A 56978-nucleotide genomic window follows, 5' to 3' on the forward strand; every position below is an offset into this window, starting at 1 on the left:
GGGGGAACCGGTCGAACTCCCCTCCATGTTGGCCGAGTTGGGTGCGACGGCCGCCGTGCTGCACGGCGACGTGGACGCCTTGATGCTGGTGCAGTCGCTGTGCGACAGCGGTGTGCGGGTCCCCGAGGACTGCTCCGTGATCGCGTACGACGACGTGGTCGCGGCGCTCGGCAGTACGCCGCTGACCGCGGTGTCCCCGCCGAAGGCCGACGTCGGCCGCGCGGCGGCGGAACTGCTGCTGCGCCGGCTCGACCCGCGGGACTGCGAGGCCGCGACCGCACCCGTGCGGCGGCTGGAGTTGCTGCCGTCGCTGAAGGTCCGCGGCTCGACGCAGGCGCCGCGCACGTCAGCGGCCACGGAGCCAACTGGCGTAGCAGAGTGAGCGTTTGACCGTTTCATTTTCTTCTGATTGATCTATTGACCAGGTTCATTCAGCCGCTCAGTATTCCCGTGACCCGAACACGCAGGATCCGCACGAGCCGCGGGAGGCGCCCATGCCTGGTCGACAGAGCCGTCGATCCGTGCTCGCCGCGATCACCGCGCTGCCGCTGACGGGCGCACTGAGCGCGTGCAGTGGGAACGACAGCGCGGCCGTCCGATCCGGGAGCCGCAGCAGGTCCGGCAGGAAAGGCACGACCACCATCACCTTCTGGTCCGCCCTGCGCGGCAGTCAGCAGGTGGTGGACGCGTTCAACAAGACGCACGACGACATCCAGGTCGACTTCGAGCAGATCCCCTCCGGCACGCAGGGCGGGTATCTGAAGCTGAGCAACGCGGCACGCGCGGGCAACGCGCCCGACGTCGCCACCATCGAGTACCCCCAGCTGCCGGGCTTCGCGATCGACGGCGTCGCCCGCGACATCACCTCGCTGGTCGGTGCCGGCCTGCGGGCGAAACTGCTGCCGCAGTCGCTGGGCCAGACGACCTTCGGGAAGCGCACGTACAGCGTGCCGCTCGACGTCGAGCCCATGGTGCTGCACTACCGCAAGGACCTGTTCGACCGGTTCGGCCTCGATGTCCCCACGACCTGGGACGAGTTCGCCGACCTGGCCCGCACGGTGCGCCGCACGGGCGGCGGCCGCAGGATCGCCGTCTTCCCCACCGACGGCATGTCGCAGATGGCCGGCTGGTGCTGGCAGGCCGGGGCGCAGTGGTTCGACATCTCCCAGGGCGCCTGGAACGTGTCCATGGCGGACGCGCCGACCCGGAAGGTGGCCGGGTACTGGCAGCGGCTCATCGACGAGGACCTCGTCCACTGCAACTCCACCACCTCCCGCCTCTACGACGCACAGATCGGCAACGGCCTGGTCCTGACCCGGCTCAGCGGCGCCTGGGACGCGGGCGCGCAGATGAAGGGGCATCCGGAGCAGACGGGCCGGTGGCGCGTCGCGCCGCTGCCGCAGTGGACACCGGACCAGCCGGCGCTCGGCACGCACGGCGGCTCGACGTTCGCCGTCACCAAGGACAGCCGGCACCCCGAGGCAGCCATGGCGTTCATCGAGTGGCAGGTCGCGCACCCCGACGCCCTCAAGGCCCGGTTGTCCAGCGGCGCGAGCAGCCAGTACCCGGCCGCGACCGGGCTCGTGTCCGTGGGGCGTGCCGCGTTCGACCGCGCCTACTACGGCGGTCAGGACATCTACCGGCTGTTCGAGGAGGAGGCTCACAAGATCCGCGACGGATGGGTGTGGGGCCCGCGCATGACGGCCACCGGCTACGTCATGCAGGACGCGTTCGCCCGGGCGGGAGCCGGATCCGGCACGATCCTGTCCGCCATGCGCGCCGCACAGGACGGCACGATGCCCGATCTCAAGGCGCTGGGCCTCGCCACCACCCAGCACTCGACGTGACCGCTCGCACCCCGAGAGGCAGGTGACCCCATGACCGAGACCGGCCGCGTCACGACGGCGCGGACCGCACCCGCACAGACGGCGTATGTCTCCCGGCGCACGGCACAGCGTGCGGCGAAGCGCCGCCCGGGCGGCGCCGCGGGCGTCCTGATGACGCCGTTCCTCATCCTTCTCACCCTCGTCTTCCTGCTCCCGGTCGGCACGGCGGTGTGGCTGAGCTTCTTCAGCGACGACCATCCGGGCCTCGGCTTCGGCCCGGCGCGCACCGTGTTCGTGGGCCTGCGCTCGTACTCCGCCGTGCTCACCGACCCGACGTTCCTGTCCGGGCTCGGCACGGTCGGCGTCTACTGCCTGGTCTACATCCCGCTGATGGTGATCGGCTCCCTGGCGCTCGCCCTGCTGCTCGACTCCGGCGTCGTCCGGCTGCGCGCCTGGGCCCAGTTGGGCCTGTTCCTGCCGCACGCGGTGCCTGGCATCATCGCCGCCCTGATCTGGCTGTACCTGTACACGCCCGGCATCAGCCCCGTCATCGAGGTGCTCGGCAAGGCCGACATCACGGTGGACTTCCTCGGCCTGCACACCACGCTGCCGTCGATCGTGAACATCGCGCTGTGGAGCAACGTCGGCTACAACATGGTCGTCTTCTACGCGGCCCTCCAGGCGGTGCCCCGTGAAGTACTGGAGGCGTCCGTGGTCGACGGCGCGGGACCGGTGCGCACCGCGCTCCAGGTCAAGGCGCCGCTCGTACGCTCCTCGATCGTCATGGTCGCGATGTTCACGCTGATCTGGGCACTGCAGCTGTTCACCGAGCCGATGCTGCTCCACCAGTCCTCGCAGATGATCAACACCCGGTTCTCGCCCAGCATGTACATCTACGACGCCGCCTTCAGCCGCAACAACTACTCGCTCGCGGCCGCCGCCTCGGTGATCCTGCTGGTCATCACCATCGCCGTCTCCTACGGGGTCACCCGCTGGACCAACCGCGTCGACTCGGCCGAGGAGAACGTCCGATGACCGCCACAGACTCCGCCCTGACACGCCCGCGGACGCTGGGCCGGGCGACCGTCAACGTCGTCGTCGCGATCTCCGTCCTGTACACCGTGCTGCCGGTGGTGTGGCTGCTGCTCGCCGCGACGAAGTCCCGCGACGCCCTGTTCAGCAGCAGTATCCTGTCGTTCCGCGACTTCTCCCTCGTCCGCAACGTCAAGGACCTGTTCGCCATGGACGGCGGACTGTACGGGCGCTGGTACGGCAACAGCCTGCTGCACGCCGTCCTCGGCGCGGCGCTCGGCGCGCTGATCAGCGTCGCCTGCGGGTACGCCTTCGACAAGTATCACTTCCGGCACAAGGAGAAGCTCTTCGGCCTCGTGCTGGCGGCCGTCATGGTGCCGCAGACGGTGCTCGCGCTGCCGCTGTACCTCATCGCGTCCGAGACAGGTGTCGTGAACACCTTCTGGTCGGTGTTCATCCCGGTCCTGTTCAACCCGTTCGGTGTGTATCTGGGCCGTATCTTCGCCCAGGGCTATGTGCCCGACGAGATCCTGGAGGCCGCGCGGGTCGACGGCGCCGGCGAGCTGACGACCTACGTGCGTGTGTCGCTGCGCATGCTGGGCCCCGGCCTGGTCACGGTCTTCCTCTTCCAGCTGACGGCCATCTGGAACAATTTCTTCCTGCCGATGGTGATGCTGTCCGACCAGAACCTGTATCCCGTGAGCCTGGGGCTGTACCAGTGGAACAGCCAGGCGTCCGTCTCGCCCGAGTACTACCCGGTGGTGATCATGGGCTCGCTCCTCGCCGTCCTCCCGCTCATCGTCGCGTTCGCCCTCCTCCAGCGCTTCTGGCGGTCCGGCCTGACGGCGGGAGCGGTCAAGTGACCAAGCCCCGCGCGGCGTTGGCCATGTCACCCGGGGCGGCCGCCGCCGTCTTCACCCCGCGGTCGCTGGCCGCGCTCGGGGCCGTGTGCGACCTGGCGCCGCCGCCGGTCCTCGACGACCTCACGACCGTACGGGCGAAGGACGTCCTCGGCGATGTCGCGGTGCTCGTCACCGGCTGGGGATGTCCGAGCCTCGACGCGGACGTCCTCGCGGCGGCGCCCCGGCTCGCGTGTGTGGTGCACGCGGCCGGTTCGGTGCGCGGGCACATCACCGACGCCTGCTGGGAACGGGGCATCGAGGTGTCCTCGGCGGCCGCGGCTAACGCGCTGCCCGTCGCCGAGTACACGCTCGCCATGATCCTGCTGCACGGCAAACACGTACTGGAGCGCGCCCGCGACTTCCGGCGGACGCGTGAGCGGGCCGACTGGCTGAGCACCCCGCACGAGGTCGGCAACTACCGCCGCACGGTGGGCATCCTCTCCGCCTCCCTCATCGGCCGACGCGTCATCGAACTGCTGCGCCCCTTCGACCACGAGGTGCTGCTGCACGACCCGTACGTCACCGAGGCCGAGGCCGCCGAACTGGGCGTTCGGCGGGTGGGGCTGCCCGAACTCTTCGCCCGCAGCGACCTGTTGAGCGTCCACACCCCGCTGCTGGCCGCCACCCGCGGACTCGTCAGCCGTGAACTGCTGGCCGCGATGCGGCCGGGCGCCGTGCTGATCAACACCTCGCGCGGCGCCGTCGTCGACCAGGACGCGCTCACCGACGTGGTGCGCGCGGGCCGCGTCCGGGCCGTGCTCGATGTGACGGACCCCGAGGTCCTGCCCGCCGACCACCCGCTGTGGGACTGCCCGAACGCCCTGATCACGCCCCACCTCGCCGGCTCCCAGGGCAACGAGTGGGAGCGGCTCGCCGACACCGCCGTCGCCGAGGTGGCCCGATGGGCCGCGGGCGACGGCTTCGCTCACCCCGTCCGACGCGAAAGGCTGGCCTTCCTCGCATGAGCACCCCGTTCGAACTCCCGCCGGACGACCGGGAATCGAGCCCGTACACCGGCTACACCCGTGCGCACTGGGAGGCCGTCGCTGACGGGCTGCTCGGCGCCGCATGGCGCTGGGCGACCCCCGGCGGCGCCCTCCTCGACCTGCCGGGCCGCCCCTCCGGGTCGGGTGTCCGCTCGGACGGCCTGGAGGGCTATGCCCGTACGTTCCTGGCGGCCGGTTTCCGGGTCGCGGGCGCCGGCGGCAAGGACCCGCACGGCTGGCTGGAGCGGTACGCGACCGGCCTCGCGTCCGGCACCCGCACCCCCGGCCGGAACGACACCGAGTCATGGCCGCTGATCCTCGACCACCATGTGCAGGGCCAGCCGATGGTCGAGTCGGCGTCGGTGGCGCTCGGCCTGTCACTGACCCGGCCCTGGCTGTGGGACCGGCTCGACGGCGACGTACAGGACCGGGCCGAGACATGGCTGCGCGGCGCCGTGACACACACCCCCGCGCCGAACAACTGGTACCTCTTCCCCTTCATGGTGGCGTCGTTCCTGGAGTCCGCGGGCCGCGGCGACGCGGCGACGGCGCGGGTCAGGGAGCGGGCGCTCGACCTGATGGAGACGTGGTACCGGGGCGACGGCTGGTACGCGGACGGTGACGGGCGGGCCTTCGACCACTACAACGGGTGGGCGCTGCACCTGTATCCGCTGCTCCACGCGCATCTGACGGGTGACACGGCGCTGTCGCAGCGGTTCGGACCGCGGCTGCGCGAGCACCTGGAGGGCTTCTCGCTCCTCTTCGGCGCGGACGGGGCGCCGATCCACTTCGGGCGTTCGCTGACCTACCGGTTCGCGGCGTCGGCGGCGGTCGGCGTGGGTGCCGTCACCGGCCACACCCCGCTGCCCCCGGGCACGTCCCGCCGCCTGATCAGCGCAAACCTGCGCTACTTCCTCGACCGGGGCGCGGTCACCGACGAAGGGCTCCTCAGCCTCGGCTGGCACGGCCCGCACACCGCTACGCTGCAGTCCTATTCCGGCCCCGCGTCGCCGTACTGGGCGTCGAAGGCCTTCGTGGCGCTGCTCGCGGCGCAGGACGACCCGCTGTGGACGGCGACCGAGGAGCCGGCCCCGAGCGACGGCCCCGACCGCGTGCTCGCGCTGCCCGCCCCCGGACTGCTCGTCCAGTCGACCCGGGCCGACGGCATCGTGCGCCTGCACAACCACGGCAGCGACCACGTCCGCCCGCACGAGGGTGAATCCGCCGCGCAGGACGACCCGTTGTACGGCCGTCAGGCGTACTCGACGCACACCGGCCCCACGGCGCGGGCCAACGTCGCCGACAACCATCTGTCCGTGGAGGTCGGCGGCGTGCCGAGCGTGCGGCGGCGCATCCATCCGCTGGGCGCGGGGCAGGGCGACGGTTGGGGCTGGGCGGCGTCCTGGCACCGGCCGGTGTTCCTCTCCGGACCGCCGATGGTGCCGGGCCTGCGGGTCGAGAGTGTGGTCGTCGCGCGCGGCCGCCACGAACTGCGCATCCACCGGGTGACCGGGGCGCCCCACGGCGCGCGGGTCACCCTCACCGGGTGGGCCACGCGGGCGCTCCGCTCGGAGCTGACGGGGGTGCACGGCTGGGACGAGGCCGACCAGGTACGCGCGCCCGAGGGCACGGCCTACGAGCCGTGGGTGTGGATGCCCCGGCTCTCGGCGGAGGTCCGGGGCACGGCGGTGCTCGTCGCGCTGGCAGCCCTGGGAGTCGAGGCCGACTGCGACACACCGCCGCTCGCCGCCGCCGTGGCCGAAGTGTCCCGGAGGGACGGCGAGTTGCGTGTGCACTGGGCAGACGGTCCGCAGACCGTCGTGACCTTCGAGCCGCTGCGCGTGCGGACGGTGTAGGCCACGCGGACTCGACCGCGCCCGCACCGCCGCGGAGCTGCGGGGGTGTCACCCGGGGAGTTCGAACCGGTCCGCGATCTCCTCGATGAGCGGCAGGTGTTCCTCCCACGTCGTGCTTCCCATGCCGAGGACGAAGGCGGCGTTCCCGCGCACGGCGAAGTACTCCCGCGTGCGGTGGAGGACCGCCCCCTCGCCGGTACGGCGGTTGACGAAGTCCAGTGCCACCCCCGGATGCCCGCCGAACCGGACCCGGGTCCGGCTGAAGTCGTCGTAGCCGTGGGCTTCGAGCCTCTCCTGCGCCTTGTCGGCGACGCCCGCCGCGGTCAGGCCCCGGGCGGGCACCTTGAACACGATCAGGTTCCGGCCCGGGCCGCCGGTGGCCCGCAGGATCTCCGGCCCGTTGGCCGGTACGGGGGGCAGTGCCTCCCAGTCCGCGGGTACGTGCAGAATCGCCCCGTAGGGGATGATGTCGATGGCCTTCCAGGCGGTGTCGCCGGCTTCGGACATGTGCGGGCCTCCCAGGATCCGGTGGTACAGGTTCGCCGGTGTTGATACCGGGTGCCGGTACCGGTGCGAACTTCGCGTTCGGACACGGTCCCGGTATCCACACACGGGCAGACCGGCACCGACCCAGGAGAGCACCGCGGTGAGCAGCCACCAGGCCGAACCCGAGACCGTCCGACGAGACGCCCTCGTCATGGAGCACGGCCGTCTCGTCGAACGCGAGGCCGCCCGTTACCGCACCTGGCGCCTCGACCGGGCGGACCTGCGGCAGGCGGGCATCCTCGGGCTGCTGATCGCCGCGGCCCGCTACGACCCCGAGCGCGGCGTGCCCTTCGCCGCGTACGCGCACACCTGGGTGCGCAAGGAGATCCAGCGCGCCATCGCCCACCAGGAGTTTCCCGCCGTCCTGCCCGCCGACCTCGTCGGCCGCACGGTCGCGTTGCGCCGCGCCCTCGACGAGCACACCGACAGCCTGAACCTGGTGGCGGCCGCCCTCGGCATCTCACCGGACACCGTCGCCGCGCTCCACCGCCAGCTCGGCACCGTGCCCACCGAGGACGACGAGGAACTGACCGCTCCCGGCTACCCCCTCACCGATCCCGAACACGCCGCCGTCGCCCAGGACTTCATCGGCGCCGTCCGCTCGGCCCTGGCCCGCATGGACCCTCGCCAGGCCGACGCCCTGATCCTGCGCTACGGCCTCGACGACCGGCCACCACGCTCGTACCGCCGGATCGGCCGTCACCTCGGCGTCTCCGACCACACCGCCCGTGCCCTCGTCGAACGGGCCCAGTCCGGCCTGCGCCTCCTCCTCACCTGAGACCGCACGCGGTCGCCCTCAACGCGCGGTCAGTCTCCACAGGTGATCGGCCGTGCCGTTGTCGGACCACTGGAGGACCTGGGCGCCGGATGCCGTGCTCATCCGGTCCACGCCCAGCAGAAGGCCGCTGTTGTAGTTGGCGATCTTGTAGGCGCCGTCGCGGGCCGGCACGACCTGCCAGAGGTGGTCGGCGGTGCCGCTGTCGCCCCAGATCAGCGCTGTGCCGCCGGCGCTGGTGCTCATGTTCTGGATGCCGAGGGTCAGGCCGGTCTTCTGGTTGACGATCTTGTAGAGGCCGGAACCGGCCGCCACCAGGCTCCAGTTCTGGTCCGTCCCCGTGGTGGCGGTGGCCTGGACGACCGAAGTGCCTTGAGCGGTACCGCCGTTGAGTGTGTCCAGGGCGAGACCGCTGTTCTCGTTGGTGATCTGGTAGCGGCCCGCCAGCGACGTGGAGGTACCGCTGGGGGTGATCACCAGGTGGTAGCCGTCGGACGCGTTCATCGCCACGGGAACGGTGACGGAGCCGCCGGAGACGGTGTAGTCGGCGTCGGAGACGGTGATCGGACCGGGGGAGGCGGTCGTACGGCCGGTGCTGGGTGTGTACTCCAGCTTCACATGCACGGTGCCGCCGAAGGCGGACAGCGAGGACAGGCCGTTGACGGTCACCGCGCAGGAGCCGGTGCAGCCGCCGGTGACGACGCTGATCCGGTCGCGTGAGCCGTTGAGGGAGGCGACGCCGTCGATGCCGGTCTGTGCCGGGGGTGTGGTGGGCAGCATGGTCCCGGTCATGTCGCCGTACCACTTGTACATCCAGTACGAGCCGTTGGGTGAGCCGCCGGTGTCGGTGAGGGTGTCGCCGAGCGTGCCGTAGTGGTTCCAGAAGGCGAGTTCGGCGTCGTGTACGCCGGCCCGTTCGAACTTGGCGACATAGCCGATGAGGGCGCCCGGGATCCCCACCTCGGAGGGCTCGCCGTACTCCTCGACGGCAACCGGCCGCGGGCTGATGCCGAGGCCGGCCTCCAGGGCGCGGTAGGCGGCGACATGGGCGGCGATGTCCTTGCTGCCCTGGAGTTCGTGCCAGGAGATGACGTCGGGGACGGTGCCCGAGGCCTTGGCGGCGGTCAGGAAGGCACTCATCCAGGACCGGTTCCAGGCCGAGTGGCTCGGGCCCTGGATCGGCGTCCTGGTGTCCTTGGCACGGACCTCCTTGTAGGTGCGGGCCCAACCGTCCTCGAAGGACCCGGCGCCGGCGGTGTCCCAGGTCCAGTCGGGCTCGTTCCACAGCTCGTACGCGGCGATGTTGTCCGCGCCCGAGGACTTCACCGAGGCGACCTGCCGGTCGACCGCCGACAGCCAGTCGTTCCAGCTCACCCACTTGTAGGGGAAGTCGGGGTACCAGTCCGGCATCCGTATGACGACCTTGGCGCCGGCACGGGCCGCCTTCGGCGCGACCGCGAGGGCGTCACCCGCGGGTCTGGGCTCGCCGTTGGGCAGTTGCGAGCCGCCCGGCGCCATCTGCACGAACGTGTTCGGCCTGAGCGGGGTGACGCGACTGTCTGCGGGTGTGCCGGTGTCGGCGAGCCCGTAGAGACTGCCGCTCGCGACGTGGGTCACCGGGCGGAGCGTCTGGTTCGCGCTGACCACCAGGGTGGTGGCGGAGGTGGGGGCCGCCTGGGCCGGGGCGCCCGCGGCGAGGGTGGCGGTGGCGGCCAGGGCACTGACGCTCAGGAGCGCGGTGAGGGGTCTTGTACGGCTCATGGACGGGCTCTCCTTCACGGGGAGGGGGCGGGGGTTCAGTCCTTGACCGCGCCCGCGGTGACACCCGCGGCCACATAGCGCTGTGCGAGGACGAGCAGGACCGCGGCGGGGACGGAGGCGACGACGGCCGTGGCCATGATCGCGTTCCATTCCTGGTTGTTGTTGCCGATGTACTTGTAGATACCGAGGGTGATGGGCCGCAGATCGCCGCCGCCGTCGAGGGTGTTGGCGAACACGAAGTCGGACCAGGCCCACAGGAAGCCGAAGAGCGAGACGGTGACGAGCGCGTTGCGGCTCACCGGCAGCACGATCGACCAGAACGTGCGGAAGGTGCCCGCGCCGTCGATGCGGGAGGCGGCGATCAGCTCGCCGGGAATGCCCGACATGAACGCCGTGAAGATCATGACGCCGAAGGGCACGGCGATGGTGGAGTCCGCGACGACCAGGCCCCACCAGGTGTTCAGCAGGCCGAGGTCGAGGAAGATGCCGTAGAAGCCCATGGCCATGACGATGCCGGGGATCATCTGGGCGATGAGCAGGGCCAGTCCGAGAGCTCCGCCGCCGCGCGGACGCAGTCTCGCCAGGCAGTAGCCGGCGGGCGCGGCGATCAGGAGGGTGAGGACGACCGTGCCGAGGCCGATGACCAGGCTGGTGCCCAGGTAGGGCAACTGGTCGTCCAGGACCGACCGGTAGCCCTCGAAGGTGGGGTGCAGCGGGAACAGGTCGGGCGGGTTCCTGCGCATGTCCTGCTGCGGGGTGAGGGACACGTTCAGCATCCAGTAGACCGGGAACAGCATCAGCGCGGTGAGCAGGAGGCCGACGATCGTGTGGCGGCGGCCCCTGGCACGGGTGTTCACGCTTCCAGCCTCCTCTGGACACGGATGTGGAGCAGCCCGAAGGCCAGGGCGATGAGGATGAGCAGGTTGCCGACGGCCGCACCCGGGCCGAACTTCGGCAGCAGCGTGCCGAATCCGAGCTGGTACGACCAGGTCGCCAGGGTGGAGGAGGAGTCGCCGGGACCCCCCTTCGTCATGATCCAGATCAGGTCGAACACCTTCAGCGTGTAGACCAGACCGAGGAGCAGGGTGATCGCGGAGACCGGGCGCAGCAGCGGGAAGGTGATCCGGCGGAACACCTGCCAGGTGTTCGCCCCGTCCAGGGCCGCCGCCTCGTACAGCTCGGCGGGGATGTTCTGGAGCCCGCTGTAGAGGATGACCAGGTTGAACGGAATCCCGATCCAGATGTTGGCGATGATCACCGAGGTCAGCGCCCAGTCCGGCGAGGTGAGCCAGCCGACCGGGTCGACTCCGAAGAAGTGCAGGAAGTAGTTGACCACACCCGACTCGCTGTTGAACATCCACGACCAGGTGGACGCGGACACGATCAGCGGCAGCAGCCAGGGTATGAGGAACAGGGCCCGCAGCACGCCCGAGAGCCGGAAATGCCGGTTGAAGAAGACCGCGAGGCCGAGCCCGATGACGTACTGGAACGCGATGGACACGAACGTGAAGACCATCGTGTGCCGCAGCGCCGGGGCGAATGTCGGGTCGTCGAGGACCTTCCGGACGTTGTCCCAGCCGGAGAACGGCGCGTCGCCCGCGACGAAGGAACGGACGGTGTAGTCGCGCAGGCTCAGGTCGAGGTTGCGGTAGAGGGGGTAGACGTAGAAGGCGGCGAGGTAGGCGATCAGCGGGGCGACGAAGGCGAGTGCGGTCAGCCGGCTGCGGCGCCTCAGCCTGCGCTGCGGCGACAGCCGGCCGGCGCCGCTCGCCTGCACCGGTGCCGGTGTCCGCCGCCGTGGTCGGTCGGCGCGGGCGATGGTCATGGGGCGGCCTGTCATCGCGGCGCCCTCAGTTCTTCCCCGCGCCCGCCTGGGCGGTGTCCAGGGCTGCCTGCGGGCTCTTGCCGCCGGAGAGGGCCGACTGCACGGCGGTCCACAACGGCTGTGAGATGGTCGGGTACTTGGTGCCCAGCCCGCCGCTCGTGCGGCCGCGCGCGGCGGCCACCGCGGCCACCCACGGCTTCAGCTTCGGGTTCTGTTTCACCTGCGCGGCCTGCACCGCCGCCGTGGGCGCCACATACATCAGCGTGGTGTCCGTCGGCAGCAGACTGGCATCACTGGTCAGACACTCCACGATCTTCTTGCTGACGTCGTAGCGGGAGGTGTCCTTCTGTACGGGGACGGTGACGAACTCGCCACCGGTCGGCACGGGCGCCGAACCGCCCTCTCGCGCCGGGATGTTGAGGATCCCGTGGTCGAACCCGGCCTTCTCCGCGTTGCCGAGCTGCCAGGTGCCGTTCTCACCGAACGCGTACGTGCCGGTGGCGAACTCCTGCCAGCTGGTGGTCTGCGTGTTCTGGATGACGTCCTTGGGCGCGTACCCGGCGTCCACCCACTGCTTCCACAGCGACAGGGCGGCCACGCCCCGCGCCGAGTTCAGCTTGGTGAGGTCGCCGCCCGCGCCCCAGAACCAGGGCAGGAACTGGAAGCTGCCCTCCTCGGTGCTGATCGCCGAGAACGTGATTCCCTTCTTTCCGGCCGCCTTGACCTTCTTCAGGGCGGCGGTCAGGGAGTTCCAGTCCTTGATCGAGGCCGGGGTGACGCCCGCGGCGGACAGGATCTTCTTGTTGTAGTAGAGGGCGAGCGTGTTGGCGCCGATGGGCACGCCGTACGCGGAGCCGTCGATGGTGCCCGCGCCGATGATGTTCTTCTGGACCGACGTCGTGTCCAGGCCGAGATCGCCGGTCTTGTTGAGGATGCCCGCTTCCACGAGCGTCGAGACGACCGGGTTGTCGACCAGCATCACGTCCGGTGCGTTGCCCTGCTGGGCGGCCAGCAGCGCCTTGTTGCCGAGGTCGGTGGTGTCGTACGCGGTGCGCGCGACCTTCACCCCGGCCCTCGTCCCGCAGCCGGCGACGCGCTTGCCCCACGGGGAGGAGGCGTCGAACTGCGGATACGGGTCCCAGAAGGTGTACGTGCCCGAGGACGCGTGGCCGGCGCCCGAGGAGCCGGAGCCGGCACCGCAGGCGGTGAGGGAGACGAGTGCGCCGACGGCGGTGAGCGCGGCGAGGAGAGTGCGGTAGGTGGGTGTCACGGGGCTGACCTCGATGTTCGTAGGGCGAGGGAGTCAGGAGGTGGGCAGCCAGACGCGCATGCTGCCGTCCTCGCGGTTGGCCCAGGCGTAGTAGGGCACGGCGGTCAGTTCGAGCGGCTCGCCCTCGCCCGGGCTCTCAGCGGCCGCGGCGGTCCCGGTGGTCCCGGTGGAGGAAGAGCCCGGAGCGTTCAACGGGCTGTACGGGGTGTACGGCCACCAGTCCGCGTCCGGAATCCGGCGCCGGCGGCCCGCGGCCACGACCGTGGTGATGCCACCGAGCTGGTCCGGGCGCTGCTTCACGGCGAGGGGGCGGGTGGGGTCGAGGACGATGTCGTCGAGGCCGCCGCCGGGGTGGTCCGCCTGCTCCAGGCAGTAGACGAGGGGGCCGCGCTCGATGGCCACGCAGCCGCGTACGGCGTCCACGCGCGGGTCGGCGGCGGTCAGGCGGGGGTCGAGGGCGAGCTCCAGGACCACCTGGTCGCCGGGAGCCCATACGCGGCGCAGGCGCAGCCAGCCGTCGGTGACCGGGGCGTCCGTCCGGTCGTAGGAGTCGTCGCCGCAGCGCACACGGAACTCGCGGCACCAGTGCGGGATGCGCAGGGACAGGGTCCGGGAGCGGTCCTCCGGGGCGTCCTCGACGGTGAGGGCGATCGTGCCGTTCCAGGGGTAGTCCGTGCGCGCGCTGATGGTGATGCCGTCGCCGGTGTAGGTACCGGTGACGTACTGGTGGATCTGGAGGCCGTCGTCGTCGGTGCTGGTCAGGTAGTGCTCCAGGGAGGCCAGCAGGCGCATGACGTTGGGCGGGCAGCAGGCGCAGCGGAACCAGCGGGTGCGGCGGGCTGACTGGTCCCCGCCGGGGTCGGTGTGGCCGTCGCGGACCTGGAGGGGGTTGACGTAGAGCCAGCGCTCGCCGTCGAGCGAGACTCCGGCCAGGAAGCCGTTGTACAAGGTGCGTTCGATCAGGTCGCCGTAGCGGGCCTCGCCGGTGAGCAGGGCCATGCGCCAGCTCCACTGGACGCAGGCGATGGCGGCGCAGGTCTCGCAGTAGGCGCGTTCGTTGGGCAGTTCGTACGGGTCGCCGAAGTCCTCCTGGTCGTGGTGGGCGCCGAGGCCGCCGGTGAGGTGGGTCTTGGTGGTGGTCATCGCGTGCCACAACCGTTCGGTGGCGGCTCGGAGCCTGGACTCTCCGGTCTCGGTGGCGAGATCGGTGGCGGCGGCGAGCAGGTACAACTGACGTACGGCGTGGCCCTCGACGGTGGTCGCCTCCCGGAGCGGGACGCGGTCCTGGCAGTAGGCGTCGTGTCCGAGGAGGCCGTGGCCGTGGCGGTCCACGAAATAGGCGGCGAGGTCGAGGTAGCGGCGTTCGCCGGTCTCGCGGTACAGCTCGGCGAGGGCGGTCTCGATCTCGGGGTGGCCGTCGATGCCGTCGAGGGGCCTGCCGCTGCCGGGCGGTCCGAAGACGGCGTCGATGTGGTCGGCGAACCGTACGGCGACGTCCAGGAGGTCGGGGTGTCCGGTGGCCCGGTGGTGGGCGACGGCGGCCTGGATGAGATGTCCCGCGCAGTACAACTCATGGCCCCAGCGCAGGTCCTGGTACCGCTCACCGTCCTTGACCAGCTGGAACCAGGTGTTGAGGTAGCCGTCGGGCTGCTGGGCCGCGGCGACGAGGGCGATGATGCGGTCCACGTCGGCGGCTAGCGCGTCGTCGGGGGCCTGGGCCAGCTGCCAGGCGGCCGCCTCCAGCCACTTGTACACGTCTGTGTCGACGAAGGGGTACGCCCCCTGGAACGTGCCCTCGGTGCTGCCCGCCGCCAGCCGCAGGTTGTGCAGGTTCCCGGCGGCTTCCAGCAGGCCGGGACCCTGCGGGAGGGAGGTGCGGGCGTTGGTCTCGCGCCGGTCGTGCCAGAAGCCGGCGTCGATGGCGGCGGGCGCGGGGCGCAGGGCGAGGTGCGCGTCGGGACGGGGGCGGACCGGACCCGCGGCACCGGCGGGGGAGGGCGGGACGGAAGGGGTGCGGGGCATGGCTCTCCGAGAGGAAACGGGGGCGGACCAGGAGAACAGGTGAGCAATCGTTTTCCTGAGCGAGAAGTAGAGGACAGCTGCCTCTCATGGTCAAGGGTTGCGGCAGGAGTTTCTCCGGCTTGCGCAGGGGGTGGCATGGAGCTGTCGCGCCTGTCACGATGGACGGCGTCGTCGCCGTCGAGGAAAAGGTTTGCTCGTGACCGCTCCCGCTGGTGCTCCAGGCTCCCCTCCCGCCGGCCGGGCCAGGCTCGCCGACGTCGCCGCGCTCGCCGGCGTCAGCGTGGGCACGGCCTCCAAGGCGCTGAGCGGCGCCGGCCGGATGCGCCCGGAGACCCGCCGGCGCGTGCTGGACGCGGTGGAGACCCTCGGCTTCCGCCCCAACCAGCACGCCCAGAGCCTGCACAGCGGCCGCAGCTGGACCGTCGGCCTGATGACCACCGACGGCATCGGCCGCTTCAGCACGCCGGTCCTCCTCGGCGCCGAGGACGCCCTCGGCGCCGGCAAGATCTCGGTCCTGCTGTGCGACACACGCGGCGACTCCATCCGCGAGCAGCACCACCTGCGCAACCTCATGGACCGCCGCGTCGACGGCATCATCGTCACCGGCCGCCGCACCGACCCGCGCCCGCCGCTGACGGGTATCACGGGCCTGGAGTCGGTCCCCGTGGTCTACGCGCTCTCACCGTCCACCGACCCCGGCGACATGTCCGTCGTCACGGACGACAAGGGCGGCGCCGGGCTGGCCGCGGAACACCTGCTGGCCACCGGCCGCACCCGCATCGCCCACATCACCGGTCCCGAGCATCACGCGGCCGCCCGCGACCGGGCCCGCCACGCCGTGGAGCACCTCGAACAGGCGGGTCTCGCACTGTCCACCGGCCGGGTCCACTTCGGCGAGTGGAGCGAGGCATGGGGGCGCCGTGCAGCCGACGCGGTGCTGCGTACGGCCCCCGACACGGACGCCGTCTTCTGCGGCAACGACCAGATCGCCCGCGGAGTCACCGACGCGCTGCGCGAACGTGGCATCGGCGCCCCCGGTGACATCGCTGTCGTCGGCTACGACAACTGGGACACCATGGCCCTGGCCAGCCGCCCCCCGCTCACCACGATCGACATGAACCTCGCGGAGATCGGACGGATCGCGGCCCTTCGGCTGCTCGAAGCGATCGACGCCGGGGAGGCGACACCCGGGGTGCGAACGGTGCCCTGCAGGCTGGTGGTGCGGGAGTCGACCTGACGACTCTCGCACCTGCCCCCCTTTCCCTTGCCGTACCGCCGACGTGGTGAGTCGCCGTGGCCGCTGCCTCACGTACGCCGGTCCCGGCGGCGCGCGCGTCGCGTCCTGACCGCTCGGGGCCGCGGCGTCGCCGCCGAGAACGCCGTGATCCCGGCGACGGGCCGCCCGGACCGGCAGGCGCGTGCCGACGAGTGGCGGCACTCGCCGGCTCGCCGAGTCCGGTGCGGGGTGCATCCCTTCTGCACGCACCAGCCCCTTTGCGCTTCGCTGTGACGTGAAGCAGAAGGGGTTTCGCCAGACTATGTCCTATTTAATCCCATACGTAATCAAAGCTCGGTACGTCATTGTTTAAACCGCTAAGGCGTCGCGTTCGATTCAGGTGACTCAATTCACCTACTACGCGTCTTAGTGGCCTAAGTCGCGCATAAATCCCCCAATTCCCGGACTCTCGCGCCGCGCCGGGGCGACGGAACAACGACGCGAGTTAGTGAAGTAGGGAATTGTCGATTTATTCCCGACGGGCTAACAATGTGCGCGCCGCAGTGCACCGCTGGACGAAATGTGGTGCAGCTTGCCGAGGGGAACCGGCAACTGCGGGTCATGCAAATTCTGGAAGAGGACCGCTCCATGCCCCGTCATGCCCGCAAGCACCCCTCCTCGGCACGCCGACGTATCGCCGTCACCGTCGGCACCCTCGCCATGGTCTCCGTCGCCGCACTGGGCACGGCCCAGGCCGCACCCGCCGATTCCGCCGCGGCCACCTACACCGTCCAGCCCGGCGACCACCTGGCGTCCATAGCCCGCGCGCAGCACGTACCCGGCGGCTGGCTCGCCATCGCGACGGCCAACCACCTCACCAGCCCCTACGCCCTCCAGCCGGGGCAGGTCCTCACCCTGCCCACCGGATCGACCCCCGCCGCGCAGCCGGCAACCCCCACGCAGCCGGCAACCGCCACGAAGGCTGCGTCCACCACGACCGCCGGCGGCCAGACGTACACCGACAACCTGGACGGCTGGATCAAGCACTCCCTGGCGATCATGGCCCAGAACGGCATCCCCGGCAGCTACAACGGGATCTACCGCAACGTGATGCGGGAATCCTCCGGCAAGCCCAACGCCATCAACCTCTGGGACTCCAACGCCGCCGCCGGCACGCCCTCCATCGGCCTGCTCCAGGTGATTCAGCCCACCTTCAGCGCTTACCACGTGCCGGGTACGTCGACGAATATCTACGACCCCGTCGCCAACATCACCGCCGCGTGCAACTACGCCTTCCACCGGTACGGTTCCATCGACAACGTCAACGGACCCTACTGACCGGGAATCACCGCTCCAGGGCAGTCCTCGAGCTCGCGGTCACGGCGACGCTTGATCGCCGTGGCCGCGAGTTGCACCGGCAAAGAAGGCGGTCAGACCGACGCCAACGACGGGCTCCGGTGCCGCCTCGTGCGAAAGTCCCGTCCGGCTGTCCTGTGCCTCGGATGTGTTGGACCATCAGCCGAGGTGGTTCGCGCGTCCCTCGTCGTCGAGTTCCGAGGGACCCTCAGGGATGATGCAGAACTCATTGCCCTCGGGATCCGCCATCACCAGGAACTGCGGTCGGCGTACTGCTCCGGCCTGCGCCCGCCGACGGGACGCTCGGCTCCAACCCCGCGGCGGTGGGCCCGCTGTTGGCCCCGGGCGGGAGGGCGCCGAGGAGGCGATGGCCGAGCTGCGCGACGTACTGCGCTCCGTCTCCCCGTCGATCCTCGCCGACCGGGGCCTTGTCGGCGCGGTCTCGGCGGCCGCCGCCCGCTGGGCGATACCCGCCACCGTGGAACTCGGCGAGCTCGGCGATGTACCGGCGAAGGTCGAGGTCGCCGTGTACTTCGCCATCACCGAGGCACTCACCAACGCGGCCAAGCACAGCCACGCCGGTTCCGCGTCGGTCATCTTGACCAGGGTCGGCGGCACGGTCCGCGCGAAGATCTCCGACGACGGCCGAGGCGGGGCGGCCGAGGGCGGCGGCACCGGGGTGCGCGGCACGTCCCGGGCTTCTCCGGGGTGACCGAGGGCACGTTGCCGGCGGAGGCGGGCGAGGGCTGCTGGGAGTTGCCTGCCCGAGGCGACGTCGTGCCGGTGGTGCCGGTGGGGGAGGTGTCGGGCTGCGCGGCGGAGGCGTTGGTGCCGAGGGCTGCGGTGACGGCGAAGGCGCAGGCCAGGGTTGCTGCGACGCGGGCCGGGCGGCGCGTCATGGTGTCGGTTCTCAGGATGACGGGCTGCAGGTGGAGTCCGGGGCTCGCAGGTTCGGGGATTGAGGATCGGGATCGGTGGGTCAGGGAGTCAGGACGACCTTGCCGGTGACGGTTCCGGACTCCGCCAGGCGCAGGGCCTCGGCTGCCCTGGCGAGCGGCAGTTGGGCGGCGACGGGGGCGGTGATGTCGCCGCGGCTCAGAGCGGTGAACACCTCGGTGAGGTCGGCATGCAGCCGTGCGCGGAAGCGATCCTTGTGGAGCTTCTGGCCGGCCCAGATGTTGTAGAAGTGGGCACGGCGGCCGTTGGGCAGGGTGTTCCAGAGCCAGATGCGAGCAAGGATCTTGAGGACCGGCAACTGCTTGGAACCGCTGTCGTCACGGGTGGAGGCGCTGCCGTACGAGACCAGGGTGCCGCCGGGGGCGAGCAGGTGCCAGGAGTCGATGACACTGCGCCCGCCGACGTGATCGAAGACGGCGTCCACTCCGCCGGGGGCCAGCTCACGGACCCGGGCCGGCACGTTCGCCGTACGGTAGTCGACCGGGGCGACGCCGAGGTCCCGCAGCACGTCGTGATGGCGGGCGGAGGCCGTACCGATCACCTTCACACCGGCTGCGCGGGCGAGTTGGACCAGGATCAGGCCCACGCCGCCGCCAGCCCCGTGCACCAGGACGGTCTGCCCGGCGCGCACGCGGGCCGTGCCGTGCAGCATCTGCCAGGCGGTGATGCCGTTGACCACGACGGTCTCGGCCTCGCTGGCGGTCAGCCCCTCGGGGACCTCGACGGCGTCCCGCGCCTCGACGGTCACGTGGCTGGCCCAGCCGCCGACCTTGACCAGCGCCGCCACACGTCGTCCGGTCAGGGCCGGGTCGACTCCCTGTCCGGTCGACAGCACCCGGCCCACCAGGTCGTAGCCGGGCACGAACGGGAACGGGGGCTGGTCGTAGTACCGCCCGCGGCGCATCTGCTGCTCGGCGAAGGAGACGCCGGTCGCCTCCATGGCGATCACGATCTGTCCCGGGCCGGGGTCCGGGACCGCCGCGCGGCGGATTTGCAGGCCTTCCGGCTCCACGATGCCCGGCAGAACGACTTCGACGAAGGGGTGGTTGCTCATGACCACCCTCCTTTTCTCTAGTGGGTGTCGCGTTCGTTAGAAGTTCTAACACAATGCCGTGCGATGGTCAATCGCAACCGTGATACCTTCTAACTCATACGGGCGGGGAGAGCGGCGGAGCGGGATCGCCCCACCGCGAGCGCCGCTCACGGAGCCGACCCGCCCCTTCCGCTGCGGTGCTCCGGTCAACCGGCGTTGTTCTCCTCGAGGAGCGAGGCGAGGCCGTCGAGGAGGCGCTGGAGGCGCTGGAGGCCGAACTCGAAGACGGAGTCGGGGTCGGGGTCGTAACGGTTGCGGCGAGGCGGGAGAGTGCCGGGAAGCGGCCGGCGCCAGTTCACCCGGCGCCCTCTGGTCGGCTCGGCATTCGCCTGCGTGACCTCTCCGTGCGGCAGATGACCCGCCGGCCGATGCGGGACCTGCTCGCCGCACAGTTCGCCAAGGCCGGGGACATCGCACTGCCGGACCACCGGCTCGCCGCGGACATACGGTGAGCGGTCTCAGCCACAAAGAGGCATGTGACGGCCAGGCGCGGCCGGGTCGCCATTGTCCTGACTCGGGGTCAGTGGCGCGCGTCGCCGCGGACGGCGCATTCGCCACCCGTCCCCCCGGAGTCGGTCACGGTCCGCGCACCGGCCGCCGCGTCGACGGCGGCGGTGCGCACGCTGTTCGAGGCCAAGGACCGGCTGGTCGCAGAGGTGCGCGACCGGGCCCGCATGGGCGTGATGCGCCAGGATCCGCAGCCGTTCTGCCGGGTCCGTGACCGCGTCGGGTGTCGACTGCACCGCCGTGGTCTGACGCTGTTCCCAACACTCCAGCGCCGCCTCCGGCAAGGACTGCCGGACTTCGAACAGCCAGCAGAAGCTGGACTTGGACGCGCCGAGCCTGGCTGCGACGGGCTCGACCGCGACGGCTGCCGGGCCGCTGTCGGCGAGCACCGCGAAAGCGGCTTCGGCCCAGTCGACATGGCTGAAGCGGGCGGTACCCCCGGCAGATTGCCGCTGCCCCGGCACGGTCTGGACGGCAGTGCACGGGGTCGCCCACGACGAACTCCGCGTCAAGAACCACAGGCAGATGTGTGTCCGGCCTGTGAACAGCACCCCTCTTGAGGCATGGCGACCGCGACGGTCTCCATTCGGCAGAAGCAGGACGTCTCGATCGGCACGTCCGCCAGCGCGGCGGCGATCTTCAGCTGCTGTGCCACGATCTGCGCCTCGCCCGCCTTGCCGAGCCGTACGAGGCACTCGTGGAGGCCGTGCAACGCCCAGACGTTTCCCGGGTGTTGCTGTGCGCGCGGCAGTGTGTCGTCGAGTCCGAGATCGGCCCGGTAGACGGCCTCGGCCTCCGCCACCAGGCCCTGTTCGAGGAGCAGCGCGCCGTATGCGTGCCGGGTGGGCTGCATCCATCCCCACGGTTCGTCGTACGGAAGGCCGTCGTCCAGCTCGATCGACCGGCGCAGGGCGGTGAACGCGGCCTCGTGGTTCCCCTTGCGGTAGTCCAGCTCTCCGTCCAGCATGTGCCCGGCGATCGCCAGGATGTCCGCACAGGTGTTGTTGAACAGCATCCGGGTCTCCGGGACCCGGGCGGCGGCCTCGCGGAAGAGCTCACGTTCCGCGTCGGCTTCCTCGATCCGGTTCAACGCCGAGAACGCGACCCCGCGTGCGTAGCGCAGCATTGCCGTGGTCACGCAGTACAACTGCGGGTCGGCGGGCATCGGCAGGGCCAGGATGTCGTGCCAGCGGCCGAACCGGATGAGTACGTGCACCCGCATCGCGAGGAAGCCCTCCAGCCAGTCCGCCATGGGCGGGCTGTCCAGGCGCAACAGCGCCTCGGGCACGGCCGCTTCGAGCCGGTCCGCCGTCTCGAGCGCGTCCTGGAAGCGACCGAGGAACATCGCCCCGTAGATCTTGAAGTGGTAGTTGTGGCACCGGTACAGGGTGTAGAAGTTCATCGCCCCGGCCCTGCCGTGGAACTTCTCGTCGGCTGCGATCGCCTCCGTGTTGTCGGAGATCACCCGGCGATAGTCGCCGCAGAGCACTTCCAGGTGCGAGGGCATGTGCTGGAGATGGCCCGCGTCCGGCACCAGACCGCGCAGCCGGTCGCCCACGGGCAGGGCCGCCTCGGGCGTCGGGGACATCTCCATCAGGTGGATGTACAGGTGAAGGAGGCCCGGGTGCCGGGGGCCCGCCTCCGTGGCGATCGCCCGCTCCAGTACCGCCCTGGCCTCGACGGTGCGCGCGCCCGGGGCCGGTGTGCCCGTGCGGATGTCCCACAGCCGCCAGGGCGTGAGGTTCATCAGGGCATCGGCGTACAGGGTGGCCACGTCGAGGTCGTCGGCCGCCATCCGATGGACGGCCCGCATGCTGTCGGCGTACGCGGCGTTCCACACGGAACAGTCTTCGGTGTTTGGGGCCTGGGCCTGTGGATAGCGGGCACGCAGCGCACCGATGAGGGCCTGCTCGACCGGGGTGGCGCCGACGGCCTTCGCCTGTGCGCGCCGTACGGCGGCATGCGCACGCTCCACCGTCAGTCCCAGGTCCTGTGCGTCGAAGAACTCCCACGGTTTGTTGTAGTTGGGGCCGAGCGCGTAGGCCAGGCCCCACTCGGCCATGGCGCAGTCGGGATCCGCCGCGGCGGCGGCCTCGAAACAGCGGACGGCCTCTTCGTGGTTGAAGGCGTACGTCCAGTTCAGTCCGCGGTCGAACCACGTCTGGGCCTGGGGGGACGACGTCGTCACACGCCGGCCGTGGCTGCCGAGGTCGTAGTAGCGCATACGAACTCCTCAAGGCTGACGGCCACCGTCCCGGTCGCTGGGAGGGTGCGACGGTGACCAGGGAGACGACCCTACGTCGAACCCCGGGGCTCAGCGGCCCGCTGCCTGACGGCTCGGTGCCACGTAGTGGATTCGCGCCGATGATTGATCGTTTCTATGACACATCGGGCTATCGTTTCAGCAGATCATGATCGAATGTCAGCTGAGGTCGGCACGGTGAAGCGATGGATGGGCCGGGGAACCTGGTACCGGCCGGTGACGGGGATGCTCGCGGGCACGGCCGCGGCCGTCCTGACGGTCGGCGGATGCGGCGCGAGCGGCGACGGATCCGGTCATGCGCGGCTACCCGCGCAACGTGCCAGGCCGACGGGCGCCCCCGGCAGCACAGCCGGATCTGCCCGCACCGCGGCCGCCTGGCACAGGTGGGGCCTGACTCCGCTGCCGGATGCTCCGTGGCCCCCGGCCGACAAACCGGTGAAACTCACCGCCACCGGAACCGTTCCGGTCCTCACCCACGTACCGACCACGCAGAAGGTCGTCTTCATCACCATCGACGACGGACAGGAAAAGGACCCCGCCTTCATCGAGATGATGCGGGACCTGAACATCCCGATCACGATGTTCCTGATGAACGACGCCATCAAGTCGGACTACGCGTACTTCACATCGCTTCAGGCGCTGGGCAACCACATCCAGAACCACACCCTGCACCATCCGGTCATGAGCTCCGCCCCTCTGGCCCACCAGAAGGACGAGGTGTGCGGCGACCAGAAAATCCTCACCGAGGAGTACGGCACCGCTCCGCTGCTGTTCCGCCCGCCCTACGGCGCCTACGACGAGAACACCAGGACAGCGGTCGGGGAGTGCGGACCCCGTGCGATCGTGTGGTGGCGCGAATCCATGCAGATCCGCGACATGCAGTACCAGGACGCGGACAACAAGCTGCGCGCCGGTGACATCATCCTCGCGCACTTCCGCGGGCCCGGTGAGCTCAAGGGCACCACGATGACGCGGATGTTCGGCCACCTGCTCAGACGCATCCAGGAGCAGGGATTCGCCGTGGCGCGCCTGGAGGACTACATCCAGCCACCGGGACGCCGGCAGCGGGCCGCCCGCAGCTCATCGACCGCGTTGCGGGCGCCTTTCGGGCCCTGAGCGGGCGAGCGACGTCCGCCGATCGTTCCGTAGGCGAGAATGACGTGCCTCTCTCCGTCCATCAAATAACAGACAGCCGGACCGGGTCGGCTTGCGAGAGGCTACCGGTGGTGACTGTCGGCGGTGTCGACGAGGGCTTCGGCGACGGCACCGGGGAGCCAGTCGGTGGTGTGGGAGAAGGAGAAGCCCAGTTCTTTGGCGCGGGCGTTGCTCATGGCGTAGTGGCGGTCGAGGGAGAACGGCGAGGCATGCTCGCCCGCGGCGGCGCGCCGGTACACGGCCTTTCTGCCGGCCTGCGCGGAGATGACGGCACCCAGGTCGTGTACGTCGAGTGGGCCGTCGGAGCAGGCGTTGATCGGACCGGTGACGTCGGTGAGCGTGGCCGCCCACAGCAGCAGGTCGGCCAGCTCCTCGTGGTGGATGAAGACCGTGGGCAGGGTCTCGGCATGCACCGTGATCTGCGTGCCCTGGGTGATGTGCTCGACGTGGTGCGCCAGCCGGCCGGTGAACTCCGCCGCGCCGCCACCGAGTACGTGGGCGCTGCGAACGGCGGCGAAGCCGAACCCGCGATGGCGGGCGAAGACGGCCTCCGCCTGGCGCTTGCCTTCGGCGTAGTGCGCCTCCCGGTACGCCGCGTCGTGCCACGGCCGGTCCATGGCCACCCGCCACGTGGACGCGTCCACGACCTCCTCCGGCACCGGGGTGCCGGGCGGAACGGTCCGCAAGTCGGCGGTCGCCGGGTCGTAGACCTCGATGGTGGAGGTCATGACGTAGCGCCGGGTGCGGCCGCTGAAGGCGCGGGCGGCGATCGCGGCCTGCACGGGCGTGTAGCAGACCTGGTCGACGACCACGTCGAAGGTGCGCGAGCCGAGGGCGGCGATCAGGGCGGCCTCGTCGTCGCGGTCGACGACGAGGTGCTCGGCCCCGGCAGGCGGCGGAGCGGAGCCACGATTGATCACCGTGACCTGGTGGCCGCCCGCCAGCAGGCGCTCGACCAGGAGCTTTCCGAAGTACCGACTTCCGCCGATGACGCTGATCCTTTGCATGCCACCATCCTGGACATCTACCGTCATCAGCAGAAGTGCCCACCTACTGGAAACGTGTTAAGGAATACTGTTGATCGACGTGCAGCGGTTGCGTGTCCTGCGAGCGGTGGCGGAGCTGGGCAGCTTCAACCGGGCGGCGGCAGTCCTCCACCTCACCCCCTCGGCCGTGTCCCAGCACGTCGCCGCGCTGGAGCGCAGCCTTGGCGCCCAGGTCGTGGCGCGTAGTACGCGCGGCGTCACGCTCACCCCGGCCGGCCGGATCATGGTCGGGGCCGCCGAGTCGGTCGCCGCGGAGCTCGAACACGCCAAACAGCAGATCGACCGACTCGGCAGCGGCCGCACTCAGCTCACCATCGCCACCTTCACCAGCGGCGGCAGGCTCCTGCTGCCCGGCGCACTCGCCCGCCTCACCGCCGCTCATCCCGAGACCGTGGTCCACGTCAGGGAGAGCGAGCCCGAAGAGAGCCTGCCCCTGGTCCGCCAGGGCGCCGTGGACCTCGCCCTCGCCTACCACTTCGACGGCCCGCTGCCCGGCCGGCAGGGCCCGAACTCCAGCCTGGCGTGGACCGAACTGATGGAAGACCCCCTGTACGTCGCCCTGCCCGACGCCCATCCCCTGGCCGACCGCGAGACGATCGACATCGCCGAGCTGGCGGCCGAGCCCTGGGTGCTGGGCTGCCTCAAGACCGAGACGTACCTGCGCCGTTACGCCGAACGTGCCGGCTTCGCCCCGGAGGTGCGCGGTACGACGACGGACTACTTCTTCGCCCGCTCGCTCGTCGCCGCGGGACTGGGAGTCTCGCTGATCCCCTCCCTCGCGCAGACCCCGCACGTGGCAGGAGTGCGCACCATCCCGATCGCGCCGCCGACGCCGACCCGGCACATCGGCGTCGCCACGCTCCTCCGCCGCAACCACGCCCAGGTCAGGACAGTGATACGGGCCCTCCAGGGACAGGCCGCAGCGCAGGACGACACCTGACCCGCACGGCACGATCTGGTGCCGTGCCCCACTGCCGGTCCGCGGGGCGGAGTTCGGGGATCGTGCCGTCCGCGAACCGGGTGGGCATGCGCGGTGCGAGCAGGGACCGACGCCGCGCTCCGTCGTACGCCGTGTCAGTCACCGTCGTTCACGGTGGTGAGCTTTTCGACGACGGTCTCGTCCGGACCGACCGGGCGTCCGTCGTCGGCATGGATCTTCAGAGGGCTCAACGGGCGTCCGTTACGTCGGTCGAGGAGTCGCGAGTGGGCCTCCCCGGGGTGGAAGCAGTGTGTCTCGCCCCACTGGCGCAGTGCCACGACGACGGGGAAGAGTGCCTGGCCCTTGTCCGTGAGCACGTACTCCTGGTACGGGCTGCCGTCGGAGGCGGGTGCGGTTGTCATCACCCCGGCCTCCTCCAGCGTGCGCAGCCGGCTGGTGAGGATGTTCTTGGCGATGCCCAGGCTCCGCTGGAACTGGCCGAAGCGGCGACTGCCGTCGAACGCGTCGCGCACGATCAGCAACGACCACCAGTCGCCGATGGCGTCGATCGACCGGGCGACGGGACACGGGTCCGCGTCGAAACGTGTACGGGTGACCATCCCACTCTCCTTCTCGGCACCACCCCTGGTTGCAACATGCTACCTCGCCGCCTAGGCTCGGGTTGGTAGCAAGTTGCAACCAGTGTGTGAGGGGGCACTCTATGCCGAGCGACTGCTCGACGGCCGGCGGCCGGACGGCCGTGAACACCGCACTCGCACCGCCCGGGCCGCCGTCCGCGCGCCTGACCCTGCTCTTCGCCGTCGCCTGCGGTAGCGCGGTGGCGAACGTCTACTTCGCCCAACCCCTCCTGGTCACGCTCGGAGAGCGGTTCTCGCTCGGCTCCGGCCTGCTCGGCGCCATCGTCACCGTCACCCAACTCGGATACGCCGCAGGCCTGTTCCTGCTCGTCCCGCTCGGTGACCGCATGGACCGGCGCAGGCTGATCACGCTCCAACTCGGCCTGCTCGCCGTCGCGTTGCTGGCTGTCGCCCTGGCGCCCGGCATCACGGCGCTGCTCGCCGCCCTCGCGGCGGTGGGAGCGCTCGCCGTCGTCGCCCAGACCATGGTGGCCGCGGCGGCCCATCTCGCCGCTCCGTCCTTTCGGGGGCGGGTCGTCGGAGCGGTCACCAGCGGCGTCATCACCGGCGTTCTGCTGGCCCGCACCGTGGCGGGCATCGTGGCCGACCTGGCCGGATGGCGTGCCGTCTACCTCTGCTCGGCTGCGCTGACCGCGATACTCGCCGTGCTCCTGCGCCGCGCCCTGCCTGCCGACCGGCCGCCGGTGGCGGTCATGCCGTACCGACGCCTGCTGACATCGACCGTCGCCCTGTTCGCCCGCCACCCTCTGCTCCGGGTCCGCGGTGGGCTGGCCCTGCTGGTCTTCGCGGCCTTCAGCACGCTGTGGAGCAGCGTCGTCCAGCCGCTCAGCAGCCCGCCCTGGTCGCTGACGCACACCGCGATCGGTGCCTTCGGGCTCGCCGGAGCGGCCGGAGCCGCGGCCGCCGGTGCCGCCGGTCGATGGAACGACCGCGGACTCGCGCAGCGGACCACGGGCACCGCGCTGGTCCTGCTCGCCGTGTCGTGGCTGCCGCTGGCGTTCACCCGGCAGTCACTGTGGGCGCTGGCCGTCGGAACCGTCCTCCTCGACTTCGCCGTCCAGGCCGTGCACGTGACCAACCAGTCCCTCGTCTACGCCGTACACCCGGACGCGGGAAGCAGGATCATCGGCGGCTACATGGTCTTCTACTCGGCGGGCAGTGCCCTCGGCGCCATCGGCTCCTCCCTGGCGTACGCGACGACGGGGTGGCCAGGGGTGTCCGCCCTGGGGGCGGCGTTCAGTTGCGCCGCGCTGCTGCTGTGGGCGATGACCCGGTGCGTCGGGAGCGACGGGCGCGAGTGAGCAGGGTGCGGCGGCGGTCAGTCCGACAACTGGCCGTCGTGCAGAATCCGCTGGAACAGACGGTGGTCCCGCCACTCCCCGTTGATGTGCAGATAGCGCGGAGCCATGCCGATCGGTTCGAAACCGTTCTTCTCCAGCACACGTTGCGAGGGGCCGTTGTCGAGGAGCGTGCCGGCCTCGACGCGGTGCAGGCCGATGATGTCGCGGGCCGTGCGGCAGACGCTCGCCACCGCCGCGCCGGCCAGTCCCCGGTTCTGCCGGCCGGCGGCCACCCAGTACCCCAGGGACGCGCTTCGAAAGGGCCCGAAGACCAGGCTCGTGAGGGTCACCGCGCCGACGATCGAGCCGTCGCTCTCCAACACCCAGGGTACGAGGCGGTGTTCAGCGAACTCCCGCAAACGCTCGGCCGTGCGCTCGGCCTGCCCCGCGACGGTGAAGAAGCTGTCCGGACGGTGAGGTTCCCAAGGAGCCAGATACTCCCGGTTCGCCACGTACGCGGCGTGCAGTGCTTCCGCGTCGTCGACGGAGACGATCCGCAACACGACACCGTCCGGCAGTACTTCAGGAGGAATGATCACCTCGGCACTCTAGTACCGCGATCTCGCGTCGTGCCGTCTCAGCAGCCGGTATCGGCGATGACGAAGTAGCCCGGGGAGGTCTCCTCCAGCGTGTGGGTGACGGCGACGTTGTAGAGGCCCATGTTCTGGCCGGAGCCGTCGGCGTAGGTGTATCCGCCGCTCTGGTGGGCGCGGCCGGCCGCCACCTGGTTGTAGTTGTTGTCGGTGTAGCACGGGGGCGCGGCACCGGTCGTGGTCGCCGTGACCGGCGGCGAGGAACTGCCCACGACGCCGGCGGAGTCGACCGCCGCGACCGTGTACCGGTAGGAGGTCCCGGCCGACAGGCCGGTGTCGGTGTACGAAGTACCCGTCACCGAACCGGCCTTGGTTCCGTCGCGGTAGACGTCGTACGAGGCGGCACCGCTGACGGCGTTCCAGGACAGCGACGCACCCGTGTCGGTGGTGCCGGTGACCGTCACCCCGGACGGCGCCGGCAGCGAGCCGCTGCCCGAGCCGCCGCCGGAGCCGTCCAGACCCCAGAACTTCGCCGTGTAGTAGCTGGAGCAGAGGGAGTTGAGGTAGTACGTCCCCGTGGTGCCGCACTGGTCGGCGCCCGAGCCGGGGTTGACGGCCAGGCCGTGGGCCATGCCGGAGACCGAGAAGAGAGCCACCGCGGGTCGGCCGGTGGAGTCGTCGTAGATGCTCTCGGTGGTGCCGCCGGCCAGGCTCTGGGTGCTGGAGGCCGTCTGTCCGACGTCCCAGACGTCGGTCCACTGATCGCGCAGCTCGGTGCCGTTCACCGGGGCGACGGTGGTGTCGGAGGTGCCCTGCCAGATCGCCACCCGCGGCCACGGTCCGGCGTATCCCGGACGGGAGTTGCGGACCTTGTCGCCCCACTGCCGAGGCGTGAGGTTCTGGTTGCTGTACTGACAGGCGGAGGCGGCGCTCTGCGTGGTGGCGCACTGGGCGGCGAGCCCGGAGTCGACGGCGCCGCCGGCGAACAGGTCGGGGTAGTCCGCCAGCAGATCGGCGGTCATGCCGCCGCCGGCGGACAGGCCGGTGACGAAGACGCGGCCGCGGTCCGAGCCGTACTGTGTGACGGCGGTGTCGACCATCTGCTCGACCGAGGCCGCCTCGCCGTTGCCACGGGTGTCCTTCGTGGAGTCGAACCAGCTGAAGCAGGACAGGCTGTTGTTGGCCGTGCTGGTCTGCGGGTAGACCACGGCGAAGCCCCACTCGTCGGCGAACTTCTGCCAGCCGGAGTGCGTGTGGTAGTCGCTCGCCGACTGGGTGCAGCCGTGCAGGGCCACGACCAGCGGGGCGTTCGCGGGGAGGTTCGCCGGCGCGTACTCGTACATCGCCAGGTTGCCGGGGTTGGAACCGAAGCCCGTGACCTGTTGGAAGGTGCCCGAGGCCGCGGCGGCCGGGGCGGCAGGCACGAGGGGGGTGACCAGACTCAGGCCCGCGGTGAAGGCACCGATCACGGCGGTCGCTGCGCTGCGCCTGAAGAGTCTGCGCGCGGTGGAGGAAGGCATGGGGCGGCTCCGACAGGTGGGGGAGAGGGCGATGTTGCACACCGGCTTGCTGGATGCGGACCGTACGACCGGAGACGGGACCGCGATATGTGAAGAGCGGCCAGAAAAGAGGCAGTTGAGGTAGGTAGCGCACACATGGCGTCCAAGGGGCCGCCGTGACATGTGCAGGGCTGGTGCCGCCGAGGCCGGTCGTGCGTGTCGGGCACGGACGGACGCGACCGTCCGCCTGTCGCCATGTGGTGCCACATGGCTTCAGCACCTATCTCTTGGGGAGAAAATATGGCGCCGACCCACGTGTCTTGCCTACGGACTCGTCCCTACCGTGTTCCGCCATGGACCGCACCGGGAGCCCCCACTGACAGGCCGTCATCCCAACGACCGAACTCCCCGGCCCGGCCGATCCGCTCCCTGTCCCACTCCGAAACGGTGAAACAACCATGCCCAGCGCTCACACCGCCGTGAACGAACCAGGCGCCTCCGGAAGGCCGGGCGGTCTCCGCAAGATCGTCGCCGCCAGCCTGATCGGCACCACCATCGAGTGGTACGACTACTTCCTCTACGGCTCGGCCGCAGCCCTGGTCTTCGGCCGGGTGTTCTTCCCCGATTCGGATCCGCTCACCGGCACACTGCTCTCCTTCCTGACCTACGCCATCGGTTTCGCGGCGCGCCCGGTCGGCGCCGTGGTCTTCGGGCACTTCGGCGACCGACTCGGGCGGAAGAAGCTGCTGGTGGTCAGCCTGCTGATGATGGGCGGCTCCACCGCTCTGATCGGCTGCGTCCCCGGCTACGACACCATCGGCGTCGCGGCACCCCTTCTGCTCACCACCCTCCGGCTGATCCAGGGCTTCGCCCTCGGCGGCGAGTGGGGCGGCGCCGTACTGCTCGTGTCCGAACACGGCGACCCCCGGCGGCGCGGGTTCTGGGCCTCCTGGCCGCAGGGCGGCGCACCGGCCGGCAACCTGCTCGCCGTCGGGGTCCTCTCCCTGATGACCAGCGTGCTGAGCGACGACGCGTTCACCTCCTGGGGCTGGCGCGTGCCGTTCCTGCTCTCGGCCCTGCTCGTCATGATCGGCCTGTGGATCCGGCTCTCCGTCGACGAGTCCCCGCTGTTCGAAGAAGCACTGGCCAAGGCCGAGCGGCGCAAGGCCGAACAGGGCGCCGAGCAGCCGCCGTTCGTCGCGGTCGTACGCAACCACTGGCGCGACATCCTGGTCGCGATGGGCGCCCGGATGGCCGAGAACATCTCCTACTACGTGATCACCGCCTTCGTCCTCACCTACTGCGTCGAGCACCTCAAGATCGGCAAACAGACGTCCCTGAACGCCGTCCTGATCGGCTCGGCCGTGCAGTTCTGCCTGATCCCGCTGTTCGGCGCACTCTCCGACCGGGTCGGCCGCAGGCCCGTGTACCTGGTGGGTGCCGTCGGCGTGGGCCTGTGGTCCTGGGCCTTCTTCGGTCTGCTGGACACCCGCTCCTTCCCCGCGCTCGTGCTCGCCGTCACGGTCGGCCTGGTGTTCCACAGCGCCATGTACGCCCCACAGGCGGCGTTCTTCTCCGAGCTGTTCGCCACCCGGATGCGGTACACCGGCGCGTCCATCGGCGCCCAGCTCTCCTCCGTGGCGGCCGGCGCCCCGGCCCCGCTGATCGCCACCGCCCTGCTCGGCTCCTACGGCACCTCCACCCCGATCTCGGTGTACGTCGGCCTGGCCGCCCTCATCACCGTGATCGCCGTCGTCGCCTCCCGCGAGACCCGCGGCAGCGACCTGGCGGCCATCGAGCCGGACGGTACCACCGCTCGACCCGCCCCGGACCAGCAGACGGCAGCCTCCGCCTGAGCCGTGAGGCGGCGGCACCGACCAGAGGGACCGGGGCACCGGACCGCTCCGGCCACGGGACCCGGTCCCTCACCCGAGCCGCCTGCTCGAGCCCCTCGCCGCGCGTCGGCACGGATCCCCTGTGCACACCCCCCACACGCGGTCCGGTCGGCGTTCGTCCCCTGGTGTCCGCGGCCGCCCGTGCCGTGCCGGGGTGGGGTCGACGGGAGGGGCGGCGGAGCGCCGGACGCGTACCAGGTCATGCTGGATGCCGAGTTGAGCAAGCGTTCGACGTGTGGTCCGGCTGTCCGGACGCCGACACCGGCGACGATCCTGAGGTCCGCGCCCGACTGCGCTCCACGTGGGAACGGGCCCGTGCGGCGGCCGCCGAGAGCGATCCCGTGTCCGCGCGTGCCGCGGTCACGGACATGTACGACGACGCCCGGGAAACGCGCCTTCTCCGGGCTCCCGCACTGCCCCGCCCCTGGGAGGCGGACGAGCAGGTGCGTGACCAGGCCAAGGACGAGCTGGTCAACGTCCTTCTTCTGCGTGTGCGCGACGCCCGTGAACGAGAACGCCTGAAGGCGATCGAGCCCTGAGGGCCGACGGGCTAGGACAGGGTGCTGATCCTGCTGCGTACCTTTTCGATGATGGCGGCAGGGAGCGTCGCGTAGCCCTGGAAGCTCAGGTCCTCCTGGCCCCTCCTGCCGGAAATGTATGTCAGGAACGCCTTGGTGGCGGACCACGTCGCCGCCTTGTTGCCCTTGTCGCAGACGATCTCGTACGTGACCATGTCGATCGGGTAGGCGCCGGGGGCCTTGGTCGCGTAGTCGAGCTTCAGCACGAGGTCGTCGCCGGAGCCGGCCACGGTGGAGCCGGCGATGGCCTTGGACGCCGTGAGGACGCTGGCGTCGACCGGAGCCGAGCCTCCGGTGGCGATGGAGACTGTGGGAATGCCACGGGCCAGGGCGTACGACAGCTCGACGTAGCCGATACTCCCCGCGGTCTTCTTCACCTGTTCGGCGAGGCCCGAGGAACCCTTCGCGGACTGGCCGCCCTTGGCCATCCACACCTTGTCGTGCCCGTGCGGCCAGGCACCCGGCGCGGCGGCGCTGAGGTAGGAGGTGAAGTTGTCCGTCGTACCGGACGAATCGGAACGGTGTGATGCCCGGATCGGTGTCGACGGCAGTGTGGTGCCGCGGTTGAGCTTCGCGATCGCCGGATCGTTCCACTTCGTGATCTGCGAGTCGAAGACCCTGGCCAGCGTGGGCGCGTCCAGGACCAGTCTGCTGACCCCCGGAAGATTGAAGCCGATCGCGATCGGGCCGCCGACCATCGGCAGGTGCACTGCCTGACCGCCGTCGGAGCACGCGCTCTTCGACTGGTCGACCTGGGCGGCGCTCAGCGGGGAGTCGGAACCCGCGAAGGCGGTTCTGCCCTTCAGGAAGTCGGTCTGACCGGCACCGGAGCCGTTGCCCTCGTAGGTGATCCGGGTGCCGGGACATGCCCGCGTGTAGTTCCCGATCCAGAACTTCATCGCGAACTCCTGCGCCGTCGAACCGGACGCCGGCACAGCGGCCGCCTTGCCGCAGGCGATCCCCGTGGTGGCGGGCGAAGGCGCCGCGGACGGCGTACTGGCGGGCCGGGAGCCGCCGGTGGAGCCGCACGCCGCCAGCAACAGGGCGCCGCAGACAACCGCCGCACCAACCGCCGGGCTGCGCGGCCCGCTCTTTGGCTGAAGCACTCTTCGGCTCTCCTTCTTGCGGACCGCCGGGGTCGGCCCGGGACGGGGGTCAGGCGCCGCGCGATCCCTGCGGGGCAGCGTGGGCGGTGACGCCTGCGTGGAGGAGGACCACAGGGCTGGCTGAGACCCACCTGTTCTCACTATATGCAATCGCAACGTAGCGTTGCGTGATGCGTGCAGACCCGCCGCGCCCCCTGCGCGGACGTCATGGGGCCGGTGGCAGGTGGACCGTCATGACCAGATGGCAGGTCTCGGTGCCCGCGCCGCGGTAGGTGTGCGCGGTGTCGCCGTCGAACGTGGCGGTCCGGCCGGCCTCCAGGGTGTGCTCGGTGCCGTCGACGACCAGGGTCATCACGCCTGCGGTGACACTGATCGTCTCCACGACCCCGGCCTGGTGGGGATGGCTCGGGTACTCCTCGCCCGGCTCCAGCCGCCAGCGCCACACCTCGACCGGGGCCGGGCCCGAGGTCGTCAGCATGAGCCGGGCCTCGCTGCCCAGCTCGCCGGTCCACAGCGGGGCCACGTCGTCGACGGACGCGATCCGGACCCTGCCCTCGTGCGGCCCCTGCATGAGGGCGGACACGGAGATGCCGAGGGTGTCGGCGAGCCGGACCAGGGTGGCCAGGTTGGGGTTGCCCTGTGCCTTCTCCAGCGCGACCAGGGCGCCCTTGCTGACCTGGGCGCGCCGGCCGAGCTCCTCCAGGGACAGGCCCGCGCGGACCCGGGCCGTCCGGACGTTGTGCGCGACCGTCCGCAGGGCGGCACCTGTCTCGGTCATCTGATCACCATCCTCTCTGGTCGGAGTGATGCACTGAACGGTCGTTTGATTGACGCCGGACGGTCGGTTTGTTGTACCGTGTAGCCGTTCCATTGATAGTAAGGGATGTGCCGTGATCGCTCTGCTGCTGGCCCTGGGCAGCTCTCTCGCCTACGGATGCGCCGACTTCCTCGGCGGCCTGGGGGCCCGAAAGGCCCATGTGCTGCGCACCGTGATGGTCGCGGCGCCGGCCAGCCTCGCGGTGGAGTCGCTGCTGTGGCCGGTGCTCGGCGTAACGTTCAGCGGCGCGGCCCTCGGCTGGGGTGCGGCGTCCGGAGTCGCCTCGGCGGTCGCGTTCGTCCTGCTCTACCGCACCCTGGCGATCGGCCCGATGAACGTGCTCTCGCCCGTCACCGCGCTCGTGTCCGCCGCGCTGCCCGTCGGCGTCGGCCTGCTCCAGGGTGACCGGCTGGGCAGCGCCGGACTGGTGGGCCTGCCGCTCGCGCTGGTCGCCGTGGTGCTGGTCAGCGCCGGACACGGCGCGGGCGCGGCACGCCCCTCGCGCACGGCGCTGCTGCTGGCCTTCGGCGCGGGCGCGGCCATCGCCCTCCAGCTGATCTGCCTGCACCAGGCACCCGCCGACAGCGGGGTCGCCCCGCTGATCATGGGCCGGGCGGTCTCCTCGGCCGTCACCCTGGCCACCGCCGCTTCGCTGCGCCGCAGGCTCGGCGAGGAGCGGCCCGCGTACGGCATGTCGGCCGCAGCGGGTGTGCTGGACTCCGTGGCGAACCTGCTCTTCCTGCTCGCCGCCCGCGGCGGCGACCTCACCGTCGTCGCCGTGATCACCGCCCTCTATCCGGCCGGCACGGTCCTGCTCGCCCGCGGCGTCCTCGCCGAACGCATCCACCGCGGCCAACTGGTCGGCCTGGGCACCGCGGTCGCCGCGGTCAGTCTGCTGGCGCTCGCCTGACCTTCCATACGTCCGCTCTCGAAGCCGTCCCCGTCCGCACGGAAGCCGACCGGAACGGTCATCCCGCTCCGGAACACCGGTCTCAGTCCCGGTCCCAGTCTCGACGAAGCCGAAAGGCGGACCTACTGCACCGCCTGGACCGTATAAGGTCCCGGAAGTCCTGACCCCGCCCTCTCATCACACGCACGAATCGGAGACCCGCCCATGACCGACATCCGTATCGCTCCCGCCGTCGCCGAAGCCTTTCCCGACACCCTCATCGCCGTGGTCACCGCCACGGGCCTGCGCGGGCGCGAGCCGTGGCCGCACACCGTCACCGCCCTGGAGGAGCTGGAACAGCGGCTGGCCGACGGCAGTTGGGCCCCGGCCGACGAGACCGACCCCCGCATCGAGGCCTGGCACACCGCCTACCGCTCCTTCGGCACCAACCCGCGCCGCATCCGGCCCAGCGTCGACGCGCTCGGCCGCCGCATGGCGAAGAAGGGCGGCCTGCCGCGCATCAACCCGGCCGTCGACTCCTACAACTCCGTCTCCGTGCGCCACGGCCTGCCCTCCGGTGCCTTCGACCTCGACCACGTCGCCGGCGACATCGACATCCGCCACGCCGACGGCACCGAGTCCTTCACCCCGCTCGGCGAGCCCGACACCGTCGAGACCCCGAAGCCGGGCGAAATCATCTACGCGGACAGCGAGATCGTCCTGACCCGGCACTGGAACCACCGCGACGCCCACCGCACCCGCGTCACCGAGGACTCCACCCGCGTCGCCTTCGTCCTGGAGACCCTCCACGCAGACCGGGACGGCGACCTCCTCAAGGTCGCGGCCGACGAACTCCAGGGCCTCCTCGCCCCGCACGCCCAGCAGACGGCCGTGTACCACCTCAGCCCGGAACAGCCCCGGGCAACGGTCTGATTCCGCGGTCGGTTCGGCGCGCCCCTCTTGACGTCAGTGCGGGAAGGCGCGTGGGGGTCGCTGCCGGGGCAGCTCCTCGCGGAAGTCGGAGATGGCGGTGCTGATCTGGCGCATCAGGACCGTGTGTTCCAGGCGGTCGAGGTAGAGGTTCGCGCGCGCCAGGGCGGGCAGGTCGACACAGAAGTACAGCCCCATGAGCGGGTTGACGAACAGTTCGCAGCCGCGGGTGCGCTCGGTGAACCGTACGTCGCCGAACTCCCCCCGCACGGCGGCGGCGACGGATCCGTGCACGATGCTCGGACGACTGGCATGGCAGTCCTGGGCGTGGGCGACCGCGTCGAGATAGGCGGCACCTTCGGGGCTTTCGCGGGGCAGTGAGAACGCGCCCAGGTAGCCGCCCGCGCGGTCCAGGCGGGCCAGGTTCTCGAGCACGAGGGAATGGTTGACGCCGTGGTAGGCGTCCACCCCGAAGCCCACGCACGCCACGAGCCGGTGCGGGACCTCGTCCAGCCCGGCGACTGCCGCGAGGCCGGCCATGTCCTCCTCCGGTGTGCCGAGACCGTGTTCGTCCCCCTGCATCAGGATGTCGGTGCCGCCGTCCACCAGCACGACCGCGTCCACGCCGCCGAGGTGTTCCAGCAGGGCCCGGTAGGCGGCACGCAACGGCTGGACACCCGTGAGGGGAAAGGCGTAGACGGTGTCGGGCAGTTCCCGCGAGCGCAGCCAGCGGGCGAGGGAGCGCTCGGGGAAGTAGTCGCCGCGCAACGGGGTGTCCGGGCGGACAGCGGCGACATCCTGCGCGACCCAGGAGTCGAGATCCAGACCGTACAGGTCGGAGAAGGACAGGCTGGCCAGGTGGACCTCCGCGCCGGCCGAACGCAGTGCGAGGGCCAGGGGCAGTCCGGCGTAGACGTCGAAACCCCCGCCCGCACCGGCCACGAGGATCCGGCGCGCCTCGCGCAGGCGGGTGAAGAAGGGGGGTTCACACAACGAGAACATCACCAGAACCTAACAAGGCCGGTGTGCTTCCCGAACAGCGGACCGGTCAACGAGCGGCCCCGGTGCCGGACTTGGACGGCGGCTTCTCGCGCCGCGGTGTGTGCCGCGGCCGCGGCCGCGTACGTCGTGCCGTCGAGGTGGTCACAGAAGCCGGGCCCCTTGCGCCGGTCTCCGTGACCGTCTCGTGCGGTCGGGGCCGTCGCCGAGTTCGGGGGGACGGCCATGGACGAGGCCGCCCCGCCCGCAGGGCGACGGCACGCCGGGACAGGCACCCGCCCGGCCCGACGGGCTGAAGCGGTGCTCCCGCGTGCCCCCCTCGTCAGAGGGCGAGGCCGGGCAGGCGCGGCGCCACGGCTCCAGGGTGCGGTGCCCTGCGACGCTGCCGGAGCCCGGTCACCAGGGCACTTCCCCCGCGTCGTCGAAGAAACGGCCGGTCGGACCGTCGTCGGGCAGGGCCGCGAGCCGGAGCGCGACCGCCGCGCCCTGTTCCGGGGTGCGCACGCCGCGGAAGCCGTTGAGGTCGGTCGCGCAGAAGCCGGGGCAGGCGGCGTTGATCAGGATGTTCGTGTCGTGCAACTCCTTGGCGTACTGAACCGTGACGGCGTTGAGGAAGGTCTTCGACGGCGCGTAGGCGACGGCGATCGGACCCGTTTCGGCGCCGGGGGTGGTCTGGCGGGTGAGGGAGCCGACGCTGCTGGACATGTTCACGATCCGCGGCGACGTCGAGCGGCGCAGCAACGGCAGCATCGCGTTGGTGACGCGGATGACTCCGATCACGTTGGTCTGCACGGCTGCCCACACCGTCGAGGGATCGACCGTGGTGGGCAGCTGCGGCGCGCTGCCGGTGATCCCGGCGTTGTTGACCAGCACGTCGAGGCGGCCGGCGCGGTCCTGGACCAGCCCGGCGGCGGCCGTCACGCTCGCGTCGTCGGTCACGTCGAGCGGTACGCCGAACGCGTCGACGCCGGCCGCCAGCAGCTTCGCCACGGCGGCCTCGCGCCGCTCCTCGTCCCGTGCGCCGACGCCGACGCTCCAGCCGAGTGCGCCCAGACCGGCCGCGATCTCGTAACCGATCCCCTTGTTCGCGCCGGTCACCAGCGCGATCGTCTGTTCGTTCATACGGCCGATCCTCCCCGGGCCGTGCGGTACCGGGCCAACACCGAATGGGTGGGCAGCGATACCTGGCGGGTATCGATCCCGGTCGGGGGCCGGGTAGCATCGCGGTGTGGAGACACGGGAGCTGCGGTACTTCGTCGCCGTCGCCGAGGAGCTGCACTTCGGGAGGGCCGCGCAGCGGCTCGGCATCGCGCAGCCTCCGCTGTCGCGGGCGATCCATCAGCTCGAACGGCGTCTCGGGGCGTCGCTGCTGGAACGCACCAGCCGCACGGTCACCCTGACGGAGGCCGGGTCGGTGCTCCTGCAGGAGGCCCGGGCGGCGCTGGACGCGGTCGAGGCCGCCGAGCGTCGTACCCGCCGTGCCGCCCTCGCCGCGACCGGCCGGCCGGGCGTGGTCCTCGCCACGAAGGCGGGCGCTTCCAGCGAGCTGGTGGCGAAACTGCTCGACGCCTACGCCGCCGAACCCGATGCGGTCACCGTGGACCTGCTGCTGTGCGGGATCGGCGAGCAGGAACGACTGCTGCGCGACGGCCGGGCCGACGTGGCCCTGCTGCACCTGCCGTTCGACTCGGCATCCGGTTTCGACACCGAGGAACTCCGCGCGGAGGGACAGGTCGTGGTGCTGCCGGCCGGGCATCCCCTCACCGGCCGGACCCAGGTGCGGATGGCCGAGGTCACCGAGCTGCCCGACCTGCCGTTGCCGCGCTGGCCGGGCCCCGACGGTGCGTACCCCGAGGGTCCGGGGCCGCGGGCTCGCGACCATGCGCAACTGCTCCAGCTGATCGCGCTCGGCCGCGCCTGCTGGATCGCGCCGGAGTCGTGCCGAGCGCAGCTGAGCGAGGATCTCGCCGCCGTGCCGGTGCTGGACGCGCCGATGGTCACGACGGTCATCGCGTGGCCGCCCCAGAGCCGGTCCCGAGCCGTCGCGGGCCTCGTCCGGGCCGCGACACGTCACTGAACGCCCGCCCGCGCCTCGCACCACGTCCCGCCGACCGGCCGGCCGCGCGGGACGGGACAACGCCGTGCGGCGGTCGGCCCGGCTCCGTTCACTGCGCCGCGCACGATGCGGTGCCCTCGCGGGAAACCACCCTCGGGAGCGGTGCCGGGTGGCTGCGACGTCGGTCCGGCCCCGCGCCCGACGCACTGCGCGTTGCGGGCGGGCTTCAGGCACGCACCCCTGCGAGTCCCGTCTGCGGGAAGAACGCGTAACCCCGGCCTGCCTCCCAGGCGTCCGACGCCTGCCGCGCCGATGCCGTGGCGTCGGCCTCGGTCGTGCAGCCGACCGCCACGTACGGAAGACGCGGATCCTGATCGACACTGTCGATGCGGAACGTCACGGCGTAGATCCAGACGTTTGCCGGGCCGAAGATCATAGTGGGCCGCCCCGGCCGAGCGGGACGCCCAGCCGGCCGGCCACGGTGGTGAGGGCGTCGCCCAGAGGGAGCGCGACCCGGGTGAGGGCGTGCCCGTCGCCCCGGGTCGGGTCCCTGTTGACGATCAGGACCGGAGTTCCGGCCCGGGCCGCCTGGCGGACGAACCGGAGCCCGGACATCACCGTCAGCGAGGACCCCAGGACCAGCAGGGAGGCCGCCGCACGGACCAGCCCACGACAGTGCTCCACCCGTTGCGGCGGGACGGCCTCGCCGAAGAACACCACGTCCGGCTTGAGGACGCCGCCGCACACCGTACAGGGCAGGACACGGAAGTCCCCGACCTGCTCGTCGGTGAGGTCGGCATCGCCGTCCGGGTTGATCCCGGCGGCCACCGGCGCGAAGCCCGCGTTGGCCTCCTCCAGCCGCCGGGCGAGTTCGCGGCGCGGGCTGAGAGCGCCGCAGGAGAGACAGACGACCCGGTCCAGACCCCCGTGGAGTTCCACGACGTCGTCGGTGCCGGCGGCCTGGTGCAGACCGTCGACGTTCTGGGTGATCACACCCGAGAGCAGGCCGTGCCGCCCGAACGCGGCCACGGCCCGGTGCCCGGCGTTGGGGCGGGCGCGGCCGAAGGTGCGCCAGCCGAGGTGGCTGCGCGCCCAGTACCGGCGCCGGGCCTGGGCGCTGGCGGTGAAGTCCTGGTAGGTCATCGGGGTGTGCCGGCTCAGGCTCCCGCCCTCGCCCCGGTAGTCGGGGATGCCCGATTCGGTGGAGATGCCCGCTCCGCTGAGCACCAGCACACCGCCGGTGCGCAGCACATCGGCGATCGGCTCCAGATCCGTGGTGCCCGGCGGCAGCTCCTGGGTGGGGGTCCAGCTCAGAGTGGGGCGCATGCGCATACCGCCAGGGTACGAAACCGGCGGCCGTCCTCCGTCCGTACCGTCCGGCGAGCGGCCGAGGTGTGGCTGGACGGCGGGTCCGCCCTACCTCGTGTCCGGGGGTCTGCCGGAGTGTCCGAGAGCAGCCGTGCATGATCCGCTGTTCGCAGGTGAACCGTGCGAGAGAGGTGGAGAGTTGAAGGCTCGGATCGGATACGTCGCGTGGGTCGCGGGCGTAGCGCAGTTCCTCGTGGCCCACGTGATCGTCGAGTCGGCCTGGAGCAGGCCGTACAGTTGGGCGCGGAACAACATCAGCGACTTGGGCAACGTGCACTGCGCGATGCAGTCGACACCCGAACCACGCTATGTCTGCTCGCCCGAACACGGCCTGATGAACGCCTCGTTCGTGGCTTTGGGGACGCTCCTCGTCGTCGGTGTCGTCTGCGCCGGGTTCCTGTGGGGCACGGGCGCGACGGCGAGGGTGGCCCGGTATCTGGTGGCCTGCGCCGGAGTGGGATTCGCGCTGGCCGGGCTGGCGCCTGCGGACGTCCACGAGAACCAGCATGTCCTGGGTGCCCTGCTCATCATGGCCATGGGCAACATCGGCCTGGTGCTGACGGGAGTTGGCCTGGCGGACGGAGCGCCGGGTCCGCTGCGCTGGGCGACCGGCCTGCTGGGAGCAGCGGCGTCCACGTCCTTCGTGCTCTTTCTCTCCCACCGCTACCTCGGACTCGGCATGGGAGGCATGGAGCGGGCAGCGGCGTTTCCCCTCCTGGCGTGGACGCTGTTCATCGGGGTCCGCGGCCTGCTCTGCCAGGCGGCTCGCAGGGAGCCGGACCACGGACCGGCGTGGGCCTGACGGCCGTTCGTCCGGCGTGCGTCGATACGCGCCGAGCCGTCGAACGGCGCTCTACGGTCTGCCTGTGCGGGGCCGTGGTGCGGTGTCGTCGTCGAGCTTGTCCAGGAAGCCGGCGAGGGTGTCGGCGACCTCGTCGAGGCTGCGGGCGGCGAAGAGGACGGGCTGGTAACCGCCGACGTCGTAGGGGGTGGCGAGCATGGCGTCGATGTCCAGCCGCCGGATGCGGGATGCCTGGAGCCGGCGGATCTCTCCGTAGGAGGAGAGCAGGGCCGCGCCGTAGGCCTTGGGCGTTCCGTTCTCCCGCAGGACGCCGTACTCGAGCGTGAACCAGTACACGTCGCTGATCATCTGGAGCACGTCCTTGCGCTCGATGCGCTCGGCGGCCTGGCCGATCAGGCGGTAGATGTCGGCGAAGGCGGGGGAGGAGAGGTGGATCCCGTGCCCGAAGACGTCGTGGATGATGTCGGGTTCGGGGGTGAACAGCGGGACGGCCGGGTGGCGCACGAACTGGACGGCGTGGAAGTAGCCGGCCCCCATCGAGCCCAGGAACCGCTTGTTCGGGACGACTCCTCCCGCGAGGGTGAAGTCGAAGCCGGTCAGCCGCCGCAGCTGGGAGCCGACCTCGGCATGCTGCGGGATGTGGTCGGCAGGAATGGGGGCCTGGTCCCGGGCGCCGAGCGCGGCGCGGCAGGCATGCTCGTCCTGGGCGCCGAGCAGCGCCCGGTGCACGGTCCGCCAGGTCCGCTCCTCGCCCTCGCTGTAGTCGACCGCCGGGTAGGGATCACCGACCCGGTGACCGCGGGCGACGGCGGCGATCGTCCTGCGCCGCAGCAGGTAGTGCGGATCGCTCAGCCCGGGGTGATCGGCAGCCACGCCCAGTCGGCCGTCGGCTGCTATGGGCGTTCGCAGGGGAATACCGCTCACGCACCTGATCTTCCCATCGGGGGGAGGAGTACACATCTCGGCACGTGGCCGGCAGAGCACTCCTACGGGGTGACCGGTCCCGGCGCCGGTTCGGGGAGAGCCGCTGCCGCGCGGCGGGGGAGCAGCAGCGGCGTCGCCAGCAGGAGCACGCCGGCCAGGCCGATGGCCGTACGCGGGCCGAGCAGGCCGCCGAGCACACCCCAGACAGCCGTCAGGAGCGCGGTCGAGGCCTTGGTCGTCACCGTCCAGGCGGACAGTGTGCGCGTGACCCGGTCGGTCTTGGTGCGCTCGAGGCGGTAGGTGGCGTAGACGGGGTTGAAGACCCCGCAGCAGAAGATGAGCCCGAGTTCCACGCCCATCACCAGCAGCAGCCCGCCGGTGCCCGGCCCCACGAAGGCCAGGCCGACGGACCAGGGCACGCGTAGCGCTCCGACCACGACCAGGACCCGGTGCTGTCCGAACCGGGTGACGAGCGGGCGGGCCAGCCGGGAACCGAGCAGCCCGCCGATCGAGGGGGCGGCGAAGGCGAGGCCGTACTGCCACGGTGTGAACCCGAGCCGGCCGAGCATCAGGACGGACAACAGCGGCTGGGTGGCCATCACCAGGCCGTTGAACAGGGCGGTGTTGAAGAACAGCGGGCGCAGGGTCGCGTCGGCGAGGATGTACCGCCAGCCGTCGAGCAGGTCCACGGCCCGCATGCGCGAGGCCTCCCGGCGCTCGGGCCGCGGCTCGTGCTCGCCCGTCGCGCGGATGCCCAGGGCCGAGAGCAGGTAGCTGACCGCGTCGGCCACCACCGTCGCCACCGGACCCAGGAGCCCGACCGCCACGCCGCCCAGCGGCGGTCCGATGATCGTGGTCGACCAGGCGGTGGACTCGAACCGGGCGTTGGCGACGAGCAGGTCCTCGGCCGGCAGCAGCGTCTTCAGGTACGCACCGGAGGCGGCCCGGAAGGTGATGTCGGCCGCCGCGACGACGACCGAGACCAGCAGGAGCTGAAGGAAGGTGAGCACGCCGAGCGCGTACGCGGCGGGGATCGTCAGCAGTGCCGCGAAGCGCACCAGGTCCATGGCGATCAGCACCGGCCGCTTACGGCGGAACTCCACCCACGGGCCGAGCGGCACCGCCACGGCCGCGCCCACCGCGGCGCCCACGGAGGAGAGCGCGGCGACCTCGGCCGGTCCGGCATGCAGGACCCGGATGGCGATCAGCGGGAACGCGCCGAAGGCGAGCCACGTGCCCAGCGCGCTGGTCGCGTACGCTCCCCAGAGCCATCCGAACGGTCGCCCCAGCCGACGTCCGAGCAGATGCCCCAGCCGGTCCCCGCTCCTCATACCCGATGCTCCTCACCGCTCACCCGCACAACCGATCCGCGATCGGAATCATCAAAGCGAGCGCCTTGGCCTGGGATCAAACAACCGCAGGGCTCTCGGGCACAACCGTGGGTTGTACCCATAGGCTGTCGCCATGGACCTCGACACCGTTCGGACCTTCGTCGCCGCCGCCGACGCGGGGCAGTTCCAGGAGGCCGCCGCCGAGCTGGCGGTCACCCAGCAGGCCGTCTCCAAGCGCATCGCCACGCTGGAACGCACCCTCGGTGTGCGGCTGTTCACCCGCACCGCGCGCGGCGCCGAGCTCACCATCGACGGGCAGGCGTTCCTGCCCCACGCGCGCGAGTTGCTGCGTGTCGCCGAGCGCGCGACCGCCTCCGTGCGCACCGGCCGCCGTCCGCTGCGCGTCGACGTGATCAACTCGCGCGGCGCGGCGACAGGCCTGATGCGCGGGTTCCACCGTGCGCACCCCGAGATCGACCTCGACGTGGTGATGCTGTTGGACGGCGTCGAGACGGCCGTGGCCGCCGTCCGGTCCGGTGCGATCGACGCGTCCTTCCGCGCCGTCGCCATGCCAGGCCGGCCTCTTCCCGAGGACATCGAGTCCGTCCGGGTGCTCGACGAACCCCTCCAGCTCCTCACCGGCCCCGCCCACGCGCTGGCGGGCGCCCGGTCGGTGACGCTCGCCCAGCTCGCCGGACACCGCATCTGGATGCCCGGCATCGTCCCGGGCACCGAGTGGGCCGCCTACTACGACGACCTCGTCGCCGAGTTCGGCCTCACCATCGAGGCGACCGGCCCCAACTTCGGTTCCGACGCGCTCCTCGACACCGTCGCCGACACCCCGGCCCTGGCCACCTTCATGAGCGAGCAGACCCGCCTCGTCTGGCCCGCCGGCCATGGCCTGCGCCGCATCCCGGTGACCGGCCCCACCCCCGTCTACCCGCACTCGCTCCTCTGGCACCGCGACAATCCCCACCCGGCGCTGACCACGCTGCGCGCCCACCTGGCCGCCACGCCAGCCCGGCACGATGCCGCCGGGACCTGGGTGCCCGACTGGGTGCTTCCACGGTGAGCGCCGTCGGGTCCGCGATCACCGGACCGACGCACGACACCATTGCCCAGGGGGGTTTGGATGATGCCGGCGTCGCGGGGTCCGGAGTGGGTACCGGCCACTCCGGACCCCGCGGCGCCTGCCTCACGGACCGAGGACTCCCGGCACCGACCAGCCGCTGTCGGACGCACTCCTCCGACACCGCCCGAGCACGCTCATGTGGCGGAGGGGCGACGGCTGCCTCGGCGGTCGGCGCTGCGGCCTCTGGTCCCGGCGGCGCCACCCGCGGCCGCGCCGGGTGCCGTCCGCCGACCGGATCCGCGTCCAGCCTTGCCGGAGGCCGCGCCGGTCGCGGCGTCGCCCGCTGCCTGGCGGGCGGAACCGCGGCCGCCCGCGCCGGCGCCACCGCGGCCGCCCGCGCCGGCGCCACCGCCTGCGGACCCACTGGACCCCGACCGGCGGGCCGAACCGCGCCGGTCGGTCGCGGAAGTGCCCTCGGAGGCCTTCGTGCCGGCCGCGGTCCGACGGCCGGAGCCCTGGCTCCCCGTGCTGTTGGCGGTCCCCGTCGCGGCCTTGGCCCCGACGCCGTTACGGCGTCGGCGACCGGATCGACTGCCGGGCGTGGCACCGGTGCCGTTCTTCCGGTCCTGGCCGGACGCCGTCGGTGTCGCCGGCTGGGGGACCTCGATGGTGACGGCCACGCCGGAGGGCTCGCGGGCGCCGGTGATGGTGGCCAGTACCGCGTCGCTGGAGGTGATGCGGGCAGTCCTGGGGCGGATGCCCGCGTCCGACATGAGCCGGGTGACGTCCTGCTTCTGGGTCGGCAGGACCAGGGTGACCACGCTGCCGGAGCCGCCGGCGCGGGCCGTGCGACCCCCGCGGTGCAGGTAGTCCTTGTGGTCGGTGGGCGGGTCGACGTTCACGACGAGGTCGAGGTCGTCGACATGTATGCCCCGGGCCGCGACGTTGGTCGCCACCAGGGCGGTGACCTGGCCGTTCTTGAACTGTTCCAGAGTGCGGTTACGCTGCGGCTGGGAGCGGCCCCCGTGCAGTGCGGCCGCACGGACGCCGACGGCCAGGAGCCGCTTGGCGAGCCGGTCGGCGGACCTCTTGGTGTCGAGGAAGAGGATGACCCGGCCGTCACGGGCCGCGATGCGCGTGGTGACGGCCTTCTTGTCGGTCTCGTCCTGCACGTGGAGCACATGGTGCTCCATGGTGGTCACCGCGCCCGCGGAGGGGTCCACGGACTGGACCACCGGGTCGGTCAGGAACTGCCGCACCAGACGGTCGATGTTGCGGTCGAGCGTAGCCGAGAAGAGCAGGCGCTGTCCGTCGGGCCGTACGCGCTGCATCAGCCTGGTGATCTGCGGCAGGAAGCCCATGTCGGTCATCTGGTCGGCTTCGTCCAGCACCGTGATGCGCACCTCGTCGAGGACGCAGTCCCCGCGTTCCACGAGGTCGTTGAGCCTGCCGGGGGTCGCCACGAGGACCTCGGCGCCGCGCCGGAGCGTACCGGCCTGCTTGGTGATGGACAGCCCGCCGACCACCGTGGCCAGTCGCAGGTTCACCGCCGTGGCGTAGGGGGTGAGCGCGTCCGTCACCTGCTGGGCGAGTTCACGGGTGGGCACCAGCACGAGGGCGAGGGGCGCCTTGGACTCCGCCCGCAGTCCCGCTGTGCGGGCCAGGAGCGCCAGTCCGAACGCGAGGGTCTTGCCGGAGCCGGTGCGTCCACGCCCCAGCAGGTCACGGCCGGCGAGCGAGTTCGGCAGTGTGGCGGCCTGGATGGGGAACGGGACGGTCACGCCCTGGGCGGTGAGGGTCTTCAGCAGCCCTGCGGGCATGTCCAGAGCGGCGAAGTCCTCGACTGCGGGAAGTGCGGGTGTGGTGCTTTCCGGCAGCCGGAATTCCCTCGGCGCGGACGCGGCCGGTGAGGGTGACGAGGCGCGCCGGTTCGGCTTCTGGGGCCTGCGGGACATGCGGTTGGTCTGCCTTCCTGGAAACAGCACAAACCGGGGTCCGCACCATGACGGTATGGACCCCGGTGAGCGGATACGCGTCCGGCGATCAGGCGGGGATGATGTTCTCCGCCTGCGGGCCCTTCTGGCCCTGCGTGACGTCGAAGGAGACCCGCTGGCCCTCCTGGAGCTCACGGAAGCCCTGGGTCGCGATGTTCGAGTAGTGCGCGAAGACGTCGGGGCCGCCGCCGTCCTGCTGGATGAAGCCGAAACCCTTTTCGGCGTTGAACCACTTCACGGTTCCCTGAGCCATGATCTTCTCCTTCTGTAGGCAGAGGCCCCATCCGGAGATGCCGGAAAACAAATAATGCGCCTGAAGGAGAAACATTCCTGTCAGGCGCACATAGGTTCATGGGTACCACAACTGCAACTCCGGAACCTTAGCACAGCGCGGCAGCAGCGGTGCCGCGGCGGAGGACCGGGCAGTGCCTCCGCTCGTCTCCGGCCAGTTGTGAACTCCTGTAGCAGGTCGCTCACTTCGCCGGAATCGAGGCCGAAGGCAGCGCGGTGTCGGCGGCGCCCGCAAGGCCCCGGCCGCGGTCTCCTCGTGCAGCTCCGCGTCGACGATGCCGGCCGCGCTCGCAGTGACGGAGAGCTAGCGTCTGTCACCGCGCCGGACGTGCATCGTGAAGTCGCTCCGGACGGCCGCACCCCACTGCAACAGTGTCTGGCGAACCACCGGGTCTCGCCCGGGGGAGGAGGCCACGATGCTGATGTATCCCTCGGGCAGGCCGGTCACGGCGTACCTGCCCTGCGCGTTCGTCGAGGTCCGCACCAGCTGTCGCCCGCCGGCGTCGATGATGGTCACCGCGGCGTGGCGCAGGGGCTGCCGCCCGTCGTCGCGGACGGTGCCTTCGAGCATGGGCGACTGCTCGCCGAAACGGTGAGGACGGACCGGAAGCGCCGTGGGTGAGGGCGCCTCGACGGACGGGTCCTCCACCGGCGGCTCCGGAACGTCCTGTCCGTCCTCCTGGCCGTCTTCCGTGCCCGGTCGTACGGACGCGCGGTGGTGCCGCCATGCGTCGAGGCCCAGCAGGGTCATGCCTGCCGTGATCCACGCGCACAGGACGAGAACCGGCTTGAGCACTCCCACGTCGTTGAAGTACAGGACCCCTCGCAGGGCGTCGACCGCGTTGCCCAGGGGCATGACGGCGTGCAGGTACTGGAAGAACGTCGGCAGGAGCGGGACGGGGGCGACGCCGCTGGAGGGGACGCTCAGCACGATGTACAGACCAAGGCCCGCGAGGGGGAAGAACTGCTTGGTGAAAGGCGCCATGCCGAGGGAGAACGTGGCCACCGCAGTGCTGAGCAGGAACGCGATGCCCAGGGCCGAGGGCTCGTCGGGGAAGTAGGCCAGCCCGGTGCCGATGAGGAAGCCCACCACGCTGAAGAGGGCGGAGGCCGCCACGATCGTGAGCATCTTCTTGCGGCGGTTGAACGTCACGGCTCTCAGCAGGGTCGTCGCGAGTATGTAGCCGGGGACGTTCCACGCGACTCCGAAGTACACCGGGGTCGTGCCGTTCTCGTCCTTGCTCATGGTGGGCGCCACGTCCGTGGTCGTGAGCTTCTGGTGATGGCGCGCCGCAACCGTGGCGAACCCCTTGGTGAGCGCCTGCTCGAGTGCAGCGCCGTCGGCCTTGGCCACGTACAGCACCGCGTCCTTGCCCTGGACCGCGTAGCCGGCCACCGCCGTACGGTCCAGCACCGCCCGGCGGGCCTCTCGGGCGTCTGCCGCGGCGGTGACGTCGAACCAACCGGGGTGTCGCTGTCGCAGGGAGGCGTCGACCCCGCGTTCCAGTGCGGGGCCGGCGATCACCACCTTCGCGTGATGCGGCCGAGGCTCGTGGAAGGCCGTGGGGAAGCAGAACAGCAGGCCGAGGAAGAGCAGTGTCGGGATCGTCAGGGCTTCCGCCAGAGTCCTGGCCGAGGACATGCCCCGCTGACGCTCGATCCGGTGTCTCACAGAACCACCCGATTAATGTACCGATCGGAACGTTTATTTCGGCTGGACAATACATGTACCGATCGGTACGGTCAAAGTCGTGGCCCGACCCGTCAACGCCGAAAAGCGCACCGAACTGCTGCAGCAGGTGGTGCATTACCTGCAGCACCATGGCCTCGCGCAGATGTCGCTGAGTCCGCTCGCCGAGTCGATCGGCACCACCAAGCGCATGCTTCTGTACTACTTCGGCAGCCGCGAGAACCTGTTGGCCCAGGCGTTGGCGGCCGCCCGTCCCGACGCGCATGCGATGTTCGACGACGTCCGCGACGCCGCCGCTCTGCGCACGGCTGCTCTTGGCCTGTGGGAAGCGATGACCGTCGGTGAGCAGTCCCGGTCGATCCGCATGCTGCTGCAACTGCTCAGCCTGGCCGCCACCGATCCGGAGCAGTACGGCGGCCTCGCCGCCGACAGCGTCGAGGTCATGGTCGGCCCCATCGCCGACGCGTATGCGCGGCTGGGGCGTTCGCCCCAGCAGGCGCGGGCGGGGGCTACCCTGCTCGTCTCCGGCCTGCGGGGGTTGTGCCAGGACCGTTTGGTGACCCATGACGTCGCCCGTACGGACGCGGCCGCCCGACGTCTCATCAGGGACGCGGTGACGGCGGACGGCTGAGGTGTGCGGGTGGAGGCGGGCCGCCGGGCCCCGCCTTTCCCGACGACGTCGGCCGCTCCCGTCCGGCGGGTCCGGTGTGCCGCGCGCACTCGTCCCGGGGATGGCTCAGGGCGCGGTGAACAGGGTCGGGAAGCGGGTGGCCAGCCAAGGTCGCGGGCCCCAGGTGAGGATCTGCCCCCGGGCGATGGCACGCCAGGGATTGAGCCGGCCCAGCGCGATGAGCAGGAAGGCGACGGGTTCGAGCAGGATGGTGCAGTGCGCGCGCCAAAGTGGTGTCCCCGGTGTCAGCGGGGTCACCTGCACGGCGCCGTCGGCCAGGGAGACGCCGAACGTCTCGCCGCCGCGCAGCCGGATCCGGTAACGGGCCGTGAGTCCGGCCGTGGCCCCGGGGTTCGCGACACGTGGCATGGCCGAGAGCATGAACGGCATGCACAGGCCCACCCGTGCCCGGTCGACCATGTGCGGACGCCTCAGGGCGCGAGCCAGGTCGTATCCGTGGCCGAGCATGTGCGTGAGCAGGTACGACGCGAGGACGGACCGGTTCATCAGGCCCAGGGGAGTGGCTGGTGCCGGGCCGTCGGCCGCGTGGTGCGACAGCGCGTCCAGGAACGCCTCGGCCTGCCCCGTGATCATCGTCGCGAGAGGCTCCGCCCGGCGCTCCGTGAAGACGGCGAGGGACTCCGCGTTGGCCCTGGCGAGGCTCTCGGGCGTTCCGTCGCCGTAGGGGCGCTCCCGTCCGGCCGCGAGGTCGGCCATCAGCTCGTTGGCCATGGCCAGGTGGGCGGCGGCCTCGCCGACGGTCCACTGTGACCCGGGCACGGCGAGCCCCGTGTCGCCCGCGCTCCGTACCAGCGTGGCGATCTCGCCGGCCGTGCCCCGGATCGCCTCTGCGAGTCCGTCGGGCAAGGACCACGAGCTGTCCTGCCGTTCCGTCGTGTGCACGTTGCCTGCTCCACTCCCCGCCCGCCCGGCACGCCCCACGTGCCTGTGGCGCTGGAACCCAACCAGACTCGGGGGCGCGCGGCAAGCCCCTGTGCGCCGCACCCGCACGTCGGCCCTCGGCTCGGCTCGCGGGAGAACGCCCGTGACGGTCGGCGTGTCGCGGTCGGTCGCGGATACGGCGTCAGGCGCGGGGTGACAGCAGGTCGTCCAGTTCGGCCGCGAACAGGAGAGCCGGGTCGAAGCCCATTCCGGTGAAGTGGCCGGCGAGTTCCAGGGACAGCACGCCGTGCAGCCGGGTCCAGAAGGTGAGGGCCCGGTGGAGGGCCGTGGGCGGGGCAGGATGGCCCTCGGCCCAGTGCCGGTCGCCCTCCAGGTGGGTGCTGAACGCTGTCGCGGGCCGGTCCTCGGCGAGCGCCGTGCAGGCGTCGAGGAGGGTCGTCATGATCTGGTCGGCGAGGCCCGCCGTGTCCTCGGGGGCGTGGTAACCGGGCACCGGAGTGCCGTAGATGAGGAAGTACCGCTGAGGGTCGGCCAGGGCCCAGTCGCGCAGGGCGTGCGCCAGCCCGGCCAGGTCGGCGCCGGTGTCGGAGGCCGCGCGGAAGGTGTCGGCGAGGCTCCGGTAGGCGTCCCGGACGAGTTCGGTGATCAGCTCGTCGCGGCCGGCGAAGTAGCGGTAGAGCGCGGGCCCGCTCATGCCCATCTGCTTGGCGACCGCGTTGAGGGAGAGCGCGGGCACGCCCGCCGTGGCGATCTGCTCCCAGGCGCGTTCCTTGATCTCCGCCTGCACTTGAGCGCGATACCGCTCCCGGGGTGTCTGCGCACCGGTGTCGCCCATGCCCTGCCACCCCGTTCCCACACCGTCGGCTACACATTCAAGGTTCCGTTAGAAGCTATCACGAAACCCCTTGACCAGCTCGCCGTCGCACCGTGCAACGCCTCGACCACGGTCCCCTGCGCAGCGGTTCGGCGTTCCGGTGGACGACGCCCGTCCCCCGATCCCGCGATCGGCGAGGGGCTGCGCATCGACGGCGTCCACGTGCGTGGCCGGATGAGGAGCGACGGATATCGGGACGTGGCCGAGGCCGCGTGGTCGTGGGTGCTGGACCACGTGCGCGAGGACGAGGGCCCGTGGCTCGTGGAGACGGTGGTGGAGGGCGCTCCGGAAGCCCCGTCACCGGCACAGGACCGCGACTCGCTGTACGCGGGAATCGCCGGCCTGGCCCCGGTGCTGGCCGAGATCGCGCAGTACCGGGAACTGGGCGCGACGGAAGCGGCACTGGCGACCGGCATCGTGACCAGGCTGTCGGCACAGGCCGGGCGGCGGACGGAGCCCTCGCTGTACGACGGCCTCGCAGGCGACGCGACGGCGCTCAGACTGCTCGCCCCGGGCGAGGAAACCGTGGCGCGGCGGCGGCTCGCCGTCCTGGCCACCGGCGACGGATGGAAGACCACGCTCGATTTCGAGCCGGGCTCCGACGCGCCCCTGACCGACGTCATCATGGGGACCGCGGGCGTGGTGATGACGGCGGTCTGGGCGAAGAGCGAGTTCACCGAGGTGATCGCGACGACGGGAAGCGAGGCCCTGCTGCGGGCGGCGGACCGTACGGAAGCGGGCCTCGACGGGGCCATGACGCCGGGGGGACCGTCGAGGGCGCCGAACTACTCGCACGGAACTCCCGGGGTCGCGGCCGCACTGGCGGTCGCGGGCGCCGCCCTGGACCGCGAGGACTTCGCCGAGGCCGCGGTGGAAGGCGCCCGGCACGTCCTCTCGGTGGGGTCGTTGAAGGACGCGGGCTTCGTCGTCCCGCACACGATCCCGCCGTCGCGCCGGGAGGTGGAACATGTGACGTACACGTGGTGCCACGGCCCGGCGGGTGCTTCGCACCTGTTCACCGCGCTGGCGCACGCGGGGGTCACCGAGGTGGCGGGCCACCACGTCGACGAACTGCGGCAGCGCTGTCCGACCTCGATCCTCACCTCGGGTCTGCCGGAACGCCGCCGTCCCGGTTTCTGGGACAACGACGGCCGCTGCTGCGGAACGGCAGGCGTCGGAGACGTCCTGCTGGACGCCGCCCAGGACTGCCGGGCGCCGGAGAGGAGGCAGACCCTGCCGCGGGCCGCGCACCGCATGGGCGATGCGCTGGTCGACCGGGTCCTCAGGGACGGCGCGGGCGCCCGTTGGCGCTTTCTGGAACACCGCGAGGACCCGCCGCTGCTGCCGCCCCGGACCACGTGGATGCAGGGCGCGGCATGCATCGCGGCCTACCTGCTGCGCCTCGCCCGGTACGGCGAGACCGACCCCGACGCCCCGGTCGTGGACCGCCCGGACCAGTGGTGGGCGGTACCGGCACACCTGCGCAGTACCCGGACGGAATCATGAGCGAGTGACCTCATTCGAGACAAGTAATCCATAACGATCTCGGCCCAGGCCTTGTGTGACGCGTGGTCCGCCTTAGCCTCCCGACATGGCTTTTCTTTCAAGTCGTCGCAGACGATCCCGCCTTGCTCCGGAACTCGACGACGAGGACCTGGGCAGGCTGATGAAGAACCTGCTGGCGACCGCGAGGACGAGCGCGATCGCCATGACCGACATGTGCGTGGCGCAGATGTCCCGTCTGCTGGAGCAGGCGCCGGGCGACTGGGACCGTCGGGCGCACCGCATGGGCGTCCTGGCCGAGTTCCTGGCGGGATCGCGGCTGCCGCGCTCCTGGGCCACGCGCGAGCCGCGCAACGCGAACGCACTCGTGCTCTACGCATGGAGTGAGGTGGCCCGAGCCCGCTCGCAGGGGAGGCTGGACGACGCGGCCGACGTGATCGACAGCTGTCTTCGGGCCGCCGAGCTCACCCCACAGGACCCCACCCCGTGGGTGGTCGCCCTGACGGCCGCACGCCTGGAACGCTGGGAGCAGCAGCGGGTGTTCGGCGTGTGGAACGAGATACTCGCGCGCGACCGCTGGAACCGTGAGGCCTACCTCACCATGCTGCGCTATCTCACCCCGGAGGAAGCCGGGTCGCGCATGCAGGTCCTGGAGTTCGTGGACGCCCTGCGCGCCCGCATGCCCGCGAACGCGCCCTGCGCGGGGACGGAACTCACCGCCCAGGTCTTCCAGTACCACTCCGTCCTCGACCGGGGCGGCTTCGAAGCGCTGGTGGCGCGCAACCACTGGTCCCACGCGACGGCTGCCCAGGCCCTCGAACGCGTGGCCCACACCTGGGTGCAGCCGGGATTCCTCCGTCACGCGCGGGCACGTGCCGACCTCAACGTCCTTGCCTACGCGCTGCTGGCCGCCGACCGGCGCCACGAAGCCCGCGCGGCCTTCGAAGCGATCGGCGGCATCGTCACCCCGTGGCCCTGGGAGGCCGGCGGCGACCCTCTGGCCGCGTTCGACGAGGCACAGCGGAGGGTGCCTCGCGACGGGTGAGCCGACGCGTGGGACTCATCTGCCCCAGATCCTCCGGTACGTCTCCCGGTAGCCCGGCGGGTCCCACGTCGTGGCCCCGGTGCTGTTGGCGGCCGTCGCGACGTGGACGGGGGCGACGTAGCCGCTGGCAGGGCGGTGGGCGAAGGCACGGTTGAACTCGTCGACGATCTGCCAGCCCTGCTGCGCCAGCGGCTCGGGAACGGTGGCGGCCTGGTACTGGCCGCTGTTGATGCGCTGGAAGGCGGACGGGTCGCCGTCGCCCGCACCGATGTTGAACGGTGGGCCGGCGCCCTGCCTGCCGGCCGCGCGGAAGGCGGGGGCGGCGTCGGCGAAGTACAGGTCGTTGATGGCGATCGAGTGTGTCCACCTGTTCTGGTAGCGGGAGAGGAGGGTGGAGACCTCGCGCGGGGTACGGCTGCTCGCGTCCGGGATCGGGATGTTCTCGTACGCCAGCAGCCGCACGCCGGAACAGGTGGCGAGCTCCTGCCGGATCAGGTCCGACTTCGTCTTCGCGAACGGGATGGAGGCATCGGTGATGAGCACGACTCCGGCCCGGCCGTCGGAGCGCGCGATGACCCACTGGGCGCTGATGCCGGCGACGTCCTCGACCCGGGTGGTGACGTTGGTGAAGAGCTCGGGCCGCTTGCTGGGGCCGGGGGAGGCGAGCGCGTGCCAGCCGACGAGCGGGATGCCGGCCGCGTTGGCCTGACCGACCTGCTGCGAGGTCGAGCCGGGATCGAAACCGCCGATGACGATCCCCGAGGGCTTCAGCGCCACGGCCTCGCTCATGGCCGCCTGGATGCCGGCGGGGCTGCCGCCCCCGTCGATGACCCGGACGTTCCAGCCGATGACGCGCACGGCGTCCCGCACGCCGTTCGCGACGCCCGCGACTCCGGGGTTCGTCATGGTCTGCGCGACGTAGACGATCGACCTGCCGGAGACCGCCGATGGGCCGCCGGCCGGTCCGTTCCGGGCTCCGTCGGTCTTCTCCGCTCGGGCGACGGCGGTCTGGGCCCTGGCCTGGGCCGCGGGGCAGCCGGGCGGGCCCGTGGTGGCGACCGCGGGGCCGTTCGACGAGCCACGCTGGCAGCCGGCGAGGCCGGCCGCGGCGGCCAGCAGGGCGATGGCGACGGACCGCGCCGTGCGGGCGCGGGGCATGGCCTTGCGGTTGCTGTGCACGGGAGCTCCTCGCGGATGGACGAGCGGCGGGGTGCGTCCGGGGTCCGGAGCCGGGCCCCTGCGTGGATCACGGAGCGGTGCCCTGGGTTCCGCCGCCGGGGGCCGACGACGGCGGCTGCGGCCTGTCGGCCGGCGCGTCGCGGGTCGCGTCGGCGCCGGTGCGCAGCCGACGGGCGGAGTAGCCGGCCAGCCCGACGGCGAGCAGCAGGGTGCCGCCGTAGAACAGGGGAGTGGTCCAGAAGTCGCCGCCCATCTGTGCGATGCCGGCGAGGCCCACGGCGAGTACGGCCACGGCGACGACCGTGCCCAGGGCGTTGGGGCGGCCCGGTTTGATGGCGGTGGAGCCGAGGAGGGCGCCGGCGAAGGCGGGCAGCAGATAGTCGAGGCCGACACTGGGATTGCCGATCTCCTGCTGAGCCGCCAGCAGCACACCGGCGCAGCCGACGATCAGCCCCGATGCGGTGAACGCGTAGACGGTGTACCTGCGGGTCGGGATGCCGACCAGCTCGGCGGCGCGCGGATTGGAACCGATGACGTACAGGCACCGGCCGAGCGGCAGCCGCTCCAGCACCACCCAGAGGGCGGCGGCGAGGCCGAGCACGTAGAAGGCGGGCAGCGGCAGAGCGAGGAGCCGGGAGTCGTAGACGTCGGTGAAGGACGCCGGCAGTCCGCCCGGGCCAGGGACGATCCGGCCCCCGCCGGTGACCCAGCCGGTCACGGCGTACAGCATGCTGCCGGTTCCGAGGGTGGCGATGAACGAGTCGATCCGGCCGAACTCGACGACCACGCCGTTGACGGCGCCCACGACCGCCCCGCCGACGATCACCACGAGGCAGGCCCAGGGCCAGGGCCAGCCGTCGTGGATGATCAGTCGCAGCACCATGACGTGGGCCAGGCCGAGACCGTAGCCGAGCGAGAGATCGAACGAACCGGTCACGACGGGGACCATGGCGGCGAGCGCGAGGACGGCCGGGATCGACTGGCTGAACAGGATCGAGTCGACGGTGCCCCGGGTGGGAAACGTGTGCGGCAGCGTGAGAGAGAAGACGAGGAAGAGCAGCGCGGTGAGGACCAGAAGGCCGTAGGCGCTCACCAACTGCCAGGCCGGGCCCCGCCGGTGCGGCCGGGGGCGCGGTGCGAGGTGCGAGTGCGGGGCGGTCATGAGCCCGTGGTGGTTCCTGGGTCCGGCAGGGCCGAGGCCGCCCGGGTGAGCCCCGCGACCGTGAGGCCCGCACCACTCAACTCGGTCGTCACACACCCGCGGACGAACACCAGGGCGCGCCGGCACACGTCCGCCACCTCCTCGAAGTCGGTCGAGACGAGCAGGACCGCGAGGCCGCCGGCCAGCGCCTCGTCGAGCAGACGGTAGAGCGCGGCCTTGGCCCCGACGTCCACGCTCGCGGTCGGCTCCTCCAGGATCAGCAGGCGCAGGCCCGACCGGAGCCACCTGCCGATCAGTACCTTCTGCTGATTGCCGCCGGACAGGGTGGCGAGCGGGGCCTCACTGTCGCGCGGACGCACCGCGAACCGCTCGATCAGCTCCGCCGCCCGGACGCGTTCGCGGTGCGGACCGATCCAGCGCGGTGCGGGCAGGCCTCCCGCGCGGGGATTGGCCAGGAGGTTCTCGCGTACGGTCAGTCCCGCGGCGCAGCCTTCCCGCTGTCTGTCGCCGGGTACGAGGCCGACACCGCGAGCGACGGCGTCCGTGACGGTGCGGGGGTGGTAGCGCCTGCCGTCGAGGAGCACCCGGCCGCCGAGGAAGGGCCGGGCGCCGGCCAGCGCGCGGCCCAGGTCCCTGTGTCCGGCGCCCGAGAGGCCGACCAGGCCCAGGACCTCCCCGGCCCTCAGTCGCAGGGCGACCGCTCCCGTGCCTGCGGTCCGTGCGCCGTCGAGGGCCAGGACGACGGGCCCGTCTACGGCGCCGGCGGCGGGGCGCGGGCGGGGCGGTTCCTCGCCCACGATGTCCTGCACCAGCCGGGCGGGGCTGTGGCCCGCCAGCGGGCCGTGACGGACGAGCCGTCCGTCGCGCAGGACGGCGAAGGCGTCGGCGACCTGGTACACCTCGTCCAGGCGGTGGGTGACGTAGAGGATGCCGTGCCCCCGGTCGCGCAGGGCGTGCAGGACCCGGAAGAGCCGGGCGCAGTCCGCGGCGGGGAGGCGGGCGGTGGGCTCGTCGAGGACGACGAGCCGCGCGCGGGCGGCCAGGGCCCGGCCGATGGCGACCAGTGAACGCTCCGCGGGGCCGAGCCGGGAGATCGGCGTGTCGGGATCGAGGTGTCCGGCGACGGTTCCCAGGGCGTCGGCGCAGCGCTCCCGGGTCCGCGGCCAGGAGATCAGTCCGGCGCGGCGCGGATATCCGATGGTCAGGGCGAAGTTCTCGGCGATCGTCATCCACTCCACGAGCCCGAGGTCCTGGTGGATGAAGGACATACTGCGGGAGGCGGCGTGGCTGCCCAGGGGATGCCCGGCCACCGTGATCCGGCCCGCGTCGGCATGGTGGACGCCTGCCAGCACCTTGATGAGCGTGGACTTTCCGGCACCGTTGGGGCCGAGCAGGGCGAGGACGCTGCCGGCCCGCACGTCGAGGTCGACCCCGTCCAGCGCGAGGGTGCCGCCGAACCGCTTGACCAGCCCGCGAACGCGGACGAGGGGGCCGTCCTCGAAGGCCCTGACCGCGTACGCAGAGGTGCCGGGAGGGTCGGGCACGGACATCTCCGG

Annotated in this window: 52 protein-coding genes (1 of these 52 only partly in view); 23 read left to right on the forward strand and 29 right to left on the reverse strand. The window is 71.3% G+C overall.

The genetic code is table 11. The features are described from left to right. From BIV23_RS25335 to BIV23_RS25360, 6 genes are all read left to right on the forward strand, one after another. Positions 1-382: the 3' portion of a substrate-binding domain-containing protein gene (locus tag BIV23_RS25335; RefSeq protein WP_071383248.1), read on the forward strand. 758 nt of this gene lie to the left of the window's left edge; only the last 382 of its 1140 coding nucleotides appear in the window; its start codon lies beyond the left edge, outside the window; the stop codon is at positions 380-382. Positions 383-494: 112 nt separating this feature from the next. Beyond that, positions 495-1847, forward strand: coding sequence for an ABC transporter substrate-binding protein (locus BIV23_RS25340; RefSeq protein ID WP_071383249.1), 1353 nt, complete (start codon positions 495-497; stop codon positions 1845-1847). A gap of 30 nt (positions 1848-1877) precedes the next feature. Then, positions 1878-2861 (forward strand): carbohydrate ABC transporter permease, encoded by a 984-nt coding sequence (locus BIV23_RS25345; RefSeq protein ID WP_071383250.1) that lies wholly within the window; start codon positions 1878-1880, stop codon positions 2859-2861. Continuing rightward, complete coding sequence (locus BIV23_RS25350; protein ID WP_071383251.1) at positions 2858-3721, forward strand: carbohydrate ABC transporter permease; 864 nt, start codon at positions 2858-2860, stop codon at positions 3719-3721. The genes BIV23_RS25345 and BIV23_RS25350 overlap by 4 nt, the downstream gene beginning before the upstream one ends. A 23-nt stretch (positions 3722-3744) precedes the next feature. After that, complete coding sequence (locus tag BIV23_RS25355) at positions 3745-4725, forward strand: hydroxyacid dehydrogenase (protein WP_071383334.1); 981 nt, start codon at positions 3745-3747, stop codon at positions 4723-4725. Further along, entirely contained in the window at positions 4722-6602 is a 1881-nt protein-coding gene (locus tag BIV23_RS25360; RefSeq protein WP_071383252.1) for a DUF2264 domain-containing protein, read from the forward strand. Before BIV23_RS25355 ends, BIV23_RS25360 begins: the two co-directional genes overlap by 4 nt. 48 nt (positions 6603-6650) lie before the next feature. Here BIV23_RS25360 and BIV23_RS25365 read toward each other — a convergent pair whose 3' ends face one another. Continuing rightward, positions 6651-7109, reverse strand: a complete 459-nt coding sequence (locus BIV23_RS25365) for a hypothetical protein (protein WP_071383253.1) — start codon at positions 7107-7109, stop codon at positions 6651-6653. A gap of 139 nt (positions 7110-7248) precedes the next feature. Between BIV23_RS25365 and BIV23_RS25370 the strand changes: the two genes are divergently transcribed. Then, the gene (locus tag BIV23_RS25370; RefSeq protein ID WP_071383254.1) at positions 7249-7926 is read left to right on the forward strand and encodes a sigma-70 family RNA polymerase sigma factor; all 678 of its coding nucleotides are present in this window, start codon (positions 7249-7251) and stop codon (positions 7924-7926) included. An 18-nt stretch (positions 7927-7944) separates the two neighbouring features. Here the strand turns inward: BIV23_RS25370 and BIV23_RS25375 are convergent, their stop codons facing one another. From BIV23_RS25375 to BIV23_RS25395, 5 genes are read right to left on the reverse strand one after another with little or no spacing between them, the layout of a single operon-like run. After that, complete coding sequence (locus BIV23_RS25375) at positions 7945-9684, reverse strand: RICIN domain-containing protein (protein ID WP_071383255.1); 1740 nt, start codon at positions 9682-9684, stop codon at positions 7945-7947. 35 nt (positions 9685-9719) lie between these two features. Further along, positions 9720-10481: a carbohydrate ABC transporter permease gene (locus BIV23_RS25380; RefSeq protein ID WP_071383335.1), complete on the reverse strand. Its 762-nt coding sequence runs from the start codon at positions 10479-10481 to the stop codon at positions 9720-9722. Positions 10482-10537: 56 nt separating this feature from the next. Next, positions 10538-11509, reverse strand: a complete 972-nt coding sequence (locus BIV23_RS25385) for a carbohydrate ABC transporter permease (RefSeq protein WP_071383256.1) — start codon at positions 11507-11509, stop codon at positions 10538-10540. 25 nt (positions 11510-11534) lie between these two features. After that, positions 11535-12779 (reverse strand): sugar ABC transporter substrate-binding protein, encoded by a 1245-nt coding sequence (locus tag BIV23_RS25390; RefSeq protein ID WP_071383257.1) that lies wholly within the window; start codon positions 12777-12779, stop codon positions 11535-11537. 33 nt (positions 12780-12812) lie between these two features. After that, positions 12813-14801, reverse strand: coding sequence for a glycoside hydrolase family 127 protein (locus BIV23_RS25395; protein ID WP_071383258.1), 1989 nt, complete (start codon positions 14799-14801; stop codon positions 12813-12815). 196 nt (positions 14802-14997) lie between these two features. Here BIV23_RS25395 and BIV23_RS25400 point away from each other — a divergent pair, with 196 nt between their 5' ends. The 3 genes from BIV23_RS25400 (at position 14998) to BIV23_RS25410 (ending at position 18085) form a co-directional block, all read left to right on the forward strand. Beyond that, a complete protein-coding gene (locus BIV23_RS25400) occupies positions 14998-16038 on the forward strand; it encodes a LacI family DNA-binding transcriptional regulator (RefSeq protein WP_079173360.1) in 1041 nt (346 codons plus the stop codon). Between the two features lie 627 nt (positions 16039-16665). Beyond that, complete coding sequence (locus BIV23_RS25405; protein ID WP_071383259.1) at positions 16666-17355, forward strand: LysM peptidoglycan-binding domain-containing protein; 690 nt, start codon at positions 16666-16668, stop codon at positions 17353-17355. 385 nt (positions 17356-17740) lie between these two features. Further along, positions 17741-18085 carry an ATP-binding protein gene (locus BIV23_RS25410; RefSeq protein WP_071383260.1) on the forward strand — a complete coding sequence of 115 codons (345 nt, stop codon included), beginning with the start codon at positions 17741-17743 and terminating at the stop codon, positions 18083-18085. A 267-nt stretch (positions 18086-18352) separates the two neighbouring features. On the opposite strand, the gene BIV23_RS25415 is transcribed toward BIV23_RS25410, so the two are convergent. The 3 genes from BIV23_RS25415 to BIV23_RS25420 all read right to left on the reverse strand — a co-directional run bounded on the left by BIV23_RS25415 (position 18353) and on the right by BIV23_RS25420 (position 22154). Continuing rightward, entirely contained in the window at positions 18353-19384 is a 1032-nt protein-coding gene (locus BIV23_RS25415) for a medium chain dehydrogenase/reductase family protein (protein ID WP_071383261.1), read from the reverse strand. Positions 19385-19569: 185 nt separating this feature from the next. Next, the gene (locus tag BIV23_RS50500; RefSeq protein WP_177240027.1) at positions 19570-19722 is read right to left on the reverse strand and encodes a hypothetical protein; all 153 of its coding nucleotides are present in this window, start codon (positions 19720-19722) and stop codon (positions 19570-19572) included. A 716-nt stretch (positions 19723-20438) separates the two neighbouring features. After that, positions 20439-22154 carry a hypothetical protein gene (locus BIV23_RS25420; RefSeq protein ID WP_071383262.1) on the reverse strand — a complete coding sequence of 572 codons (1716 nt, stop codon included), beginning with the start codon at positions 22152-22154 and terminating at the stop codon, positions 20439-20441. 195 nt (positions 22155-22349) lie between these two features. Here BIV23_RS25420 and BIV23_RS25425 point away from each other — a divergent pair, with 195 nt between their 5' ends. Then, on the forward strand, positions 22350-23309 hold the full coding sequence (locus BIV23_RS25425) for a polysaccharide deacetylase family protein (protein ID WP_245790632.1): 960 nt from the start codon (positions 22350-22352) through the stop codon (positions 23307-23309). Positions 23310-23410: 101 nt separating this feature from the next. On the opposite strand, the gene BIV23_RS25430 is transcribed toward BIV23_RS25425, so the two are convergent. After that, positions 23411-24355, reverse strand: coding sequence for an NAD-dependent epimerase/dehydratase family protein (locus tag BIV23_RS25430; RefSeq protein ID WP_071383263.1), 945 nt, complete (start codon positions 24353-24355; stop codon positions 23411-23413). A gap of 70 nt (positions 24356-24425) precedes the next feature. Between BIV23_RS25430 and BIV23_RS25435 the strand changes: the two genes are divergently transcribed. Continuing rightward, the gene (locus BIV23_RS25435; RefSeq protein ID WP_071383264.1) at positions 24426-25334 is read left to right on the forward strand and encodes a LysR family transcriptional regulator; all 909 of its coding nucleotides are present in this window, start codon (positions 24426-24428) and stop codon (positions 25332-25334) included. A 134-nt stretch (positions 25335-25468) separates the two neighbouring features. Here BIV23_RS25435 and BIV23_RS25440 read toward each other — a convergent pair whose 3' ends face one another. Next, positions 25469-25933: a winged helix-turn-helix transcriptional regulator gene (locus BIV23_RS25440; protein WP_071383265.1), complete on the reverse strand. Its 465-nt coding sequence runs from the start codon at positions 25931-25933 to the stop codon at positions 25469-25471. A 101-nt stretch (positions 25934-26034) separates the two neighbouring features. Here BIV23_RS25440 and BIV23_RS25445 point away from each other — a divergent pair, with 101 nt between their 5' ends. Next, positions 26035-27273: an MFS transporter gene (locus BIV23_RS25445; protein ID WP_071383266.1), complete on the forward strand. Its 1239-nt coding sequence runs from the start codon at positions 26035-26037 to the stop codon at positions 27271-27273. A 17-nt stretch (positions 27274-27290) separates the two neighbouring features. Here the strand turns inward: BIV23_RS25445 and BIV23_RS25450 are convergent, their stop codons facing one another. Then, positions 27291-27851, reverse strand: coding sequence for a GNAT family N-acetyltransferase (locus BIV23_RS25450; protein WP_071383267.1), 561 nt, complete (start codon positions 27849-27851; stop codon positions 27291-27293). Positions 27852-27889: 38 nt separating this feature from the next. Next, positions 27890-29365, reverse strand: a complete 1476-nt coding sequence (locus BIV23_RS25455; RefSeq protein ID WP_071383268.1) for an extracellular catalytic domain type 1 short-chain-length polyhydroxyalkanoate depolymerase — start codon at positions 29363-29365, stop codon at positions 27890-27892. Positions 29366-29802: 437 nt separating this feature from the next. On the opposite strand from BIV23_RS25455, the gene BIV23_RS25460 reads away from it, so the two are divergent. Both BIV23_RS25460 and BIV23_RS25465 read left to right on the forward strand, forming a co-directional pair. Then, positions 29803-31200, forward strand: coding sequence for an MFS transporter (locus tag BIV23_RS25460; protein ID WP_079173352.1), 1398 nt, complete (start codon positions 29803-29805; stop codon positions 31198-31200). A gap of 272 nt (positions 31201-31472) precedes the next feature. Continuing rightward, positions 31473-31778 carry a hypothetical protein gene (locus BIV23_RS25465; RefSeq protein ID WP_071383269.1) on the forward strand — a complete coding sequence of 102 codons (306 nt, stop codon included), beginning with the start codon at positions 31473-31475 and terminating at the stop codon, positions 31776-31778. An 11-nt stretch (positions 31779-31789) separates the two neighbouring features. Here the strand turns inward: BIV23_RS25465 and pstS are convergent, their stop codons facing one another. Further along, positions 31790-32923: a phosphate ABC transporter substrate-binding protein PstS gene (pstS, locus tag BIV23_RS25470; protein WP_071383270.1), complete on the reverse strand. Its 1134-nt coding sequence runs from the start codon at positions 32921-32923 to the stop codon at positions 31790-31792. A 205-nt stretch (positions 32924-33128) separates the two neighbouring features. Continuing rightward, positions 33129-33701, reverse strand: coding sequence for a helix-turn-helix domain-containing protein (locus tag BIV23_RS25475; protein WP_071383271.1), 573 nt, complete (start codon positions 33699-33701; stop codon positions 33129-33131). Positions 33702-33813: 112 nt separating this feature from the next. Here BIV23_RS25475 and BIV23_RS25480 point away from each other — a divergent pair, with 112 nt between their 5' ends. Together BIV23_RS25480 and BIV23_RS25485 are read left to right on the forward strand one after the other, a co-directional pair. Beyond that, positions 33814-34650: an EamA family transporter gene (locus BIV23_RS25480; protein ID WP_071383272.1), complete on the forward strand. Its 837-nt coding sequence runs from the start codon at positions 33814-33816 to the stop codon at positions 34648-34650. A 204-nt stretch (positions 34651-34854) separates the two neighbouring features. Further along, positions 34855-35562: a B3/B4 domain-containing protein gene (locus tag BIV23_RS25485; RefSeq protein ID WP_071383273.1), complete on the forward strand. Its 708-nt coding sequence runs from the start codon at positions 34855-34857 to the stop codon at positions 35560-35562. A 33-nt stretch (positions 35563-35595) separates the two neighbouring features. Here BIV23_RS25485 and BIV23_RS25490 read toward each other — a convergent pair whose 3' ends face one another. Both BIV23_RS25490 and BIV23_RS25495 read right to left on the reverse strand, forming a co-directional pair. Beyond that, the gene (locus BIV23_RS25490; protein ID WP_071383274.1) at positions 35596-36561 is read right to left on the reverse strand and encodes a DUF1152 domain-containing protein; all 966 of its coding nucleotides are present in this window, start codon (positions 36559-36561) and stop codon (positions 35596-35598) included. Between the two features lie 393 nt (positions 36562-36954). Beyond that, positions 36955-37680, reverse strand: coding sequence for an SDR family NAD(P)-dependent oxidoreductase (locus BIV23_RS25495; RefSeq protein WP_071383275.1), 726 nt, complete (start codon positions 37678-37680; stop codon positions 36955-36957). Between the two features lie 106 nt (positions 37681-37786). Here BIV23_RS25495 and BIV23_RS25500 point away from each other — a divergent pair, with 106 nt between their 5' ends. Continuing rightward, positions 37787-38635, forward strand: a complete 849-nt coding sequence (locus BIV23_RS25500) for a LysR family transcriptional regulator (RefSeq protein ID WP_071383276.1) — start codon at positions 37787-37789, stop codon at positions 38633-38635. A 205-nt stretch (positions 38636-38840) separates the two neighbouring features. Here the strand turns inward: BIV23_RS25500 and BIV23_RS25505 are convergent, their stop codons facing one another. Together BIV23_RS25505 and BIV23_RS25510 are read right to left on the reverse strand one after the other, a co-directional pair. Next, the gene (locus BIV23_RS25505; protein ID WP_107471249.1) at positions 38841-39050 is read right to left on the reverse strand and encodes a hypothetical protein; all 210 of its coding nucleotides are present in this window, start codon (positions 39048-39050) and stop codon (positions 38841-38843) included. Next, a complete protein-coding gene (locus BIV23_RS25510; protein ID WP_071383277.1) occupies positions 39047-39946 on the reverse strand; it encodes an NAD-dependent protein deacetylase in 900 nt (299 codons plus the stop codon). The genes BIV23_RS25505 and BIV23_RS25510 overlap by 4 nt, the downstream gene beginning before the upstream one ends. 175 nt (positions 39947-40121) lie before the next feature. Between BIV23_RS25510 and BIV23_RS25515 the strand changes: the two genes are divergently transcribed. Continuing rightward, entirely contained in the window at positions 40122-40784 is a 663-nt protein-coding gene (locus BIV23_RS25515) for a DUF998 domain-containing protein (RefSeq protein ID WP_071383278.1), read from the forward strand. Between the two features lie 51 nt (positions 40785-40835). On the opposite strand, the gene BIV23_RS25520 is transcribed toward BIV23_RS25515, so the two are convergent. Continuing rightward, positions 40836-41708 carry a phenylalanine 4-monooxygenase gene (locus BIV23_RS25520; RefSeq protein ID WP_245790633.1) on the reverse strand — a complete coding sequence of 291 codons (873 nt, stop codon included), beginning with the start codon at positions 41706-41708 and terminating at the stop codon, positions 40836-40838. A 62-nt stretch (positions 41709-41770) separates the two neighbouring features. Further along, complete coding sequence (locus tag BIV23_RS25525) at positions 41771-43039, reverse strand: MFS transporter (RefSeq protein ID WP_071383280.1); 1269 nt, start codon at positions 43037-43039, stop codon at positions 41771-41773. Between the two features lie 133 nt (positions 43040-43172). Here BIV23_RS25525 and BIV23_RS25530 point away from each other — a divergent pair, with 133 nt between their 5' ends. Further along, entirely contained in the window at positions 43173-44111 is a 939-nt protein-coding gene (locus BIV23_RS25530; RefSeq protein WP_071383281.1) for a LysR family transcriptional regulator, read from the forward strand. A 194-nt stretch (positions 44112-44305) separates the two neighbouring features. Here the strand turns inward: BIV23_RS25530 and BIV23_RS25535 are convergent, their stop codons facing one another. The 3 genes from BIV23_RS25535 to BIV23_RS25545 form a co-directional block, all read right to left on the reverse strand. Further along, a complete protein-coding gene (locus BIV23_RS25535) occupies positions 44306-46066 on the reverse strand; it encodes a DEAD/DEAH box helicase (RefSeq protein ID WP_071383282.1) in 1761 nt (586 codons plus the stop codon). A gap of 88 nt (positions 46067-46154) precedes the next feature. Further along, a complete protein-coding gene (locus tag BIV23_RS25540; RefSeq protein WP_071365560.1) occupies positions 46155-46358 on the reverse strand; it encodes a cold-shock protein in 204 nt (67 codons plus the stop codon). A 342-nt stretch (positions 46359-46700) separates the two neighbouring features. Next, complete coding sequence (locus BIV23_RS25545; protein WP_245790634.1) at positions 46701-48068, reverse strand: carboxypeptidase regulatory-like domain-containing protein; 1368 nt, start codon at positions 48066-48068, stop codon at positions 46701-46703. A 79-nt stretch (positions 48069-48147) separates the two neighbouring features. Here BIV23_RS25545 and BIV23_RS25550 point away from each other — a divergent pair, with 79 nt between their 5' ends. Further along, entirely contained in the window at positions 48148-48717 is a 570-nt protein-coding gene (locus tag BIV23_RS25550; protein ID WP_071383284.1) for a TetR family transcriptional regulator, read from the forward strand. Positions 48718-48822: 105 nt separating this feature from the next. Here BIV23_RS25550 and BIV23_RS25555 read toward each other — a convergent pair whose 3' ends face one another. Together BIV23_RS25555 and BIV23_RS25560 are read right to left on the reverse strand one after the other, a co-directional pair. After that, entirely contained in the window at positions 48823-49659 is an 837-nt protein-coding gene (locus BIV23_RS25555; RefSeq protein ID WP_071383285.1) for a maleylpyruvate isomerase family mycothiol-dependent enzyme, read from the reverse strand. Positions 49660-49840: 181 nt separating this feature from the next. Then, on the reverse strand, positions 49841-50494 hold the full coding sequence (locus BIV23_RS25560) for a TetR/AcrR family transcriptional regulator (RefSeq protein ID WP_071383286.1): 654 nt from the start codon (positions 50492-50494) through the stop codon (positions 49841-49843). A gap of 237 nt (positions 50495-50731) precedes the next feature. On the opposite strand from BIV23_RS25560, the gene BIV23_RS25565 reads away from it, so the two are divergent. Further along, complete coding sequence (locus BIV23_RS25565; RefSeq protein WP_079173354.1) at positions 50732-52039, forward strand: lanthionine synthetase LanC family protein; 1308 nt, start codon at positions 50732-50734, stop codon at positions 52037-52039. Between the two features lie 85 nt (positions 52040-52124). Then, a complete protein-coding gene (locus tag BIV23_RS25570; RefSeq protein ID WP_071383288.1) occupies positions 52125-53081 on the forward strand; it encodes a hypothetical protein in 957 nt (318 codons plus the stop codon). A 15-nt stretch (positions 53082-53096) separates the two neighbouring features. Here BIV23_RS25570 and BIV23_RS25575 read toward each other — a convergent pair whose 3' ends face one another. From BIV23_RS25575 to BIV23_RS25585, 3 genes are all read right to left on the reverse strand, one after another. After that, positions 53097-54260: a substrate-binding domain-containing protein gene (locus BIV23_RS25575; protein WP_425443525.1), complete on the reverse strand. Its 1164-nt coding sequence runs from the start codon at positions 54258-54260 to the stop codon at positions 53097-53099. Between the two features lie 67 nt (positions 54261-54327). Beyond that, entirely contained in the window at positions 54328-55422 is a 1095-nt protein-coding gene (locus BIV23_RS25580; RefSeq protein WP_071383289.1) for an ABC transporter permease, read from the reverse strand. Next, on the reverse strand, positions 55419-56972 hold the full coding sequence (locus BIV23_RS25585; RefSeq protein ID WP_071383290.1) for a sugar ABC transporter ATP-binding protein: 1554 nt from the start codon (positions 56970-56972) through the stop codon (positions 55419-55421). Before BIV23_RS25585 ends, BIV23_RS25580 begins: the two co-directional genes overlap by 4 nt. Positions 56973-56978: the final 6 nt, after the last annotated feature.

The sequence above is a fragment of the Streptomyces monashensis genome, from assembly GCF_001866665.1.
Classification (GTDB): Bacteria; Actinomycetota; Actinomycetes; order Streptomycetales; family Streptomycetaceae; genus Streptomyces; species Streptomyces monashensis.

Bases quoted from the DNA above. Each gene is read 5' to 3' on its own strand.
- BIV23_RS25540 (WP_071365560.1), bottom strand. From the start codon at position 46,358: ATGGCTCAGGGAACCGTGAAGTGGTTCAACGCCGAAAAGGGTTTCGGC.
- BIV23_RS25430 (WP_071383263.1), bottom strand. From the start codon at position 24,355: ATGCAAAGGATCAGCGTCATCGGCGGAAGTCGGTACTTCGGAAAGCTC.
- BIV23_RS25345 (WP_071383250.1), top strand. From the start codon at position 1,878: ATGACCGAGACCGGCCGCGTCACGACGGCGCGGACCGCACCCGCACAG.
- BIV23_RS25585 (WP_071383290.1), bottom strand. From the start codon at position 56,972: ATGTCCGTGCCCGACCCTCCCGGCACCTCTGCGTACGCGGTCAGGGCC.
- BIV23_RS25420 (WP_071383262.1), bottom strand. From the start codon at position 22,154: ATGCGCTACTACGACCTCGGCAGCCACGGCCGGCGTGTGACGACGTCG.
- BIV23_RS25505 (WP_107471249.1), bottom strand. From the start codon at position 39,050: ATGATCTTCGGCCCGGCAAACGTCTGGATCTACGCCGTGACGTTCCGC.
- BIV23_RS25350 (WP_071383251.1), top strand. From the start codon at position 2,858: ATGACCGCCACAGACTCCGCCCTGACACGCCCGCGGACGCTGGGCCGG.
- BIV23_RS25365 (WP_071383253.1), bottom strand. From the start codon at position 7,109: ATGTCCGAAGCCGGCGACACCGCCTGGAAGGCCATCGACATCATCCCC.
- BIV23_RS25570 (WP_071383288.1), top strand. From the start codon at position 52,125: ATGGCTTTTCTTTCAAGTCGTCGCAGACGATCCCGCCTTGCTCCGGAA.
- BIV23_RS25410 (WP_071383260.1), top strand. From the start codon at position 17,741: ATGGCCGAGCTGCGCGACGTACTGCGCTCCGTCTCCCCGTCGATCCTC.
- BIV23_RS25340 (WP_071383249.1), top strand. From the start codon at position 495: ATGCCTGGTCGACAGAGCCGTCGATCCGTGCTCGCCGCGATCACCGCG.
- BIV23_RS25395 (WP_071383258.1), bottom strand. From the start codon at position 14,801: ATGCCCCGCACCCCTTCCGTCCCGCCCTCCCCCGCCGGTGCCGCGGGT.
- BIV23_RS25525 (WP_071383280.1), bottom strand. From the start codon at position 43,039: ATGAGGAGCGGGGACCGGCTGGGGCATCTGCTCGGACGTCGGCTGGGG.
- BIV23_RS25455 (WP_071383268.1), bottom strand. From the start codon at position 29,365: ATGCCTTCCTCCACCGCGCGCAGACTCTTCAGGCGCAGCGCAGCGACC.
- BIV23_RS25425 (WP_245790632.1), top strand. From the start codon at position 22,350: ATGTCAGCTGAGGTCGGCACGGTGAAGCGATGGATGGGCCGGGGAACC.
- BIV23_RS25355 (WP_071383334.1), top strand. From the start codon at position 3,745: ATGTCACCCGGGGCGGCCGCCGCCGTCTTCACCCCGCGGTCGCTGGCC.
- BIV23_RS25375 (WP_071383255.1), bottom strand. From the start codon at position 9,684: ATGAGCCGTACAAGACCCCTCACCGCGCTCCTGAGCGTCAGTGCCCTG.
- BIV23_RS25385 (WP_071383256.1), bottom strand. From the start codon at position 11,509: ATGACCATCGCCCGCGCCGACCGACCACGGCGGCGGACACCGGCACCG.
- BIV23_RS25510 (WP_071383277.1), bottom strand. From the start codon at position 39,946: ATGCGCATGCGCCCCACTCTGAGCTGGACCCCCACCCAGGAGCTGCCG.
- BIV23_RS25530 (WP_071383281.1), top strand. From the start codon at position 43,173: ATGGACCTCGACACCGTTCGGACCTTCGTCGCCGCCGCCGACGCGGGG.
- BIV23_RS25485 (WP_071383273.1), top strand. From the start codon at position 34,855: ATGACCGACATCCGTATCGCTCCCGCCGTCGCCGAAGCCTTTCCCGAC.
- BIV23_RS25415 (WP_071383261.1), bottom strand. From the start codon at position 19,384: ATGAGCAACCACCCCTTCGTCGAAGTCGTTCTGCCGGGCATCGTGGAG.
- BIV23_RS25580 (WP_071383289.1), bottom strand. From the start codon at position 55,422: ATGACCGCCCCGCACTCGCACCTCGCACCGCGCCCCCGGCCGCACCGG.
- BIV23_RS25535 (WP_071383282.1), bottom strand. From the start codon at position 46,066: ATGTCCCGCAGGCCCCAGAAGCCGAACCGGCGCGCCTCGTCACCCTCA.
- BIV23_RS25495 (WP_071383275.1), bottom strand. From the start codon at position 37,680: ATGAACGAACAGACGATCGCGCTGGTGACCGGCGCGAACAAGGGGATC.
- BIV23_RS25475 (WP_071383271.1), bottom strand. From the start codon at position 33,701: ATGACCGAGACAGGTGCCGCCCTGCGGACGGTCGCGCACAACGTCCGG.
- BIV23_RS25360 (WP_071383252.1), top strand. From the start codon at position 4,722: ATGAGCACCCCGTTCGAACTCCCGCCGGACGACCGGGAATCGAGCCCG.
- BIV23_RS25560 (WP_071383286.1), bottom strand. From the start codon at position 50,494: ATGGGCGACACCGGTGCGCAGACACCCCGGGAGCGGTATCGCGCTCAA.
- BIV23_RS25440 (WP_071383265.1), bottom strand. From the start codon at position 25,933: ATGGTCACCCGTACACGTTTCGACGCGGACCCGTGTCCCGTCGCCCGG.
- BIV23_RS25460 (WP_079173352.1), top strand. From the start codon at position 29,803: ATGCCCAGCGCTCACACCGCCGTGAACGAACCAGGCGCCTCCGGAAGG.
- BIV23_RS25380 (WP_071383335.1), bottom strand. From the start codon at position 10,481: ATGCTGTTCCCGGTCTACTGGATGCTGAACGTGTCCCTCACCCCGCAG.
- BIV23_RS25490 (WP_071383274.1), bottom strand. From the start codon at position 36,561: ATGTTCTCGTTGTGTGAACCCCCCTTCTTCACCCGCCTGCGCGAGGCG.
- BIV23_RS25405 (WP_071383259.1), top strand. From the start codon at position 16,666: ATGCCCCGTCATGCCCGCAAGCACCCCTCCTCGGCACGCCGACGTATC.
- BIV23_RS25445 (WP_071383266.1), top strand. From the start codon at position 26,035: ATGCCGAGCGACTGCTCGACGGCCGGCGGCCGGACGGCCGTGAACACC.